This window comes from Providencia sp. (assembly GCF_003533305.1).
GTDB lineage: Bacteria > Pseudomonadota > Gammaproteobacteria > Enterobacterales > Enterobacteriaceae > Providencia.
In genome coordinates, this window is sequence record NZ_DOEH01000016.1 from 216,741 (window position 1) to 266,607 (window position 49,867).

35 protein-coding genes and 1 riboswitch (1 of these 36 running past the window's edge) are annotated in these 49,867 nt (G+C 39.4%); of the genes, 21 read left to right on the forward strand and 14 right to left on the reverse strand.

What is annotated here, in order from left to right; genetic code table 11:
* The 5 genes from yqiA to ftsP form a co-directional block, all read left to right on the forward strand.
* Positions 1-528: the 3' portion of an esterase YqiA gene (gene yqiA / locus DD649_RS10000; protein ID WP_294106779.1), read on the forward strand. 54 nt of this gene lie to the left of the window's left edge; 528 of the gene's 582 nt are visible here — the last part of the coding sequence; its start codon lies beyond the left edge, outside the window; its stop codon occupies positions 526-528.
* 147 nt (positions 529-675) lie between these two features.
* The gene (gene parE / locus DD649_RS10005) at positions 676-2,571 is read left to right on the forward strand and encodes a DNA topoisomerase IV subunit B (RefSeq protein ID WP_294106781.1); all 1,896 of its coding nucleotides are present in this window, start codon (positions 676-678) and stop codon (positions 2,569-2,571) included.
* A gap of 39 nt (positions 2,572-2,610) precedes the next feature.
* Entirely contained in the window at positions 2,611-4,860 is a 2,250-nt protein-coding gene (gene parC / locus DD649_RS10010) for a DNA topoisomerase IV subunit A (protein ID WP_294106783.1), read from the forward strand.
* A 158-nt stretch (positions 4,861-5,018) separates the two neighbouring features.
* Positions 5,019-5,747 (forward strand): 1-acylglycerol-3-phosphate O-acyltransferase, encoded by a 729-nt coding sequence (locus DD649_RS10015; protein WP_294106785.1) that lies wholly within the window; start codon positions 5,019-5,021, stop codon positions 5,745-5,747.
* A 429-nt stretch (positions 5,748-6,176) separates the two neighbouring features.
* Complete coding sequence (gene ftsP / locus DD649_RS10020; protein WP_294106787.1) at positions 6,177-7,583, forward strand: cell division protein FtsP; 1,407 nt, start codon at positions 6,177-6,179, stop codon at positions 7,581-7,583.
* A gap of 134 nt (positions 7,584-7,717) precedes the next feature.
* Here the strand turns inward: ftsP and DD649_RS10025 are convergent, their stop codons facing one another.
* The gene (locus DD649_RS10025; protein ID WP_294106789.1) at positions 7,718-8,332 is read right to left on the reverse strand and encodes a LysE family transporter; all 615 of its coding nucleotides are present in this window, start codon (positions 8,330-8,332) and stop codon (positions 7,718-7,720) included.
* Between the two features lie 172 nt (positions 8,333-8,504).
* Between DD649_RS10025 and folA the strand changes: the two genes are divergently transcribed.
* Entirely contained in the window at positions 8,505-8,999 is a 495-nt protein-coding gene (gene folA / locus DD649_RS10030; RefSeq protein WP_294106791.1) for a type 3 dihydrofolate reductase, read from the forward strand.
* A gap of 111 nt (positions 9,000-9,110) precedes the next feature.
* Here folA and apaH read toward each other — a convergent pair whose 3' ends face one another.
* From apaH to lptD, 6 genes are all read right to left on the reverse strand, one after another.
* A complete protein-coding gene (gene apaH, locus DD649_RS10035; RefSeq protein WP_294106793.1) occupies positions 9,111-9,938 on the reverse strand; it encodes a bis(5'-nucleosyl)-tetraphosphatase (symmetrical) ApaH in 828 nt (275 codons plus the stop codon).
* A 2-nt stretch (positions 9,939-9,940) separates the two neighbouring features.
* Complete coding sequence (apaG, locus tag DD649_RS10040) at positions 9,941-10,318, reverse strand: Co2+/Mg2+ efflux protein ApaG (protein WP_294106794.1); 378 nt, start codon at positions 10,316-10,318, stop codon at positions 9,941-9,943.
* Between the two features lie 19 nt (positions 10,319-10,337).
* Positions 10,338-11,147, reverse strand: a complete 810-nt coding sequence (gene rsmA / locus DD649_RS10045) for a 16S rRNA (adenine(1518)-N(6)/adenine(1519)-N(6))-dimethyltransferase RsmA (RefSeq protein ID WP_294106796.1) — start codon at positions 11,145-11,147, stop codon at positions 10,338-10,340.
* On the reverse strand, positions 11,144-12,136 hold the full coding sequence (pdxA, locus tag DD649_RS10050) for a 4-hydroxythreonine-4-phosphate dehydrogenase PdxA (protein ID WP_336430492.1): 993 nt from the start codon (positions 12,134-12,136) through the stop codon (positions 11,144-11,146). Before pdxA ends, rsmA begins: the two co-directional genes overlap by 4 nt.
* On the reverse strand, positions 12,120-13,436 hold the full coding sequence (surA, locus tag DD649_RS10055) for a peptidylprolyl isomerase SurA (RefSeq protein ID WP_294106800.1): 1,317 nt from the start codon (positions 13,434-13,436) through the stop codon (positions 12,120-12,122). Before surA ends, pdxA begins: the two co-directional genes overlap by 17 nt.
* A 68-nt stretch (positions 13,437-13,504) precedes the next feature.
* The gene (gene lptD / locus DD649_RS10060) at positions 13,505-15,853 is read right to left on the reverse strand and encodes an LPS assembly protein LptD (protein WP_336430539.1); all 2,349 of its coding nucleotides are present in this window, start codon (positions 15,851-15,853) and stop codon (positions 13,505-13,507) included.
* A gap of 209 nt (positions 15,854-16,062) precedes the next feature.
* Here lptD and djlA point away from each other — a divergent pair, with 209 nt between their 5' ends.
* Positions 16,063-16,878: a co-chaperone DjlA gene (gene djlA / locus DD649_RS10065; protein ID WP_294106802.1), complete on the forward strand. Its 816-nt coding sequence runs from the start codon at positions 16,063-16,065 to the stop codon at positions 16,876-16,878.
* Positions 16,879-17,095: 217 nt separating this feature from the next.
* Here djlA and rluA read toward each other — a convergent pair whose 3' ends face one another.
* The 6 genes from rluA to thiB form a co-directional block, all read right to left on the reverse strand.
* Entirely contained in the window at positions 17,096-17,749 is a 654-nt protein-coding gene (gene rluA / locus DD649_RS10070) for a bifunctional tRNA pseudouridine(32) synthase/23S rRNA pseudouridine(746) synthase RluA (RefSeq protein ID WP_294106804.1), read from the reverse strand.
* Between the two features lie 230 nt (positions 17,750-17,979).
* Positions 17,980-20,886, reverse strand: coding sequence for an RNA polymerase-associated protein RapA (rapA, locus tag DD649_RS10075; protein ID WP_294106805.1), 2,907 nt, complete (start codon positions 20,884-20,886; stop codon positions 17,980-17,982).
* A 390-nt stretch (positions 20,887-21,276) separates the two neighbouring features.
* The gene (locus DD649_RS10080; RefSeq protein ID WP_294106807.1) at positions 21,277-23,628 is read right to left on the reverse strand and encodes a DNA polymerase II; all 2,352 of its coding nucleotides are present in this window, start codon (positions 23,626-23,628) and stop codon (positions 21,277-21,279) included.
* A gap of 75 nt (positions 23,629-23,703) precedes the next feature.
* Entirely contained in the window at positions 23,704-24,402 is a 699-nt protein-coding gene (gene thiQ / locus DD649_RS10085; protein ID WP_294106809.1) for a thiamine ABC transporter ATP-binding protein ThiQ, read from the reverse strand.
* Positions 24,395-25,999, reverse strand: a complete 1,605-nt coding sequence (gene thiP / locus DD649_RS10090) for a thiamine/thiamine pyrophosphate ABC transporter permease ThiP (RefSeq protein ID WP_294106811.1) — start codon at positions 25,997-25,999, stop codon at positions 24,395-24,397. The genes thiQ and thiP overlap by 8 nt, the downstream gene beginning before the upstream one ends.
* A complete protein-coding gene (thiB, locus tag DD649_RS10095; RefSeq protein ID WP_294106813.1) occupies positions 25,975-26,979 on the reverse strand; it encodes a thiamine ABC transporter substrate binding subunit in 1,005 nt (334 codons plus the stop codon). Before thiB ends, thiP begins: the two co-directional genes overlap by 25 nt.
* 59 nt (positions 26,980-27,038) lie before the next feature.
* Positions 27,039-27,136, reverse strand: a riboswitch (TPP riboswitch).
* A 114-nt stretch (positions 27,137-27,250) separates the two neighbouring features.
* On the opposite strand from thiB, the gene rppH reads away from it, so the two are divergent.
* From rppH to DD649_RS10160, 13 genes are all read left to right on the forward strand, one after another.
* Positions 27,251-27,784 carry an RNA pyrophosphohydrolase gene (gene rppH, locus DD649_RS10100; RefSeq protein WP_294106815.1) on the forward strand — a complete coding sequence of 178 codons (534 nt, stop codon included), beginning with the start codon at positions 27,251-27,253 and terminating at the stop codon, positions 27,782-27,784.
* A 4-nt stretch (positions 27,785-27,788) separates the two neighbouring features.
* On the forward strand, positions 27,789-30,035 hold the full coding sequence (ptsP, locus tag DD649_RS10105; protein WP_294106817.1) for a phosphoenolpyruvate--protein phosphotransferase: 2,247 nt from the start codon (positions 27,789-27,791) through the stop codon (positions 30,033-30,035).
* 84 nt (positions 30,036-30,119) lie between these two features.
* Complete coding sequence (gene lgt / locus DD649_RS10110; protein WP_294106818.1) at positions 30,120-31,019, forward strand: prolipoprotein diacylglyceryl transferase; 900 nt, start codon at positions 30,120-30,122, stop codon at positions 31,017-31,019.
* A 61-nt stretch (positions 31,020-31,080) separates the two neighbouring features.
* Entirely contained in the window at positions 31,081-31,932 is an 852-nt protein-coding gene (locus tag DD649_RS10115) for a thymidylate synthase (RefSeq protein ID WP_294106820.1), read from the forward strand.
* 410 nt (positions 31,933-32,342) lie between these two features.
* Positions 32,343-32,828 carry a prepilin-type N-terminal cleavage/methylation domain-containing protein gene (locus DD649_RS10120; protein WP_294106822.1) on the forward strand — a complete coding sequence of 162 codons (486 nt, stop codon included), beginning with the start codon at positions 32,343-32,345 and terminating at the stop codon, positions 32,826-32,828.
* Positions 32,822-33,430 carry a prepilin peptidase-dependent protein gene (locus DD649_RS10125; protein ID WP_336430502.1) on the forward strand — a complete coding sequence of 203 codons (609 nt, stop codon included), beginning with the start codon at positions 32,822-32,824 and terminating at the stop codon, positions 33,428-33,430. The genes DD649_RS10120 and DD649_RS10125 overlap by 7 nt, the downstream gene beginning before the upstream one ends.
* Positions 33,427-33,870: a YgdB family protein gene (locus tag DD649_RS10130; protein WP_336430503.1), complete on the forward strand. Its 444-nt coding sequence runs from the start codon at positions 33,427-33,429 to the stop codon at positions 33,868-33,870. The genes DD649_RS10125 and DD649_RS10130 overlap by 4 nt, the downstream gene beginning before the upstream one ends.
* A complete protein-coding gene (locus tag DD649_RS10135) occupies positions 33,867-34,211 on the forward strand; it encodes a prepilin-type N-terminal cleavage/methylation domain-containing protein (RefSeq protein WP_336430505.1) in 345 nt (114 codons plus the stop codon). The genes DD649_RS10130 and DD649_RS10135 overlap by 4 nt, the downstream gene beginning before the upstream one ends.
* An 18-nt stretch (positions 34,212-34,229) precedes the next feature.
* The gene (recC, locus tag DD649_RS10140; RefSeq protein WP_294106829.1) at positions 34,230-37,604 is read left to right on the forward strand and encodes an exodeoxyribonuclease V subunit gamma; all 3,375 of its coding nucleotides are present in this window, start codon (positions 34,230-34,232) and stop codon (positions 37,602-37,604) included.
* Positions 37,605-37,621: 17 nt separating this feature from the next.
* Positions 37,622-40,519, forward strand: a complete 2,898-nt coding sequence (ptrA, locus tag DD649_RS10145) for a pitrilysin (RefSeq protein ID WP_336430507.1) — start codon at positions 37,622-37,624, stop codon at positions 40,517-40,519.
* The gene (recB, locus tag DD649_RS10150) at positions 40,516-44,124 is read left to right on the forward strand and encodes an exodeoxyribonuclease V subunit beta (RefSeq protein ID WP_336430509.1); all 3,609 of its coding nucleotides are present in this window, start codon (positions 40,516-40,518) and stop codon (positions 44,122-44,124) included. The genes ptrA and recB overlap by 4 nt, the downstream gene beginning before the upstream one ends.
* Positions 44,125-44,126: 2 nt before the next feature.
* On the forward strand, positions 44,127-46,010 hold the full coding sequence (gene recD / locus DD649_RS10155; RefSeq protein ID WP_336430541.1) for an exodeoxyribonuclease V subunit alpha: 1,884 nt from the start codon (positions 44,127-44,129) through the stop codon (positions 46,008-46,010).
* A gap of 162 nt (positions 46,011-46,172) precedes the next feature.
* Positions 46,173-46,742 carry a hypothetical protein gene (locus DD649_RS10160; protein WP_294106835.1) on the forward strand — a complete coding sequence of 190 codons (570 nt, stop codon included), beginning with the start codon at positions 46,173-46,175 and terminating at the stop codon, positions 46,740-46,742.
* A gap of 109 nt (positions 46,743-46,851) precedes the next feature.
* Here the strand turns inward: DD649_RS10160 and argA are convergent, their stop codons facing one another.
* Positions 46,852-48,195 (reverse strand): amino-acid N-acetyltransferase, encoded by a 1,344-nt coding sequence (argA, locus tag DD649_RS10165; RefSeq protein WP_294106850.1) that lies wholly within the window; start codon positions 48,193-48,195, stop codon positions 46,852-46,854.
* Between the two features lie 248 nt (positions 48,196-48,443).
* Between argA and amiC the strand changes: the two genes are divergently transcribed.
* Positions 48,444-49,697, forward strand: a complete 1,254-nt coding sequence (gene amiC / locus DD649_RS10170) for an N-acetylmuramoyl-L-alanine amidase AmiC (protein ID WP_294106852.1) — start codon at positions 48,444-48,446, stop codon at positions 49,695-49,697.
* The last annotated feature ends 170 nt before the right edge of the window (positions 49,698-49,867 follow it).

Genomic DNA, 49,867 nt, shown 5'->3' on the forward strand with positions numbered 1-49,867 from the left:
GCGAGTAGCCTAAAACAATGGGTTGAAAAAAATTATCCACATATCAATATGATTGTGCCGCAATTACCCAATTACCCAAAGCAAGCTGAAGTTGTCTTAAATGATATTATTATGCAGCATCAGCATGAGAAAATAGGTTTAGTGGGTTCGTCCCTTGGGGGATATTTTTCTATTTGGTTTTCTGAGCGTTATCAACTGCCTGCCGTCTTAGTTAATCCAGCCGTTCGCCCTTTTGATCTACTGCAAGATTATTTAGGGGAGAACACGAATCCTTATACACAAGAAAAATATCTACTGGAATCTAAGCACATAGATGAGTTAAAGTCCCTGCATATTGAGCAGCTAAGATCGCCTAATTTGATTTGGTTATTACAGCAGATGGGTGATGAAGTACTCGATTATCGTGAAGCTGTTGCCTATCTTTCTAAGAGTAAACAAACAGTTGAATCTGGCGGTAATCATGCATTTGTTGGTTTTGAAGCTTACTTCCCTCAAATGATACATTTTCTGGATTTAGCAGAGAAATAGTGTCAAAACGCATATACACTGTTATTATCAACAGTAACTTACTAGTTGAATTGTTTAACATATATAGACCTAATGATTCAAGATACATGCAACTTGGTGTATGGCGAGTATAATTCAACTAATCACCTATTACCGCAGAATGACAATATGACTCAATCTAGTTATAACGCAGAGGACATTGAAGTTCTCAGTGGTTTGGAGCCTGTTCGTCGTCGTCCTGGTATGTATACTGACACCAGTCGACCGAATCATTTGGCACAAGAAGTAATTGATAACAGTGTCGATGAAGCCTTAGCAGGTCATGCGGGGCACATCGAGGTTATTTTATATCCTGACCAATCATTAGAAGTTATTGATGACGGGCGTGGTATGCCTGTTGATATTCACCCCGAAATGAAAGTTTCTGCTGTTGAGCTTATTTTAAGCCAGCTTCATGCCGGTGGTAAGTTTTCAAACAAAAATTACCAGTTTTCAGGTGGATTACATGGGGTTGGTATCTCTGTTGTAAATGCATTATCAAAACGTATTGAAGTTAAAGTACGCCGTGATGGACAAATTCATCAAATTGCTTTTGAAAATGGCGACAAAGTAGAAGAACTGCATGTTATTGGGACCTGTGGCAAACGTAACACAGGTACTAGCGTGCGTTTTTGGCCAGATGTTAGCTATTTTGATAGTCCTAAATTTTCAGTTTCGCGTTTAATGCACAACCTAAAAGCAAAAGCAGTTTTATGCCCTGGCGTGAAAATTACGTTTAAGGATCAGCTCAATAATACAGAGCAAAGCTGGTGCTATACGGATGGATTGACTGATTATTTAATGGAGTCAGTCGATGGACTAGAAACATTGCCAGAAAAACCGTTTACAGGTGATTTTTCTAGTGAAACGGAAGCCGCTCAATGGGCATTGTTATGGCTACCAGAAGGTGGCGAATTACTTACTGAAAGTTATGTTAATTTAATCCCAACTGCTCAAGGGGGAACTCACGTTAATGGCTTGCGCCAAGGCTTACTTGATGCGATGCGTGAGTTTTGTGAATTTCGCAATATCTTACCTCGGGGCGTTAAATTATCGGCGGATGATATTTGGGAACGCTGCGCTTACGTTCTTTCAGTTAAAATGCAAGACCCGCAATTTGCTGGGCAAACGAAAGAGCGTCTCTCTTCTCGCCAGTGTGCGGCCTTTGTTTCCGGTGTTCTCAAAGATGCTTTTAGTCTGTGGTTGAATCAAAACGTTCAAGTTGCAGAGCAGTTAGCTGAAATGGCGATATCCAGCGCACAACGCCGTATGCGTGCTGCGAAAAAAGTGGTTCGTAAGAAATTAACTAGCGGTCCAGCTTTACCGGGCAAATTAGCGGATTGTAGTTCGCAAGATTTAAGCATGACAGAGTTGTTTCTTGTGGAAGGGGACTCTGCTGGTGGCTCTGCTAAACAGGCTCGTGATCGTGAATATCAAGCTATTATGCCGTTGCGCGGTAAAATTTTAAACACTTGGGAAGTCTCTTCTGATGAGGTATTAGCTTCACAAGAAGTCCATGATATCTCAGTAGCCATTGGTATGGACCCTGATAGTGAAGATCTTAGCCAGCTTCGCTACGGTAAAGTCTGTATTCTTGCGGATGCGGACTCCGATGGATTACATATTGCGACACTACTGTGTGCATTATTTGTGCGCCATTTCCTTGCGTTAGTGAAAGCAGGGCATGTCTATATGGCAATGCCTCCGTTATATCGTATCGACTTGGGTAAAGAGACACACTACGCTTTAGATGAAAGCGAAAAAAATGCAATTCTTGACAAGTTAAGCCGTAAAAGAGGCAAACCAAACGTACAACGTTTTAAAGGCTTGGGGGAAATGAACCCACTTCAGCTACGTGAAACGACGCTAGATCCAAATACGCGTCGCCTTGTTCAGCTAGTCATCGATGATGAAAATTATCCAGAAACTCTTGCTGTTATGGATATGCTTTTGGCGAAAAAACGTTCTGAAGACCGCCGTAATTGGTTGCAAGAAAAAGGCGATATGGCAGAAATTGATGTTTAACATCCTCCATGTGATGAGAAAGAGTAAGGAACGTATTCAATGAGTGAAATTACTCATGATGGCGTAGAGCGCTTACCGCTCCACGCCTTTACTGAGAGCGCCTATCTGAACTATTCGATGTACGTCATCATGGATAGGGCGTTACCCTTTATTGGCGATGGACTAAAACCTGTCCAGCGTCGTATTGTGTATGCGATGTCTGAACTCGGACTGAGCAATGCGGCAAAATATAAAAAATCGGCGAGAACCGTCGGGGACGTATTAGGTAAATATCACCCTCATGGTGATAGTGCCTGCTATGAAGCTATGGTTTTGATGGCTCAGCCATTCTCTTATCGTTATCCATTAGTTGATGGGCAAGGTAACTGGGGGGCACCGGATGATCCTAAATCATTTGCTGCCATGCGTTATACCGAATCTCGCTTATCTAAATATGCAGAAACGTTGTTGAGTGAACTTGCTCATGGCACGGTTGATTGGGTGCCTAACTTTGATGGCACATTAAATGAGCCTAAAATGTTGCCAGCGCGCTTACCAAATATTCTACTTAATGGTACGACGGGTATTGCGGTGGGAATGGCGACAGATATTCCACCACACAATGCGCGAGAAGTCGCTAATGCCGTTATTGCTTTGCTGGAAAAACCAACCTTAACGCTTGATGATGTTATGACGTTTGTTCCGGGGCCTGATTACCCAACCGAAGCGGAGATTATTTCTTCTCCTCATGATCTTCGAAAGATTTATCAAACGGGGAAAGGCTCTGTGCGTATGCGCGCAATTTGGGAAAAAGAGGATGGTAATGCAGTTATTACCGCATTACCTCATCAGGTTTCCGGCGCTAAAATCTTAGAACAAATCGCAAGCCAAATTCGTTCGAAAAAATTACCTATGGTGGAGGATTTACGTGATGAATCTAATCATGAGAACCCAACACGTTTAGTGATTGTTCCTCGAAGTAATCGCGTTGACTTAGAGCAAGTGATGACTCACTTGTTTGCAACGACCGATTTAGAAAGAAGTTATCGCGTCAATCTGAATATGATTGGTTTAGATCATCGACCATCAGTAAAAGGATTGGTTGAGATCCTGAACGAATGGATAGTTTATCGGCGCCAAACCGTTCGAAATCGTTTAAGCCATCGATTAGAAAAAGTCTTAAGACGCCTGCATATTTTAGATGGTTTATTAATTGCTTATCTCAATATTGATGAAGTCATTGAAATCATTCGTGCAGAAGATGAACCGAAGCCTGTTTTAATGTCGCGTTTTAATATTTCGGATACACAGGCTGAAGCGATCCTTGAGATAAAACTCCGTCATTTAGCTAAACTCGAAGAAATGAAAATTCGTGGTGAGCAAGATGAACTCGCGAAAGAACGCGATGAACTACAAAGTATTTTAGGTTCCGAACGTAAACTGAATACACTTATCAAAAAAGAAATTCAGGCTGATGCAAAAATATATGGTGATGACCGACGTTCACCACTGCATGAGCGTGAAGAAGCGAAAGCGATGAGTGAGCACGAAATCCTACCTTCAGAGCCAATTACTGTCGTGTTATCTGATATGGGCTGGGTGCGTAGTGCAAAAGGGCATGATATTGAGCCTACTAACCTGAGTTATAAAGCAGGGGATGGCTTTAAAGAGGCGGCCCGAGGAAAAACTAATCAAGCTGCAGTGTTCCTTGATACTACAGGGCGTAGCTACGCGATTGACCCGTTGGAATTACCGTCAGCACGTAGCCAAGGCGAGCCTTTAACGGGTAAACTTACATTGCCACCAGGCGCGTCTATTGAGCATGTTCTAATGGCGCCTGAAGAGCAAAAATATTTAATGGCATCCGATGCGGGTTACGGTTTTATCTGTACCTTTAGTGATTTGGTGACTAAAAATAAAACCGGTAAGGCTTTAATATCATTACCTGAAAATGCAAAAGTTCTCTCACCTATTGAGCTGCATAACGAACAAGAAGATCTCTTGTTGGCAATTACTAAAGCTGGGCGTATGTTGATATTCCCAGTTGCCGATTTGCCGCAGCTTTCAAAGGGTAAAGGTAATAAGATAATCAATATTACGGGTACTCAGGCTGCGAGTGGCGAAGATCTATTGACTTGGCTGATGGTTTTACCTAGTCAAGGTTCGATGACGCTTTATTATGGCAAGCGAAAACTGAAATTTAAGCCAGAAGATTTACAGAAATATCGTTCAGAGCGTGGACGCAAAGGAACATCTCTACCACGCGGGCTTCATAATATCGAGCGGATCGAGATTGATTCTGTAGACTAAAATTAATAATATCCCTAAGTTGTTTAAACAGCGACACGCGGTGATTAAAACTACCCCGATGAACATTAAAATAGGTGATTCGGGGCGTAAAATACGTTCGCAATGTATCTGTGTTGGTTAAATAGCTTTGAGGGAGTTTTAACGATTTGAGGAAGAGTATGTTAGCGCTTATTCGAGCGATTTTGGTTTTGATATATACAATATTGGTCTGTGTTGTTGGCGGAATTTATTGTTTACTTAGCCCTCGTAATCCAAAACATGTGATGACCTTTTCGCATTTGTTTGGAAAACTGCATAAAGTGTTAGGCATTAAACTGGTAGACCGTATACCTCCAGCGGCGAAAAATTATGGGCCCAGTATTTATATTGGTAATCACCAAAATAATTACGATATGGTAACTATGTCCAATGGGGTTCAACCAAGAACGGTAACGGTGGGTAAGCGTAGTCTATTATTTATTCCATTTTTTGGTTTTTTATATTGGATCACGGGCAATATCCTTATTGACCGAGGAAACCGATCAAAGGCGCATAATACGATTTCACAGGTTTCAGACCAAATTATTAAACGTAAAATATCAGTTTGGATGTTTCCTGAAGGAACGCGTAGCCGTGGTCGTGGCTTGCTGCCATTTAAAACGGGTGCCTTTCATGCAGCAATAGCAGCAGGTGTGCCTATTGTTCCTGTTTGTGTTTCTAGCACAGAAGGAAAGATTAAACTTAATCGTTGGAATAATGGTTATGTCATTGTTGAAATGCTCGATCCAATAGACACGTCAAAATACACTCGTGAGCAAGTGAGAGAATTATCCGAATATTGTCATCGCTTGATGGAAGCTAAGATAAAAGAGCTAGATAGGGAAGTTGCTGAGTTGAATAAGCAATAAGATAGCAATCGTATTTAAAGTTGTTGGTGGGTGAGTTTTGTTTTGCTTTCCATCTACAACTTTACTTATTAAGAGTCTAACTCGTTAAATAATAAACATTTCTAAATGACCATTTTAATGGTTGGGATCATGTTTTTTGTCTGTTTATTGGGACAACTTCAATTTTTCCTCTTGTCAGCCTCAATTGTTTTACCTAAATACCCTTATTATTTATATTCCAATTAGTTAAATTTTAATTATTTGCAAAGATATTTTTAGAGTTTAATCTTTTTTCGCGATATCATGACACCAAATTTTATTTCAGTATAAAATCATTGCGTCTAAGGCGTGATATTGCTGGCGCTAACCTAAAATTAGCCATATAAATGGCTTGTAATTTAAAATATCTAATAATAATAAGCGCTGGAATTTTTGTTTAGCGGAGAATTTATGTCATTCAGTCGGTGTCAGTCCCTTCTTATTGCAGGGGTGGCTTTGTGTATGTCTTATGTGCCTAGTAATGCTAGTGCTAATGGAACAACCCTACTTCCGGTTCCACCATTATTAGAATCTCGCTCAGGTCAGCCTCTATTTCTAACATTACAGAAAATACATTGGTCTTTTGATGGCAAGTATTCTGCTGATGTATGGGGAGTTAATGGGTCATCACCTGGACCAACAATTAGAGTAAAAGATGGCGATGATCTAAAACTGATTTACAGTAATAGGTTGCCTGATGCTGTATCAATGACGATCAGTGGTTTACAAATCACGGGGACGCAAGTTGGTGGCGCGGCTAGACTGATTTCACCCAATGCCGATTGGTCGCCGGTGATCCCTATTCGTCAAAATGCAGCCACACTTTGGTATCATGCGAACACCCAAGGAAAGATGGGAGAACAGATTCATAATGGTCTACTTGGCATGTGGATAGTTGACGATGAATCGAGTAAAAATTTACGCTTACCAAAACATTATGGCGTTGATGATTTTCCTATCATTATTCAAGATAAACGATTAGATAACTTTGGTGTGCCTGAATATCAGGCTGATGAAAATGGTTTTATTGGTGATTCATTATTAGTCAATGGTGTTCAAGATCCCTACCTTGAAGTTTCCCGTGGTTGGATCCGTTTAAGATTACTTAATGCCTCGAACTCTAGACGCTATGTGATGAAAATCAGTGATGGTAGGCCGTTTGCGATGATAGCATCAGACCAAGGATTTTTGACGGCTCCAGTAAATATTCAAGAATTACCTCTCGCGCCAGGGGAGCGTAGAGAAGTATTGATTGATATGGCAAAAACGCAAGAGCTAACAATCACGGCTGGTGAGTCGGCAACCTTTATGGATAGAGTCAAAGGGCTGTTTGAACCATCGTCTTCATTAATTTCAACGAATGTTTTAACGATTAAAGCAACGGGTTTAATGTCATTAGTCACAGATGGTTTACCTACGCAGCTCGTGGATGATAAAACGCAGGTTACATCGTCGATTACTAATCGTGATATTCGTCTTGATGAACCATATGGTATTAATAATGTGACGATTGACACCAACCGAGTGGATATCACCAGCCGTCAAGGTAGCTGGGAGCGTTGGACTGTGACGAGTAGTGTACCTCAAGCATTTCATATTGAAGGTGTACGTTTTAAAGTGATTAATCGTAATGGTCAGCCAACTCAACCGGAAGATTTTGGTTGGAAAGACACAGTTTGGGTTGATGGACGAACTGAATTATTGGTTCAAATGATGCAGCCATCTTATAATCATTTTCCATTTTTATTCTATAGTCAAAACTTGGAAAAAGCGGATTTAGGATCAGTGGGTCAACTTGTTGTGACGCCGCAAGAGTAACAAGATACGTATTACAAAATAAAAGCAGGCGAAATGCCTGCTTTTATTCGTTTTAATTTTGGTTAATTAGCGATCAAATGATCTAGTCGTGAGCTTACTGCTAGTGGCTGCTTTTGATTAGTTAAATATCGTCATTAGCTCAGGGCGACACGAATTCCGAATGCAATTAAAATTACGCCCAGTACTCTATCGACATATTTTTGCACTTTAGATAAACCTCTGCGAACTGGTGCGCTTTGGATAAGAAATACCAGTATTGGCCAATAGATAGCACCCAAGCCCCAAATAATAAAGGCAAACCAAAGTTTTTCATTAAAGGTTGAGTCTACGCTTAATACCTGCGTAAAAATTGCCAGAAAAAACAGTGTAGCTTTAGGATTCAATACATTACATAGAAATCCCTGCATAAAGGCTTTCTTAAATGAGACTATTTCATGTTGAGTATTATTTAAGTCAACATGCTGACCTGATTGAGGTAGTAAACTTTTAATGCCAATCCAAATTAAATAGACAGCACCTGCATATTTTAAAATATTAAATAGCCAAGGTGTTGTGGTTATTAATACGGCGAGCCCTGCGACGCAGTAAGTCATGTGTAATGCAATCGCAACGATAATACCTAGTGCTGTCATTAGTGCGGCAGAACGCTGATAGCGAGCTGCATTTTTAATGATCAAGAAAAAATCAGGGCCTGGAGAAAGCATGCCAAGGGTTGCAATAGTGGCAATCATGATAGTGGTTTCGTACATTTTACGATCTCTTTGTTATGATTTGTTTTTTAATGTTATTCTGACTATTAAATTTTATTGTCCGAGTATAAGTTATTGGTTCTTGTTTAAGGAAGTTTAAATTTAGTCGACGTAGCAATTCTGTTTCCGTATAGTGTGCACAATTTTTATATTTAGCTTCTAAGGTGATTAGATGAATATTAGCTTAATCGCAGCATTGGCGATCGATCAGGTTATCGGCATGGAAAAAGCAATGCCTTGGAATTTACCTGGCGATCTGGCTTGGTTTAAACGTAATACTTTAAATAAACCAGTGATCATGGGGCGTGTTACTTATGAGTCAATTGGTCGTCCATTACCACAGCGTGTTAATATTGTATTAAGTAGCCAACCTGGTGCGGATAGCAGTGTTATTTGGGTAACATCGGTTGAAGAAGCTCTCGCAGCTGCTCAGGCCGTTGAAGGCGCCGACGAAGTGATGGTTATCGGTGGTGGTAAGGTATATCAACAATTTCTTCCACTCGCAAACAAACTTTATCTGACACATGTAGATGCGGAAGTTATCGGTGATACTCATTTTCCTATTTATGAACCTGATGAGTGGGACTCAGAATTCACGGAATTTCATGAAGCTGATGAAAACAATACGCATGGCGTTTGTTTTGAGATATTAAATAAAAGAGTTTAGTATTAATTTGATCAGTTAATTATTGAATATAAAAATGGAGCATTTAGCTCCATTTTTTATTGCTTTTTAACTCAATATTTACTGATTACATTTAAATATTAGCGAGTTAACTTATTCTTTACGACGTTTTTGATATGATTGTTGTCTGTGAAACTGTTTGGTTTCCCAGTGAAATAAGGTTAAATCGCTTCCCCAGCAACAGCCTGTATCCATTGGATAGATGTGCTCAGGTGCGAATTTTCCTTCTAGCGAAGCCCAATGACCAAAAAAGATCGCGTAATCTTCAGGGATCTTACTCGGTAGTGCAAACCACGGTTTAAGTGGAGAGGGGGCTCTATCTGGTGTTTCTTTACAGACCATATCAAGCTGTCCGTTTGGAAAGCAGTAACGCATACGCGTTAATGCATTAGTACTAAAACGCAAACGTGCTAAGCCCATAAGGCTGTCTGACCAATTGTTTGGCATGTCGCCATACATAGAGTCAATAAAGAGTGGGTAAGCGTCACTGGATAATACAGCCTCAACTTCCCTTGCGCACATACGTGCCGTGTCTATGTCCCATTGAGGTGTAATACCTGCATGGGTCATGACTATTTTTTTCTCTTCATCAATCTGTAACAGAGGTTGGCGGCGTAACCAATTAATCAACTCATCGATATCTGGTGCATTTAATAATTCATCAAGATTATCTTTGGGTTTATTACGACTAATTTTACAGAAGATCCCCAATAGGTGAAGATCATGATTGCCAAGGACTATGCGAGCAGATGTACCCAGACTTTTAACATAGCGCAATACTTGAAGAGATTCCGGTCCACGGGCAACTAAGTCGCCTGTTAACCATACTGTATCTTGTTGTGGATCGAAATTAACACTTTCAAGTAAATCGCGTAGTTCACGATAGCAACCGTGAATATCACCAATAATATATGTAGACATAATTAATTAATCAGCGTTGGTATAGCGAGGCGGAAAGCAGGGATATCGACATGAAAATTATCACCCCGACCGCTAATCATGACGTAATAACCTTCCATTGTACCCATTGGTGTTTCAAGCACAGCACCACTAGTATAACGATATTCAGTCCCAGGATGGATAATCGGTTGTTCACCGATAACGCCTTCACCTTGAACTTCAGTTTTATGGCCATCACTATTAGTAATGAGCCAGTAACGGCTCATCAGTTGTATTGTTTCTCGGCCTAAGTTGCGGATGCAAATGGTATACGCAAAAACATAACGGGCAACTTCCGGCTGAGATTGACTCTCTATATAGACACTTTGAACTTTGATGCTCACATTCGGTTCATTAAGCATAGTGCCCTCCTTCAATATTCTATACTGAACGATTAGAAAGATAATTTGCCATTTTACAATAAGCTTCAACAGAGATATTTTCAGCGCGAGTGCCTGGATCAATACCTAGCATAGTGAGCTCTTCAACTGTGAATATATCACCTAAGCTATTACGGATTGTTTTACGGCGCTGATTGAATGCCTGCGTTGTAACACGGCTTAAAAATTTAATATCCTTAACAGGATATGGAATTTCACGATGTGGAATAAGCTTAACGATGGCTGAATCTACTTTCGGTGCGGGTGTAAAAGCAGTTGGTGGTACTTCCAAGACAGGCATTACATGGCAATAATATTGAGCCATTACGCTCAGACGACCAAATGCCTTGCTACCTGGACCTGCAACTAATCTATTCACCACTTCTTTTTGTAACATGAAACTCATATCGGCAATGGAGTCGGTAAAAGTGAATAAATGAAACATTAATGGTGTGGAAATATTGTACGGCAGATTGCCAAATACACGCAGTGGTTGCCCAGCTTCTTTAGCTAACTCGCTAAAATCGACTTTCATCGCATCTTGCTGGATGATCGTTAGCTTATCTTTAAGCTGTGGGTGTACGTGTAAACGGGCGGCAAGATCACGGTCAATTTCAATGACCGTCATTTTATCCATTCGGCTACCAACAGGCTCTGTTAATGCGCCTAGGCCGGGGCCAATTTCGACAACAGACTGGCCGTGTTGCGGATTCATTGCATCTACAATACTGTCGATAATAAATTGGTCAGTTAAAAAGTTTTGACCAAAACGTTTACGGGCAAAGTGCCCTTGGTGGACTCTATTATTCATGAATTCTTATGTGTCATCTGGATAGCTAACTTCAATGCGGTGATAAAACTTCCCGCATCGGCATGACCCGTACCTGCTAATTCTAGCGCTGTGCCGTGGTCGACAGAAGTACGGATAAACGGCAGGCCTAGGGTGATATTCACCGCTCTGCCGAAACCTTGGTATTTTAGCACAGGAAGGCCTTGATCGTGATACATCGCCAGTACGGCATCTGCGTCATTTAAATACTTGGGCTGAAATAATGTATCAGCAGGAAGTGGACCTATGAGGTTTATTCCTTTTTTTCTCAAGTTTTCGAGTGCGGGTATGATGGTATCAATTTCTTCTGTGCCCATGTGGCCGCCTTCTCCTGCATGAGGATTGAGGCCGCAAACATAGATGTTGGGATTTTTAATACCAAATTTGGATTGTAAATCATGATGCAAAATTGTAATAACTTCTTGCAAGCTTTGCTCGCTGATAGCGTCAGACACCTCTTTTAATGGGAGGTGTGTTGTGGCTAATGCAACACGTAGTTCTTGCGTGGCAAGCATCATAACGACGCGGTCGCAATGACTTCTTTGTGCGAAAAACTCAGTATGACCACTAAAAGGAATACCTGCGTCATTGATTATTCCTTTATGTACTGGACCTGTCACAATGGCGGAGAACTCACCGTTTAAACAGCCATCAGCAGCTCTTGCTAATGTTTGAACGACATAGTCACCGTTTTGTACATCTAAGATACCGGGCGTGACTGTAGCGTTTAAGCGAACAGGAACAATCGATAAACTTCCGGGGGCTTGTGGCTCTGAGCATATATTCGCGGAATAATTTTTTAGTACTAAAGGTAAGTTAAGAAGTTTAGCTCTAGTGAGAAGTAAATCTGGGTCAGCACAAGCGACTAACTCAACATCCCACTGCATTTGAGCGAGATGAATGAGTAAGTCAGGACCGACCCCGGCAGGTTCACCGGGGGTTATAACAATTGGCTTAATTAGTTTTTTCATCTTTTTGGCTATCACGACCATCGATGACGTTTACATAAGCAGAGGCTCTTTGCTCTTGCATCCAAGTTTGTGCTTCTTCATTAAACTTGCGATTGAACAGTAAACGATAGGCTTGATCTTTTTTCGCTGCATCTGTTTTATCAACATTACGCGTATCTTCTAACTGAATTAAATGCCAGCCAAAGTTTGAAGGAACAGGTTGGCTTAGCTCACCTTTATTCAGTTTCATCAGTGCATCACGAAATGCTGGGTCGTAAACATCAGGCATATTCCAACCTAACTCACCACCTTTCAGTGCACTACCTGGATCTTCTGAGTTTTCTTTCGCTGCATCTTCAAATGAAATTTTTCCACTACGGATATCTTGTGAAATTTGCACCAGTTTTTGTCTTGCTTGCGTATCATCCATAATTGGTGATGATTTAATCAAGATATGGCGAGCTTTCACTTCAGTGACTGAAATGGGTTGATTACCACCGCTGATGTCATTAACACGCAATATGTGATACCCCACACCAGAACGGATAGGGCCTACAATGTCAGATTTTTTAGCATTTTTCAGTTGTTCAGCGAATACAACTGGGAGTTCTTGTAAACGTGACCAACCCATATTGCCGCCTTTGAGCGCTTGTGGGTCTGCTGAATAGGCAATAGCGAGCTTACCGAAGTCACCGCCTTTTTTCAGTTCAGCTAAAATTTTATTCACTAAAGCTTCCGCTTTTTGTAGCTGTTCTTGGGTTGGGTTTTCAGGTAATGGAATCAAGATATGGCTTAGATTCATGCCTTGTTCGTAGTTGGCTTGTGAATTCATTTGTTCAGCAAGAGAATCAACTTCTTGTGGCAAAATAGTCACACGGCGACGAACTTCGTTATTACGAACTTCTGAAATCAGCATCTCTTTACGAATTTCACTACGATACTGAGCCATATTGATGCCATCAGCTACTAAGCGTTTTTGCATTTGCTCAACGGTGATGTTGTTTTGGCGCGCAATATCTGCAATCGTCGCATTAACCGCTTCTTCTGGGATGTTGATTTGCATTTGGTTTGCCATTTGCAACATGATGTTATCCATCACCAGACGTTCAACGATTTGATGACGAAGAGCTTGATCATCAGGAACTTGTTGGCCAGCACCGCGTGCGTTCAATTTAACCGTGTTGATCATATTCTGGACGTCGCTTTCCAGCACAACTCCGTTATTGACGACCGCAGCCACTTTATCCATTTGCTGTGGCGCAGCTAAAGTAGCAGAGCTTGTGAACATCAGCCCCAGGATAAGCGTTCTCCAATTCTTCATAATGGTCCTATAAAATTGATTTTGATTCCGCAAAAGCGGGGTAATCGTGATATTCAAATTGTCTTTTATCAGAAAGCACGTTGATAAGGCATAATACCTTTACTTAACATTTCCTGACTACCTAAACTATGATTGTTATTTAGGCCTCTAAGTTCAACATTGATTGACCATTTATTATCATATTCACTGTTGAGCTTATCATTTTGCCAACCTACAATTTTACGTTCATAGCCAAGATTGACTGCCCAACAGCATGTATTGTATTGCAGTCCAACAAGCTGACTTGCAGATTGTTGTTGTTTTGTATCGTAATAATATGAACCAACAAAGCCCCAACGCTCACTTAACGGCCAACTAACAACTGTACCAATTTGTGAAATACCTTGCTGGTACTCAGGTAGTGTGTCTTTTTTGAGTACGGTAGCTTGAATATAATCACGATCCACAAAACGATAATTCAATTGAATTAAGCGATCTGCGTCGAAACGATATTCAGTTACCGCATTACCCATAGTGACATTACCTAGGCGGCGGTCATATTGCAATCCACCACGAATGCCCCAGTTTTCGTCAATACGCCACATTGTGTCAGTGGCCCACAGTAGTGAACCCGTATTACTTTTATCATCAATTGGGCGGTTAGTATCACCAGCGCGAGGGCGCTCGAAGTAGTAAATTTGCCCAACAGAGAAATTAAAACGTTCCGCAAGTGCATCATCATACAGGCGGGTTGTTACACCAGTTGTAAACTGATTTGCTGATGCAATACGGTCAAGACCACTATAAATTCTATCACGGAATAAACCGCTATAATCCGACTGTAATAATGAGGAGTCGAAGTTATTGATGTTGTCTTGATCTTTATACGGAATATACAAATATTGAACGCGAGGCTCTAATGTTTGTACGTAATCACTGCCTTGGTAAAGATCTCTTTCGAAAACAACTTTCGCGTCACTTTTAAACATTGGTAGGACACGAGTGATATTTTTTTCTAAGTTGCTATCTTTATTAGTGCTAGGAATATCTTGGTCATAATGTGTGGCGAACAATTTGAAGCTATTGTTCATATTAGCCCAACCATTTGATAAAGGTAAATTTACCTCGGGCTCAAGATGTAAACGCGTCGCATCAGGGTTATTTTTACCTACGCTCGTAAAGCGTGCTGCTTGTGCATAGGTATGAACATCAAATGCCCCTAAGTTATTTTTATAAAAGTTTAAATCCAGCTGTGGCTCGGCTTTATAAGCACGTCGGTTAGGGTCATCAACAAAAATTTGGAATTGTTTATGAGTTAATTTAGCATTCCAGTTAGTATCCGAATAGCCTGTACTGAATTTTTGTGTCGCATAGCCGTCAGTGGTATTACCATACTGAGAACTAAAATCAGTAAAGTATTGAGGATCACTCACTTTGGTGTAGTCAGCATTGAAGTTCCAATGCTGGTTATAGGTACCTGAATGATTCCAATAAAATAGCCAACGGTCATTACTATCTCGAGCATCACGTTTGTTACTTTCTTTATCTTTAATATAGGCACGATCATGGTTGATGAAGTCGAATGCAACCGTTCCTGTCCCCGGCGCAACTAAATAACGGAATTCATTATTGAGTTTAACACCTCGGTGAGTCATAAACTGAGGTGTGATAGTGGCATCGTAGTTAGGTGCAATATTCCAATAATAAGGCAGAGAAAACTCTAATCCATCATTAGAGGAATAACTTCCTGTTGGAATTAAGAAACCGGAGCGGCGTTTATTTCCAATTGGCAATTGCATGTATGGGCTATAAAAAATCGGTACATCACCTACACGGAAACGTGCATGCCAAATTTCTGCAACTTCTTCTTCACGGTCGATAATGACTTCAGAACCTTTGATGCTCCAACTATTGGTTCCCGGTAAGCAGGTGGTGAAAGTCCCGTTTTCCATGATGGAATAGCGGTTTTCTCCACGCATTTTCATTTTTTTTGCGTCACCGCGACCCTGACGGCCTACCATCATGTAGTTACCATCATTTACATCAGTATTTTTATTATCCAAATTAGACCAAGCTGAAGGGCCTTTTAGGATAATTTGCGGGTCATCATAATGAACATTACCCGTCGCAGTGACTTCACGAACAGGTTCAGCACCTGTTGCTTGAGTTTGTGTGAGCTTAACGTTATCAGCGGTTAATGTCTGATTTCCCTGTTGTATATCAACATCGCCTTTATATTCAACAAAGTTTGGATATTCACCTTGAACATCTTCTGCTGTTATTTGAATAGGCAAGGTGTTGGGATCGCCTTTAATAATTGGTTTAGTATAAACCGGCACGCCCAGCATGCATTGCTCAGCGAGGTCAGCATAGGCTTGCTGACTATAAATTGCCGCCCACACCATGGTGGCAAGTATTGTTGGGTAACTTTTCTTCATCATTAAATATGCGGTTCCGTCAGAGTAGGCATAGTCGGCAAACGCTCAAAGACTAACTTAGCCAATTACTTTGCGCCAGTATAATCATAAACTTTACGTGTGGGTAGCTAGAACATAGTCGTTATGAACATAGTTGTTATGCATAACAGCAAAATGAATAGTATGATAATGCAAAATTGCATTCTGAGCATTGAAGAATTGAGGGATATATGCACTATTGGGGCAAAATTATTGGTGTCATACTGGCAATCGTCTCTGGTTTAGGGTTTTGGGGCGCTTTAGTTGGTTTAATTATTGGGCACGGATTTGATAAAGCATCCGCACAACGTAAATTTTCGGGTGGCATGAATAAGCGTGACAGGCAGATTATTTTCTTTGCGAGCACCTTTCAAATTCTTGGACATTTAACCAAGTCAAAAGGGCGTGTAACCGAGACTGATATACAGCTCGCTACAAATTTAATGGATAGAATGCAACTTCATGGTGAGACACGAAAAGCTGCTCAACAGGCTTTTAGAGAAGGTAAATCACCAGACTTTCCATTGAGAGATGTCCTCAAGCAATTACGTATGGCATGTTACGGTCGATTTGACTTGATTCAGATGTTTCTGGAAATTCAATTGCAAGCTGCTTTCGCGGATGGCAACTTGCATCCGAATGAAAGAAAAGTGCTGTTTATTATTGCCGAAGAATTGGGTATTTCAAAAGTTCAGTTTGAACAGTTCCTCGATATGATCCAAAGTGGCCGTCAATTTGGTCAGGGTTATTCGCAGCAGCAATCAGGTGGCTATTATCAGCAATCAAGTGGACCTACCCTTGAAGATGCTTGTAAAGTGCTTGGCGTGTCTCCGAGTGACGATCCAACAAAAATTAAACGCGCCTACCGTAAGCTGATGACTGAACATCATCCAGATAAATTAGTTGCAAAAGGTTTACCACCGGAAATGATGGAAATAGCTAAGCAAAAAGCGCAATCAATTCAAGCAGCTTATGATCTTGTGAAGAAAGAGCGTGGCTTCAAATAACTCATACCCATCATATTTCGTGCCGAAGCGTTGTTGGCTTCACTCAGTTATTCGGGGCACATATTTTTTCAGGCTCCCTGAGTAGCCGAGCGATAACGCGGGGTGTTTTTGGTGTGTATGGTTACGAAAAATATATTGATATAAATAATGCTCATCAAGCCGTAGTATCTAGCTACGGCTTTGATTATATAGTGCATAATAAATCGATTGAATGGAATTAAAAATCGGGCTCGCAGCTAAAATGCATCGGCGTGCCATAATCAGGATGAGTGATATAAAGCGCTTGTGCGTGAAGCTGTAAACGAGGAGCTAATGCTTTAGCTTCATCGTGAGCATAAAATCTATCCCCTAAGATAGGATGTCCTAACGCTAACATGTGAACACGTAGCTGATGTGAACGGCCTGTAATTGGTGATAATCTTACGCGAGTAGCTTGTTCTTCATATTCTAATACTTGATATTCCGTTTGCGCTGATTTTCCAGTTTCGAAACACACTTTTTGCTTTGGTCTGTTTGGCCAGTCGCAAATCAACGGTAAATCAATCAATCCTTCTTCTTTTTCTAAATGGCCCCACACCCTAGCGATATAGTGCTTTTTGGGTTCCCTTTCTCTAAATTGACGCTTAAGTTCCCGCTCAGCCGCTTTATGAAGAGCAACGACCATGACACCGCTCGTAGCCATGTCTAAGCGATGAACAGATTCAGCAGTCGGATAATCACGCTGTACTCGGCTCATAATACTGTCAAAGTGCTCAGGCGCTTTACCTGGCACAGAGAGTAGATCGCTTGGTTTGTTGACAACGATGATGTGGTCGTCCTGGTAGAGGACATAGAGCCAAGGATCGGTCGGTGGATCATAAGGTAACATCATAAAATACCCGTCATACTTCAAGTTGTAGGGGTGTTGGCTTCACTCAGCCCCTTGGGTCACATACTAGTGTATGCTCCCCAAGACGTCTTCGTTTGCCGCCTACCTACAACTCGAATTATTTAGGGTAATATCCTTTTAATAATATAAATAAAATACTACTGATTTCGAGTTGTAGATCTTTAGGTTAGTCGCCGAATTACATAAACATATGACACTCGACCTTCATTACTTTATTGGTGCGTGACTACAACTAAACGAATCGCATCAAGTCGCCATGTCGCTTGCTCAATATTAGTCATTAACAGTTGGCGCTCTTCTTCAATAATCTCTAGCTCTTCATCGCGGATATTTGGATTCACCGCTTTGAGTGCTTCTAGGCGAGAGAGCTCAAGTGTTAGCGCTTTATCCGCAACTTCTTTAGCTTGTGCAATAATCACTTTTGCTTCTTGTTCAATCATTGGCTCTGAGAGGCGCAAAACGGAATGCACTTCATTTTGTACCGCATTGACTAATTTACTCGCCATATGACGATTAATGGAATTTAGCTGACGGTTAAAGCTTTCAAATTCAACTTGAGAGGATAAATTATTACCTTTTAAGTCAATTAGTAACCGCACTGGTGTTGCAGGTAAAAAACGGCTAATTTGCAAGTTTTTAGGTGCTTGAGCTTCAACTACATACACCAACTCAGTGAGTAACGTACCGACAGGTAATGCTTTATTTTTCAATAATGAAACAGCACAGCTACCAGTATCACCCGATAATACTAAATCAAGACCATTGCGAATAATCGGATGTTCCCAACTGATAAACTGTGTATCTTCGCGAGAAAGGGCTTGCTCTCGGTCAAAGGTAATAGTGCAGCCATCTTGTGGTAGTCCAGGGAAATCAGGAACTAGCATGTGGTCAGAAGGTGTTAAGATAATTAAATTATCACTTTTATCTTCTTGGTTAATACCAACGATATCAAAAAGATTAAGGGCAAAATTAACTAATTCAGTATCGTTGTCACCTGCACCAATCTCTTCTGCAAGGCGATTACCCGATTCACCACCATTTGAATGCATTTCAAGCAAGCGATCACGACCTTGCTCAAGCTGTAATTTTAGCGAGTCATGCTCTTCACGGCAGGTTTTAATAAATTCATCAAAACCATCCATCGCTGTAGGTTCAGCCATAAACTGCAATAATTGTTGATAGTACTTATCATAAATAGCACGGCCAGTTGGACAAGTATGCTCAAAAGCATCTAATCCTTCGTGGAACCAACGTAGTAGAACCAATTGTGCGGTATTTTCTAAGTAAGGTACATTGATGGTGATATCGCGATTTTGTCCAATCCGGTCTAAACGACCAATACGTTGTTCTAATAAGTCTGGATTGAAAGGCAGGTCAAACATGACTAGCTGGTTAGCGAACTGGAAGTTACGGCCTTCAGATCCAATTTCAGAGCACAATAATACCTGTGCGCCTTCTTCTTGCGATGCAAAGTAAGCTGCCGCTCGATCACGTTCTAATAACGATAAACCTTCATGGAATACTGCGGCACGAATTGCTTCACGTTCACGTAATATTTGCTCAAGTTGTAATGCTGTCGCGGCTTTGGCACAAATAACTAATACTTTTTCATGACGATTTGCTGTGAGGAAGCCCATGAGCCATTCAACGCGTGGATCAAAGTTCCACCAAGTTGCATTTTCCCCTTCAAACTCTTGATAAATTTGCTCGGGGTATAGCATTTCTTTGGCGCGTGTTTCCAGATCTTTTTTCGAACCCATAATACCTGCAACTTTAATTGCAGTTTGATATTGGGTCGGAAGTGGCATTTTTAGCGAATGTAATTCACGGCGAGGAAAACCTTTAACACCATTACGTGTGTTTCTAAATAGTAGTCGGCTAGTTCCGTGTCTATCCATCAACATATTGGTAAGCTCTTGACGTGCAGCAGTGCCGTCTTCACCTTCAATGTTTGCGGCTTTTAGCAAAGGTTCAATATCTTGCTCTTTAATTAATTCATTGAGAAGATTTTGCTGTTCATTCGTCAGTTTATCGCCTGAAAGGAGTAATGATACTGCATCAGCAACTGGGCGGTAATTATCTTGTTCTGCAATAAATTCTTCATAGTCATGAAAACGGCTAGGATCAAGCAAACGCAAGCGTGCAAAGTGGCTTTCTTGGCCAAGTTGTTCTGGGGTTGCGGTTAATAGAAGAATCGAGGGAACATGTTCTGCTAATGTTTCAATGACTTGGTATTCACGACTAGGTGCGGTCTCGCTCCACTGTAAGTGATGCGCCTCATCGACAACCATCATATCCCAACCGGCTTCAACTAGTTGATCAAAGCGTTGTTTGTTGCGACGAACAAAATCAAGGGAGCATAAAACTAACTGCTCAGTTTCAAATGGGTTATCGCTATCGTGTTGTGCTTCGCTATAACGGCTATCATCAAACAGTGAAAAACGTAGGTTAAAGCGGCGTAGCATTTCAACTAACCACTGGTGCTGCAAGCTATCAGGTACGATGACTAAGATACGCTCAGCACGACCTGCCATCAATTGCTGGTGAATTATCATACCTGCTTCGATGGTTTTACCTAAACCAACTTCATCCGCAAGTAATACGCGTGGATGGTGGCGCTTGCCAACTTCATTAGCAATATGAAGTTGATGTGGGATCAAACTGGCACGAATACCTCGTAAACCAGTAGATTGATGCTTAACTTGTTCACTATAGAATTTACGAGCGCGAAAACGTAATGCAAAGCGATCCATTCTATCAATTTGACCCGCAAATAGTCGGTCTTGCGGTTTATTGAAGGTCAGTTTACTGTCGAGAAAAACTTCTCTTAGGCTAATGTCAGCTTCTTGGGTATCTAAACGAGTACCTTTATAAGTCAGCAAACCGTTATCTTCTTCAATACTTTCAATTTGAAGCTGCCAGCCTTCATGGCTGGTAATGGTGTCACCTTCGTTGAACATGACTCGAGTAATTGGAGCGTCATTGCGTGAGTAGAGTCTATTTTCTCCACTTGCAGGGAAGAGCAAAGTCACCATACGGGCATCAATAGCCACAACGGCGCCTAATCCAAGTTCGCTTTCTGTGTCGCTTATCCAGCGTTGACCAAGGGTAAATGGCATAGGTTTAACTTAATTCCATAATTTTGATAGTTTATTTTTAGATTTTTTTAAGACAATTTTTACTAATGTCTTCGCCCTGTGTTGATAAATCCGATGTTAGTAAAACAAGGGATAATTCGAACGTTAAAAAATAGCCAGTGTCCTGTGGACAATTATTTATTCTCTATAATCCAAGCTGTATGGAGTCAACATGCACAAGCATTGAATTTCGGTAGTATAGTTAATTCTCTCGTTAAACTGTGTAGTAGTGAAGTGCGAGATATCAAAGGGGCGTTATATTAATTCAAGCGAGGCCTATCGTCACCTGTTAAAAAACGTCAATGTTATAAAGAATACTGTCAATTGCTTAAAATAAAAGCGTTGTGGGTTTAAAATAAAGGCATTAAACATTTAAAATAAAAGTGTAATTTGTCCGGTTGATATCGCGTCAAAGTCATCTTGTAAGAATGGTAAAATGGCATCCGCAATTGGTTTGATTTGCTTGGCTATATAATGTTCATAATCAGGGCGGGCAGTGACAATTTCAAGTGGTTCTGGTCCTGCTTGCGTAATAATATAGCTTATCCAGCCCCCATTTTGATACTGCTGCGGTCGCTGTAGTTTTAAATTATACTCATCGGCTTGTCGTGCTGCTCTTACATGTGGTGGTACATTGCGTTGATAATCCGACAGTTTTCGGCGTAAGCGCTTACGATAAACTAAGCGATCATCATAACGGCCTAAACGAATTGCTTGGACATATTCAAGAATAAACTCGCGGTAGGGTAATCGATGAAAAATTCGTGAATAAAGTTCTTTTTGGAAAATCTGAGCCAGTGGAGTCCAGTCTGAGCGAATGGTTTCTAGCCCTTTAAATATCATGGTGTCTTTACTGAGCCCTGCATAACGCTTTTTACTGCCCATTTCAGCACCTCGTATCGTTGGCATTAAAAAACGTCGATAGTGAGTTTCATACTCTAATTCCAAAACACCATCGAGCTGCCATTCATCGTGCAAATGCTTTACCCACCAGTCATTGACGTAATCACGTAGGTTATAACCAATTTTTTGTGCTTGTTCCTCTGTATGAGCTTCTCGTAACCAGACAAAAGTGGAATCAGTATCACCGTAGATCACTTGATAACCCTGAGATTCAATTAGCTGTTTAGTTATACGCATTATCTCGTGTCCACGCATTGTAATCGAAGCGGTTAGGCGCGGGTCAAAAAAACGGCAACCTTCAGCACCAAGCACTCCAGCAAATGCATTCATAATGATTTTTAGTGCTTGAGAAAGTGGGGCATTATGTTCTTTTTTAGCTTTATCTCTTTCTTGCCAAATGTGACTAACAATACTGGGCAAACAATGTACAGAACGTGAGAACCATGCGTTACGAAAACCTGAAACAGAGTGCTGTTGGTCTGGGTGAGCGAGTCCTTCGATCATTCCTGCCGGATCTATCAAAAAAGTACGAATTATCGACGGGTAAAGGCTTTTATAATCTAGAACCAAAACTGAATCATACAGCCCAGGCTGTGAGTCCATTACAAAACCACCCGGATTAAGCTGCTGTTTTTGTTCTGTTAAATTAGGTGCGACAAAACCAAGGCGATGCAATCGTGGAATATATAAATGTGAAAAAGCAGCCACTGAACCGCCCATTCTATCTGTGGCAAGCCCCGTTACATTTGAGCGTTCTTGTAAGAATGCCATTAAATCTGTTTTTTCAAAAATTCGATGAACTAAGATACAGTCTTGAATATTGTAGTGTGCGAGTGCGGGTTTATCATCTGCAAAGCGGCGGTTAATTTCATCCATTCGGTCATAAGGGGTATCAATAGCTTTTCCTTCCCCCAGTAATTGTTGAGCTACAAACTCTAAACTGAATGACGAAAAGCTCCATGTCGCCGCTTTTAATGCATCAATTCCATCAATGATAAGACGTCCTTGTGCGGAAGCAAAAAAAACGCCTTGTTTAAAGCCATGTTCGCGCCATTCCAGTTTTTGTCCTTGGCGACCAAATAATAGTGGGATCCCATAGCGTAGTGCATGTTTTTGTAGAACCTGTAAGTCGAACTGAATTAAATTCCAGCCAATGATGGCATCGGGATCATACTGTTGCATCCATTCGTTAAGTTTATCGAGTAGTTTTGGTCTGCTATCAACGTAAACTAAACGATGATCCGAATTTAATGAAGGGCCTTGATCAGGGCCTAACATAAATACCACGCTATCATTGCAGCCCGATAAACCGATTGAGTAAAGTTCACCATATTGGCTAGTTTCTATATCGAGTGATACGGCTTTAATGATGGGACGGTATTCATCGCAAGGTTTTAGTTGATATTCACCTTGTGAATTACGTGAAAACCAGACAGGAGCTGTTATGAAGCGTTCCATGAGGTAGCGTTCACAGGGGCGAATGTCTGTTTCAAGCAACTCAACACCTAGCTCCAGACAATTTTTTTCAAGATTCTGTAATTGCCGGTATTGATGGCAATAAATAGCGTAGACTTTTTCACGTTGAAAATCCGCTAACTCAATGAGTCGATAAGAAACATTGGGTTGCTCATCTAAAAGGTGGCGAACAATAGGCAATTTAGATTCAGATAAAAAACCAATAGCTTGCTGATAAGGTACTGTGATTTTACGGGGACGATTATCGGTAAGTAACCAATAGCTGACCTCAACACCCTGACGGGTATCTCTCCAGTGACGGCTAAGAATAAAGCCTTTTTCAGCAGGGGACATGGGTTGAGGCATTAGCTTACTCGTTGAAATTATCGGCAGTCTTAATATACACCGTTAGTGGGTTTTTATACAGTGTTTTTTGTTAGATTAAGGTGTGACCCCAAGCAGTTTGGATGCAGGGTTATTTCCTTGTAACAGCTGAGTAGTACTACCATCATAGGCAATTTTACCCTCTGAAATAACTAAGGTTCTTGGTGCTATTTTCAGCGCATCTTCAATATTATGTGAAACCATTATTAATGTGATTTCTTTTGCTGAACAAATTTCGTCTAGTAGCGAGAGCATTTCGTTACGAAGTGCAGGGTCTAGTGCTGAAAACGGTTCGTCTAACAATAAAATAGGTTGGTTGCGAATCAGACAACGTGCAAGGGCTGCTCGTTGACGTTGTCCTCCCGATAATTGGGCTGGAAGTCTATCAAGGTGGGGGCTTAGGCTGACTTGTTCTGCCATCTCTTCAATTTGCTGCATTTGATCTTTTTTTAATCGTAAGCTTGGGTACAGACCAAGTCCAATATTTTGCCTAACAGTTAAATGAGCAAATAAATTATTCTCTTGAAATAGCATCGAAACAGGGCGCTTAGCTGGTGGGGTAGCGCTATGATCATAACCATTTAATTGGATAGTCCCATTTTGGGCAAATTGAAAACCACTAATCAGACTTAATAAGGTACTTTTACCTGCACCACTTGGCCCCATTACGGCAATCCTTTCACCAGCCTCGGCCGCAAAATCAAAATACATATTCAGGTTATCGTACTGGTAATCCAGTTTAGTTAATTTAATCATTATTTTTTCCTGAGATACGTTCGAGCAAGCTAAATAAACAAAAACACAATAATAACAATAGCATTGCGGTCACTGCGCCATCGTTAGTACGATAAGCCCCAATTTGTTGATAAAGATAATAAGGAAGCGTACGAAAATCCTCATTTCCAAATAGAGCGACAACGCCAAAATCGCCAATGGATATGACACAAGCAAAGGCTAACGCTTGTGCTATGGGTTTTTTGAGTGCTTTTAACTCTATTATTTTAAAACGTTTAAACCCACTGATAGCCAAAGATTGGCAAAGCGGGTTATAGCGCTCAGCAATATCTCTCATTGGGTTTTCGAGTACTTTGAGGGCATAAGGAATAGCGAGTAAGGCGTTCGTCATAATTACCAATGCGTAAGGAGACTCCGGTATCCCAATAGTTTCATTAAAAAAGATGAAAAAACCAGTAGCAAGAACAATACCTGGCATAGCTAGAATAATTAAGCCACTAAGTTCTATGGCTTGACCAATCCTAATAGCTTGGCGTAATCGAAGCTCTCGGCTGCTCCAAAGCAGCATTAATGTTAATAGTACACAAAGTAATCCAGCGCAAAGCGCAATAATTAATGATGTTGAGGTCGCTTGCCATAGTGCTGATTGGCTAAAAACAGAGATTAACTGACCGTTTAAACCATCAAAAATAACGGCTAAAAGTGGTGGAAGTAATAGCAACATCGCAGCAATAATTAATAAAGCATCACGGAGACGGCGAAATAAATTATCAGCAGGATCGTACCAATGAGTTTGGTGACTAAAGCCAACAGAGAATAAATTGTTTATTTTTTGGCATATAAACATTAAGCCAACACAGAAAAAAAGCTGAATTAAAGCGAGTATTGTCGCTCGGCCAAGATCAAAGTCGTAACTGAGAGACTGATATATAGCCAATTCGATGGTAGTCGCCGCAGGACCGCCGCCTAAGGCTAATACTGTTGCAAAGCTGGCAAAGCACAACATAAATATTAATGATGCAGTAGGTAGAATTTGCCTACGTAAATAAGGCCATTCTAAGATAGTAAATTGTTGCCACTCATTAAAGCCTAATTGCGCTGCACTTTGACGTTGTTCGATAGCAATATTTTCTAATGACTGTAATAGCATTCGAGTCGCTAACGGCATATTAAAAAAAATGTGAGCGAGTAAAATGCCCTTTAAGCCATAAGGCGAAAAAGTATATTCTAAACCAAATAATTGGCATAGTTTTGCTAGCCAGCCTGTTTGTCCATATATGGAGAGAATACCAAAGACAGCGACAAGAACAGGCAGTACCAATGTCATGGCACATAAGCGAATAAATAGTGTTCTACCAAAAAATCGCCTTCGATAAAGAGCTCTTGCAAGTAAAATAGCAGGGAGCACCGAGAAAATTGCAGATAAAAAGGCTTGCCAAAAGGTAAAGCCAATCACATGCCATAAATAGCTGTCATTTATGATCTCATCAATAGCAATTTCGGGTGCAAAGTGCCATAGCGCACCGAAGGCTAGTGATGCAACCGCCACTAATAAACCGGAAGCTAGTACTCCCGGTAACAGTGATGAGTTAATTAACGACTGACGGCGCTTTGCCATAAACGAGTCCATGATTGACGTTCTTTGGCAACTTCTTGCGCACTAAATTGCAGTGATTTTTTGGGTAGTGGTAACCGGTTATAGACATCCGGTAATGGAACATCAGTTACTGGATACATCCAGTTGGTTGTTGGTAAAGTGTTTTGAAATTCAGGTGTTAACATGAATTTTAGGAATTGTTTAGCCAGCTCAGGTTGTGGACTATTTTTAAGTCTAGCCGCAACTTCAATCTGCATATAATGCCCTTCATCAAATAAGGCAGCAGCATAATTATCTTTATTATCATTAAGCATTTGATACCCAGGCGATGCGGTATAGCTTAGTACAAAATCTCCTTCACCCTTTAAGAATAGGCCGTATGCTTCGCTCCAACCTTTAGTCACTGTAAGAGTTTTTTCTGACATATTTTTCCATGCATCAGCAGATTTATCGCCATACAGCTTTTCAATCCATAACATTAAACCTAATCCTGGAGTACTCGTACGGGGGTCCTGATAAATAATTTTCCAATTATTTTTGCTTGTTAATAATTCATTCATGCTTTTTGGCGGTTGTTTGATTTTATTGGTGTCATAAATAAATGCAAAGTAACCATAATCATAGGGAATAAAAATTGGGTTATTCCATTTAATGGGTAGCTTGAGGGCATCGGTACTTATGTCTGCTGGTGCAAATAATTCGGTTTTTTCGGCAGAATCAATTAGGTTGTTATCTAAACCTAAAATGATATCGGCTTTGCTTTTTTTACCTTCCATTCGCAAGCGGTTAAGTAAAGAAACACCATCGCCTAGCGAGACTAATTTTAATTCACAATCACATTGAGCTTCAAAACTCTTTTTGATTTGAGGTCCAGGGCCCCATTCAGCTGCAAATGAATCATAGGTGTAAATAGTTAATGTCGGTTTCTCTGCCCATGATAAATGTGCAAAAGTCAGTACATTTAAAGCGATAAGATAGGTAAAAAGCTTATTTTTAAACATTTGTTTTCCTGCGCTAAAAATAAAAATACACAGGATTTGAGGGGGAACCGCGCTGTGTTTACAGGCGGTAGCTCAAATCCCTACGCCGGTATTAGCCGGATCAGGTTCTACGGGTTATTTCTCAGCCAAATATATTTAGGCACCCCGTTGAGACGCTTACTATTGTAGTGACTTCAGACATATCTGCAAACTGTATTGATATAGGTTTACCAGTTAGGGTATGTGTGAAACAATTGGGGTATCTTTCAAATTTGGTTATTGAGGTAGTCTAGTGATCGATGATGATGGCTACCGCCCGAATGTAGGAATTGTAATTTGTAATCGGCAAGGGCAGGTTTTATGGGCTCGCCGCTATGGTCAGCATTCATGGCAATTCCCTCAAGGAGGTATCAATCCTGGGGAGTCTCCTGAGCAGGCAATGTATCGTGAATTATACGAAGAAGTCGGGCTACAGCGTAAAGATGTTAGGTTATTAGCATCTACCCGTAACTGGTTACGTTACAAATTACCCAAGCGTTTGGTGCGTTGGGATACAAAACCTGTTTGTATCGGGCAAAAACAGCGTTGGTTTTTACTACAATTACAATGCAATGAAGCTGATATAAACGTGCAGCGCAGTAAATCGCCAGAATTTGATGGCTGGCGATGGGTCAGTTATTGGTATCCTGTTAGGCAGGTAGTTTCTTTTAAACGTGAAGTTTATCGTCGCGTAATGAAAGAATTTGCTCCAATTGTAATGCCTTTACAGGAACAGAAATTACCACAACGACCTGTTTTTAATAACCGTAGGCGTGGAGCTAAGTAAGTCTATGTTGACGCGTTTGCGTGATATTGTTGAAAAAGTCGCTATGGCAACAAGTTTGACCGAAGCACTTGAAATTTTGGTGAATGAAACTTGCAAAGCGATGAGGACCGATGTGTGTTCTATCTACTTAGCAGATCATCCTCGCCAATGTTATTATTTAATGGCAACCCGTGGGTTGAAAAAGCCCCGCGGGATTGCTATTCGTCTTGGATTCGACGAAGGTGTAGTTGGTGCTGTTGGCCGCCAATCTGAAATGCTCAATTTAGCGGATATCCGTGAGCATCCTCAATATAAATATCTCCCCCAATTAAAGGAAGGCCAGCTTAAGGCTTTTCTTGGCGTTCCTGTCGTTTACCGTCGCCAACTCTTAGGTGTATTGGTTGTACAGCAGAAAGAGAAACGTTTATTTAACGAAACCGAAGAGTCTTTTATGGTGACGTTATCTATGCAACTCGCCGTAATTTTATCGCAAGCTCAAGCAAAAGGTGTTTTTGGTCAATACAGGCAAAGCCGAATAAAAGCGATTCCTGTCTCTCAGGGAATTACAATGGCGTATGGCTGGCAAGATAATTCACAACCATCTTTTGATAGTGTTTGTGAAGCCAGTGCTATCAATAAAGATGATGAAAAACAAAGGCTAATAAGCGCTCTTGAGAGTGCGGCAGCAGAATGTCGTCGTATTAGCAAACGCTTTATGGCGAATTCATCAAAAGAAAGTGCAGCCATTTTTGATTTGTATAATCATTTGCTTAATGATCCTCAACTTAAAAAGAATTTATTCACATCTATTGAGCAAGGCGCGGTAGCCGAATGGGCTGTCAAAACGGTTATTGAGGATTATGTTGAACAATTTTCACGTTTGCGTGATCTGTATCTTCGAGAGCGTGGTACTGATCTCAGAGCATTAGGTCAACGCTTACTTTTTCATCTTGATGATTCGTTAACACCAATAAATCAGTGGCCTGAGCGTTTTATATTAGTTGCTGATGAACTTAGTGCCAGTGTGCTTGCCGAATTGCCGTTTGAGCAATTAGCGGGTGTCATTGTGCGCGATGGTGCAACACATTCCCATTCGGCAATTCTTATTCGTGCTATGGGGATCCCAGCCATTATGGGGGCTGATGTTGAACCTTCATTACTGCATAACCGCCTTTTGATTCTAGATGGTTATCGCGGAGAAGTATTTATTGAGCCTGAGAATTTAATTGCTCAGGAATACCAGCAGATTATTGAAGAAGAAAATGTTTTAAGTCGTTTAGCAGAAGGCACTTTAGAGCAAGATGCTATTTTAAAAAATGGCGACCAAGTTAATATTTATCTTAATGCTGGATTGAGTCCTCGTTATGAGCAGCAAATCAATATGGGTGTTGATGGTGTTGGTTTGTATCGAACTGAACTTCCATTCATGCTGCATAATGGTTTTCCATCAGAAGATGAACAAAAGCAAATGTACCAAGAAGTGCTTGAGCTCTTTCCAACTAAGCCCGTAGTACTAAGAACGCTGGATATTGGTGCTGATAAACAACTTCCTTATATGCCTATTAGTGAAGAAAATCCGAGCCTAGGTTGGCGTGGTATTCGTATCATGTTAGATCAACCAGAAATATTTCTTATTCAATTAAGAGCGATGTTGCGCGCTGATCATGCTGTGGGTAATTTACGGATTTTATTACCGATGATCACCAGTATTGATGAGGTTGATGAAGCTATTATTTTGATAAATAGGGCTAGAGATGAAGTAAGTAATTTACTTAATCAGCCTATTAAAATGCCACAAATTGGTGTGATGCTCGAAGTTCCATCATTATTGTTTTTATTGCCTGAATTAAAAAAACGAGTTGATTTCATATCGATAGGTACAAATGATTTTACACAATATTTACTTGCTGTTGACCGTAATAATACGCACGTAGCAACGCTATATGATAATCTTCATCCCGCCGTTGTGCGTTTTTTAGCAATGGTTTATGAAGAGTGTCGTCGTCTTAACATGCCAATCAGTGTATGCGGTGAAATGGCCGGTCAGCCATTGAGTGCAATGGTATTGATTGCCTTAGGTTATCGTTCATTAAGTATGAGTGGTAGAAGCGTTCCTCGAATGAAATATTTAATTCGGCAACTTGATCCAGAACTTATGTCTGAATTAGCTTTAGCCCTGCTGAGGGCAGAAACAAGTGACAGCGTTAGACTAAAAACAAGTGAGTTTATGGAGAAAAATGGTCTCGGTGGATTTGTCCGTGGTGGAATTTAATCCGTTTTTCTATGTTATTTATATGTGATAACCCTGTGTTATGATGCGCTATGATTTTAGCTTAACAATTTAAAGTGGGGAACGATGAGCATCAGCTATTTAGCATTACCCGAAATTGATCCCGTGATGTTCTCAATAGGGCCAGTCTCGCTTCATTGGTATGGTTTTATGTACCTCGTAGGTTTTGTTTTTGCCCTATGGCTTGCCGGTCGTCGAGCTAATAAACCTAATAGCGGATGGACAAAAAGCGAAGTTGAAAATTTACTTTATATAGGCTTCGTTGGTGTATTTGTTGGTGGACGTCTAGGTTACGTTTTCTTCTATAATTTACCTGTATTTCTTGATGACCCTCTTTATTTATTTAAAGTTTGGGATGGTGGAATGTCATTCCACGGTGGACTTATTGGTGTAATCTGCGCCATGATGTGGTTTGCACATCGTACTCGTCGCCGTTTTTTACAAGTGGCTGATTTTGTTGCGCCACTAATTCCTTTTGGGCTTGGTATGGGGCGTATTGGAAACTTTATTAATGGGGAATTATGGGGGCGCGTTACTCTTGATACACCTTGGGCATTTCTGTTCCCTCGTTCACGAAGTGAAGATATTCAACTTGCGATACAAGACCCTTCTTTAATGCCTATCTTAGAACAATATGGTGTTCTACCGAGGCATCCATCTCAACTTTATGAGATGGCTTTAGAAGGCATAGTGTTGTTCCTTATTCTTAACTTATTTGTGCGTAAACCTCGTCCAATGGGAAGTGTGTCTGGTTTATTCCTCATAGGTTATGGCGCATTTCGTATTATTGTTGAGTTCTTTAGGCAACCCGATGCCCAATTAGGTTTATTTGGTGGCATTAGTATGGGGCAAATACTTTCAGTGCCAATGATAATAGCAGGCGTATTGATGATTCTGTGGGCTTATAAATACGGTAAAAATATTCCTGCACATAAACCTGAAAATACGGCTGCGAAAAGTAAGTAAATTAATAAATTAAGGTTGATGCTATTGGCTTAGTATCAACCCGTAAAGCAAGAGAGCGACTATGAAGCCATATCTTGAGTTGTGCCAACGTATTATTGACGAAGGACAGTGGATTGAGAATAAGCGTACCGGAGTGCGTTGTTTAACTGTTATCAATGCAGACCTTGAATATGACGTTGGTAATAATCAATTCCCACTTATTACAACCCGTAAAAGTTTTTATAAGGCGGCTATTGCAGAATTAATCGGTTATTTGCGTGGTTATGATAATGCAGCTCAATTTCGTGAAATCGGTTGTAATACTTGGAATGCAAATGCAAATGAAAACCAAGTATGGTTAAACAATTCTCATCGCAAAGGTGAGGATGATATGGGACGTGTATATGGCGTTCAAGGTCGTTCTTGGCAACGTCCAGATGGTTCATATGTTGATCAGCTGAAAAAAGTAGTCAATAACCTGAAAAATGGCATTGATGATCGTGCGGAAATAATTACATTTTATAATCCTGGTGAATTTGAAATGGGCTGCTTACGTCCATGTATGCACACCCATACATTTTCACTATTGGGTGACACTTTACATTTAACGTCATATCAACGTAGTTGTGATGTGCCACTTGGATTGAATTTTAATCAAGTTCAATGTTTCGTTTTGTTGGCATTAATGGCTCGAATTACTGGACATAAAGCAGGCAAGGCATATCATAAAATTGTAAATGCACATATTTATGAAAATCAATTACCTTTGATGCGAGATGTTCAACTAAAACGTGAGCCTTTTGCATTACCGTCATTAACGATTAATCCTCAAATTAAAACGTTAGAGGATCTTGAAACATGGGTGAGTACCGATGATTTCATTTTAGACGGATATCAATGCCACGAAGCAATTAAATATCCATTTACAGTCTAAGTTACCTAATTTTTAAAGAACTTGGGTGTTGTTATTTGTTACAGCACCCCCCAGCTTCACTTCTTTGTAATACCCTCATCATCCTGCAATATTTATATAGTTCTCCTTTTATTTCATGATGTTATCAGTGAGAAATACGAATAAGTAAACTTTTAATTTGCTTAAATTTAAACCCTGCTTATTACTCAATTCATATTTTCATTTCTTCTAGAAAAAATTAATAAATTTATTTTCCTTAACTTATTTTTTGCGAAGCGCTTCCCAAACATGCACCTGCTGGTTGCAAGATTTTTATTTTGTTGGGAAGCGCTTCGTAAATTTGAATGTGATTGCTAGTGGCATGATATTTTTTTGTCAATATCAAGGCGTCATTACGCTGATTATTCATAAATATGGGAGTAAAGGAATCAATGAGAGTTGAAGTTAATAGCCGGCAAAATGGTTTTACTTTGATTGAAATTTTAGTAGTTTTATTTATTTGTTCTTTAGTCGTACTTCCTGCGTTATATAACTGGCAACAACAATTACAGCGATTTCGCTTAATTGATGCCGCAAGACAAGTAGCAGGGTTTATTTATAGTAATTTGATGGAAGGAATATACCTTAATCAACATCGAGTTTTGCAGGTTAATAATGATCAAGGAAGTTGGAATTTGGTTGTTAATAATGTAGCTACAGGAAAAGAAATTAGCAGACTAAACGATTCAAAACTTGAAGGGATTGGTATAAAAAAAACAACTCGTACTTCAATTGACCTTTATGGTAAGCAAGGAACAAGTCATGCTTTTAGCATCGAATTACAAAATGAAAATGAAGCTATTACTATTTACCTGTCAGCAATTGGGCGATTGAGAGGGTGTAGTAAACAGAAAATGGTGGGAATTCCACGATGCTAAGCTTTTCATCTGTGAAAAGATCAAATTTAGAGTTGGGCTTTTCTTTGATTGAAATGCTTGTAGCAATGGCTATTAGCAGTGTTATTTGTATTGCGGTTATGAGTACTATTCCAACATTGTTCAAACAAATTTATCAGTCATATTTTCAATATCAGATTGATAAAGATGTAAAACAAGTGCTTATCAATATGGAGAAAGACTTTAGGCGAATTGGATATTGCAGTAGCCTATCTTGCCAAGGAAAAGCAATTAAAATTGAGTCTAAACTTTTAAGTCGATACCCTAATTCATGTATTATTTTTGCCTATGACCAAGATTTATCTGGTAAATGGATTAATCGTAAATCGAAAAAAATTGATTCAGATTTTTTTGGGTACAGGTTAAATGGAAATAAATTAGAGTCTAACCGTAATGTGAATGATTGTAATGGAACTCGCTGGCAATCATTATTTGATGCAAAACTAATAACAGTTAATCAATTACAGTTTTATTGGAATGAAGCAAATGCATTACTTGAGATGATTATTAGCGTGGAAACCAAGTTGTTGCCTAAGAAAATATTTACTTATCGAACAGCTGTTATGATTAGGAATTTGCAATGACAAAGAAAAATGCACAAAAAGGGAATGTTGCGTTAATCATGGTTGTTGTATTAATGACAATGGGTTTATTACTACTCAAAGCATTACATTACTATCAAGAGCGGGCACGGGATGAACTCTATAATGAAACTAAATACCTTGAAGCTTTTAATCATGCAGAATCCGCACTTTCGTGGGGGTTGCTACAATCATGGAAGCTAAGTACGTCTAGAAAAACATATTGGGAGTGCCAAAAAGAAACAACGCAGGGTTGGAGCAGTTGTTTAAGGCATGTGAAAGGTAACAATTTTGTTTTATTAGGTAAAAGTGATTTCAAGCAAGGGGAGCAAATCAAAGTTTATAGATGGGTAACTTCGATTTCAGGTTCACAGAAAATTAAAATACGTGAAAAAGGTTGGCTTGATTACTGTATCGTTGAGAAAAAAGGATTTTGTCTGTGAAAATAAAGCAACAGGGTTTTGCTTTAATTGAGTCAATGATTGCCGTGGTTGTTTTTGCTATCCTACTGATAGCTCTGCTAAACTATACTCAATATATCACATTGAATTTTAATCAGATATATCAAAGTTCAACGGCAATAAGGATGTTACAAAGTGCATTGGAGCGAAAAGCTTCTTTTATAGAAATTACATCTGTAAATACAGAACAACTTTATCCTAATTGGCAGGTAGCAGAAACGTTATCATCAAAAGGGGATAAATGCACTGAATCTATTATGGCCTTAATAATTGATACACAACAGTTTTCTTTAAATCGTTGGTTTTGTATAGTCGCTGATTGAATACAATAGGAGAGGGATATGTTTCAGGTTTATCATTCTAATCAATTAGATCTATTAAAAGAGTTGATTGCTCATTTAATGGAGAATGAACCGCTTTCTCATCCTTTTGAACAAGAAATTGTTTTAGTACAAAGTCCTGGTATGTCTCAGTGGCTGCAAATTGAATTAGCTAAACGCTTTGGGATAGCTGCAAATATCAATTACCCTTTACCTGCAACTTTTATCTGGGATATGTTTCGTCGTGTATTACCTGATATTCCTAAAGAAAGTGCTTATACCAAACAAGCGATGACTTGGAAGCTAATGACTATTTTACCTGAAGTCATTGGTGAAGATGAGTTTGAACCTTTAAGACATTATCTTCAACAAGATACAGATAAACGAAAGTTACATCAATTGGCGGGGAGAGTCGCCGATTTATTTGACCAATATTTAGTTTATCGGCCGGAATGGGTGGAGAAATGGCGAAAAAATGAATTAATTGAAGGGTTAAGCCAGAATCAGTTATGGCAGAAAAGATTATGGCAGTGCCTTGTTGATTATACAAATAAGTTAGAACAGTCACCTTGGCATCGTGCAAATCTTTACCTAAGTTTTATTGAAACACTATCAGCGAACCCTTCGTTAGGTCATGCTCTTCCTAAACGTATTTTTATTTGTGGTATTGCCTCATTACCTCCTGTTTATTTACAAGCTTTAAATGCGATTGCAGAACATACAGATATACACCTTATGTTTACGAATCCCTGTCGCTATTATTGGGGCGATATTCAAAGTCATTCATTTTTGTCGAAGTTAAAACAGCGAAAATTACGCCATTATCTTGATAAACATGAAGTCTCTCGTTTTAAAATCGAGGAACATGCGCAAAATTTATTTAATGAAGATGGAGAGCAGGATGTTATTAATCCTCTGCTCGCATCATGGGGAAAGTTAGGGCGAGATAACCTTTACTTTATTTCTCAAGTAGAAGGTACAAATGAAATTTCAGCTTTTGTCGACATAACTCGGGATAGCATTTTAGCAAATTTACAGCAGGATATTTTAGATCTAGAAGATCACTCTCAGCTAGGTAAAACGATAGAAAGTTTTGAAAGCAGTAAAGACAAACGACCTATAAGCGACTTGGATGAGTCTGTGACGTTTCACTCATGTCATAGCGCTCAACGGGAAGTTGAAGTGTTACAAGATAGATTGCTAGCGCTATTTGAGCAAGATGCTGATTTAACACCAAGAGATATCATTGTGATGGTCGCTGACATTGATAGCTATGCTCCTTATATTCAAGCGGTTTTTGGTAATACTGCTTCTGCCCGTTATATTCCATTTTCTATTTCAGATAGAAAAGCGTTGCAAGCGCATCCCATCTTGCAGGCATTTATCATGTTACTTGATTTACCACAAAGCCGATTCTCAACGGAGCAAGTACTCACATTACTTGAAGTATCTGCTTTTTCTGCACGCTTTGGTATTGATGAAAGTGAATTAAGCTTATTACGCCGTTGGGTCAATGAATCAGGTATCCGCTGGGGGCTTGATGACGATAATGTTCGATCTTTAGCCTTGCCAGTGATTGGACAGAACACTTGGGAGTTTGGCTTAAGTCGAATGCTCTTGGGTTATGCTATGGATAGCCGAAATGGGCCTTGGAATGGCATTTTACCTTATGATGAATGTAGCGGATTAGCCGCACAATTAGCAGGAAAGCTAGCATTATTAGTCGATACATTAAAAGGTTGGCGTACCTTACTGGAGCAAGAGCGTACTCTTGAACAATGGAAAGATGTTTGCCGACAACTTATTGACAGTTGCTTTATGGTTGATGGCGATACTGAACTTGTATTGGCACTAGTGACTGAGCAGTGGCATAAAATTATCGACAATGCTTTAATTTCTGGTTATCAAGAAACCGTACCTTTAGGCTTAATTCGTGATGAACTTTCAATTTGTTTTGATGATGAAAAAATCAGTCAGCGATTTCTTGCGGGAGCTGTAAATTTTTGTACATTAATGCCAATGCGCTCAGTTCCATTTAAAGTTGTTTGTCTGCTAGGTATGAACGATGGCGCTTATCCTCGCAGTATTCCACCTTTAGGCTTTGATTTAATGTCGGAGAAGCCTGCCAGAGGTGATAGAAAACGCCGAGATGATGACCGCTATTTGTTTTTAGAGGCATTAAACTCTGCCGCTAGACAGCTATATATTAGCTATATCGGCTTGTCTATTCGTGATAATCAACCTTGCAATCCATCAGTTCTTGTTACTGAATTACTTGATTACATTAGCCAGAGTTTTTGCTTAGTAGGTGATAATCATCTCAATATTGATGAAAGTGCTAAGCGATTAAAACAACATTTGGTTATTCAACATAATAGAGTTCCTTTTGCTAAAGAAAATTTTATTCCTGAAACTTCTTATCAAAGTTTTGCGAACGAATGGTTACCGGCAGCAAATACAACAAGTAAAGAAGAAAAACTATTTTGTATCCCGCTTGATGAACGAGAGCCAATAACAGAAATATCTCTTGAACAATTATTGCGTTTTTATCGGCATCCAATCAGAGCATTTTTTCAGCAACGTCTTAAAGTGCATTTTTCGATTGAAGAAACTGAATTACCTGAAGATGAACCATTTATATTGGGAAGATTACAACGTTATAAAATCAATGATCGTATTTTAGATTTATTGGTTAAAGACGAAAATCCGACCCTTTTTTATCAAGCGCTTAAAGCTTCTGGTCAATTACCTGCTAAGCAGTTTGGCCAATTATTCTGGGAACAACAATTAGACGAAGTTATTCCTTTAGCTGAGAAAGTAAAAGAACATGAAGCTCAACAGTTTGATTATCAAATTGATATTGAAATTAATGGAATTAAAATAAGTGGACTTCTGAAGGATGTACAAGAAAATGGTTTACTGCGTTATCGTCCTGCCTATTTAACCGCGAATGATGGTGTACAGTTATGGATAGAGCATCTTTTATTTAACTTACGTGTTGGTAAAGGGAATAGTGTCGCTCTCGGTCGTGATAATAGTATCTGGCAATTTTCTGAAATCGAACAAAATGAAGCATTACGTTACTTAGAAGATTTAGTTTTGGGGTACTGTGAAGGTCAAAACTCTCCATTAATACTATTAAACCAAAGTGGCTGGAACTGGATATCGGCTTGCTTTGATAAAAAAACAAAACAGTACGATTTTTCTTCAGAGGAAATGCAACAAAAAGCATTATCAACATTATTACAAAGTCTTCAAGGGAGCTCAATGAAGCGAGGCGAAATGGAAGATGATTATGTGTTGAGGGCTTGTAGAAGTATTGATAGTACAATGATTCAAACACTGCTGAGAAATTCTCAGCGCTTCCTACTGCCAATGGCAGAATACTTGAAATAAAGGGAGAGCATTAAAGGATGCTACGTCTATCCAAAAATATCGCTCACTTATTCTTCTTATTTACCCTGCTTTTTTGGGGGAATGCACTTGCAGCTGAACCACTTTGGCAAGTTCTTCCTGAAACGATAAATAAAAGTGAAAGTGACTCAAGAGAGTACAAGGCAATAAAACTGAATAATGATATGACAGTTTTATTGGTATCGGATCCTAAAGCCACAAAATCGCTAGCTGCGGTTTCGTTACCTGTCGGTAGTATCGATAATCCAGATAACCAATTAGGTCTTGCTCATTATTTAGAGCATATGGTCTTAATGGGCTCTAAAAAGTACCCAGAGCCAAGTAGTTTCTCCGAATTTTTACAAAAACATGGTGGTAGCCACAATGCTAGCACTGCATCACATCGTACTGCATATTATTTTGAAGTTGAAAACAGTGCATTGCAGCAAGCTACAGATAGGCTAGCGGATGCATTAGCAGAACCTTTACTTGACCCTGTAAATGCAGATAGAGAACGTAATGCGGTAAATGCAGAGCTGACAATGGCACGCTCTCGCGATGGAATGCGCCTATGGCAAGTGCGTTCTGAAACGTTGAATCCCTTACATCCTAACTCACGTTTTGCAGGCGGAAATTTAGAAACATTAAAAGATAAGCCTAATAGCAAGTTGCAAGATGAATTGGTCAGCTTTTATAAACGTTATTATTCTGCGAATTTAATGAATGGAGTGCTCTATGGCGATCAATCTATTGATTCATTAGCTAAAATTGCACAAGATACTTTTGGGCGTATTCCTAATTTTAATGCGAGTGTTCCCTCTATAGATATTCCTGCGGTAACTGAGAAAGAAAAAGGTATTTTCATTCATTATGTTCCTGCTCAGCCACAAAAAGCGATTCAAATAGAGTTCAGCATCAAAAATAATATGGCTGATTTTCGTAGTAAAAGTGATGAATATATCGGTTATTTAATTGGTAATCGTAGTCCTGGGACATTAGCCGATTGGCTTATTTCGCAAGGACTAGCTGAGGGTATTAGTGCATCTGCATCACCAAACGCTGACCGTAACTACGGCTCATTCTCCATTTATGTCACTTTAACGGATAAAGGACTAGAAGAGCGAGATCAAATCATAGCTGCAATTTTTGCTTATATTGATTTGTTGAAAAAAGATGGCGTAAACAAAAGTTATTTTGATGAAATTGCTAATGTCCTTAATTTATCCTTTCGTTATGGCTCCATCGTTAGAGATATGAATTATATCGAATGGCTATCTGATCAAATGATTGATATGCCAGTTAATCATGTACTTGATTCTGATTATATTGCTGATAAATATGATCCTGCTGCGATTGAACAACGATTAGCCGAGCTAACAGCAAAAGAAGCAAGAATTTGGTTTATTAGCCCACAAGAGCCGAGCAATAAGAAAGCATACTTTGTTGATGCTCCTTACCAGGTAGATAAAATTTCAGCTAAACAATTTACGCAGTGGACTCAATTAGAATCGAAAATGGATTTTAGATTGCCTACATTGAACCCGTATATTGCTGATAATTTGTCATTAATTAAAACAGATAAAGCCTATAAGCATCCCGAATTTATCTATCAAGATGGCAACACTCGCGTACTGTATATGCCAAGCCAATATTTTGCTGATGAACCAAAAGCAAATATTACATTAGCACTGCGGACTAAAGAGGGTGATAAAGACGCTAAATCTCAAGTTAGTAGTGCATTACTGCAATATATATCTTCATTGAAAATGGATGAGTTGCAATATCAGGCATCTGTTGCTGGCATGTCTGTATCCGTTTCTCAAGGTGGTGGTTTGCAGCTTAATGCTAGCGGTTATACGCAGCATCTACCTGAGTTATTTTTATCCATGACGAAGCTCTATTTAACTTTTGAACCAACGCAAAGAGAACTGGTTCAAGCGAAGTCTTGGTATAAAGAACAAATAGAAGTATCAAATAACGCGAAAGCTTATGAACTGGCAATGCAACCGCTCCAACGTATTAATAGCGTACCTTATTTTGAGCAAGAACAAAGGTTAGCAGTACTTGATACTATCTCGTTGAAAGATATCACTGATTATCGTTCTTTAGTTGTAGAAAGTTCGGCCTTGCAAGCTATCGTAGTGGGTAATTTAACCGAGCAGCAAAGTATTGAGACGATAAAAAAGGCGAAAGATTTACTCAATAGTAAGGGTAAAAATTGGTGGCGCGGAGATATTGTTGTCATTGATAAAAACTATTTAGCCAATTTTCATAAACAAGGGAATAGTTCAGATAATGCGTTAGCAGAGATCTTTATTCCTGATGGTTATAACCGTATTGAAGGTGCGGTATTGTCCGGTATTTTATCTAAAATTATTCAACCATGGTTTTATGATCAACTCCGAACCAACGAGCAGCTCGGTTATGCTGTATTTACCTTTAAAGCTGGATTAGGTGATCAATGGGGAATCGGTTTCTTATTACAAAGTAATGTGAAATCGCCAGATTATCTAAATACTCGTTACCAAGAGTTTTATGCTTTAGCGTTAGATAAATTAAAGAAACTACCTGCTGATGAATTTGAGCAGTATAAACAATCGATGATTACAGAAATGAATCAGCCTCCACAAACTTTCTATGAAGAAGTTGGGCGTTATTCTTCTGATTTTTCGCGTAATATTTTTAGTTTCGATACCCGTGAAAAAGTTTTAGCTGCCCTAAGTAGTGTTACACAAGCTCAAGTTATTGCTTATTACGACAAAGCGGTGATGAAACACCAAGGATTAGCATTAACCTCTCAGGTTATTGGTCAAGGCGTAAATGCAAAAACAGGGTATGCGCAGTTAAAAGACTGGGTGCTTTATCCTAATGCTACAGAATTACAAAAGATTTTGCCTATAAAGGAAGATGCTGAGTGAGTAAAACGCAGATGAGTTCCCAATTGCTAGATGCTTTTTCATTGCCTTTGCAAGGCCAAAGATTAATAGAAGCATCAGCTGGTACAGGCAAAACCTATACAATAGGGATACTTTATCTGCGTCTTTTGTTAGGCCTTGGAGGCGATAACTCTTTTCCAAGGCCACTTAGTGTCGAAGAAATCTTAGTTGTTACCTTTACAGAGGCTGCAACTAATGAATTACGAGGGCGTATTCGTGAACGAATTCATGAAATGCGTTTGGCTTGTTTAAGAAACGGTGTTGGTTTTGAATCTAAATCTGAATATATCGAGCTGTTAAATCAATTACCCGAACAAGAACAAAGAGAGTTTGCAGCAAACTGGTTACTAGCCGCTGAACGTCAGATGGATGAAGCGGCTATTTATACTATTCATGGTTTTTGTCAGAGAATGCTTGTTAATAATGCCTTTGAATCAGGGGTGTTATTTGAACAAACTATGATTAAGGATGAATTTCCTATTCAAAAACAAGCTTGTGCTGATTTTTGGCGTCGCCATTTTTATCCTCTCGATTATTCATTAACTAAGGTCGTGCAGTCACAATGGAATGGTCCTGAAGCTCTTTTAGCGGAGATCCGTACCTTTTTACAAGGTGATATCCCATTAATTATAAATCAACCAAAACAGTCAGAAACGCTGGAAGAACGTCATTCTCGACTTATTTCATTAATTGAGTCCGTTAAATCATCATGGATATCAAATGTTGCTGATTTTGAAAAATTAATAACTGATTCTGATGTTGATAAACGCAGCTATAGCTCTCGTTTTCTACCAAGTTGGTTGGTGAAAATAAGCCAATGGGCTGGGGAAGCCACTGAGGACTATCAGCTGCCTAAAGATTTAATTCGTTTCTCTCAATCTGTTTTACATGAAAAATCAAAAAGTGGTTCAGGTCCTGAACATATTGTTTTTGAGCAAATAGAAGGGCTGCTTGGGCAATCCCTTACAATAAAAGATCTGGTTATTCCCTTAGCTATTACACAAGTAAGACAAACTATTGCTCATGAAAAGCATCGTCGGGGAGAAATGGGATTTGATGATTTACTCACTCGCTTAGATAATGCATTAAAACAAGATAGTGGAAAATTTCTTGCCGATGCAATTAGCCGACGTTTTCCTGTTGCTATGATTGATGAATTTCAGGATACAGATCCTCAGCAATATCGTATTTTTCAGCGAATATACCAAGACGTTGATAACAGTGCATTGCTATTTATTGGCGATCCAAAACAGGCTATCTATGCTTTTCGTGGCGCAGATATTTTTACCTACATTGAAGCTAAAAAACAAGTTAGTGCTCACTATACGTTAGAAACAAACTATCGCTCATCTCAGAATATGGTTGAGGCAGTTAATTTTCTTTTTAGCCATTGTGATTCTCCCTTTATCTTTGAACAAATTCCTTTTCAGCCTGTTAATTTCGCACCAAACAATCTAGGTAAGAAGTTTGTCCATGATGGTAACAATGTTAAAGCATTAACTTTTTGGCAATTAGATGCCGAAGCTGTTTCCGTTGCTGAATATGAGCAAGCAATTGCTCAGCAATGCGCCGTACAAATTGCTCAATATTTGCAGGGGGGATTGCAAGGTAATACTTATTTTTTGAATAAAGAAAATCACAGAACCCCTGTGGCCGCCTCAGATATTACAGTACTCGTTCGTAGCCGTAGAGAGGCCGTATTGATTCGTGATGCCTTGAATCGATTAAATATACCTTCCGTGTTTCAGTCTAATAGAGAAAGCGTTTTTTCTACTCAGGAAGCTAGAGATCTGCTTTGGTTACTGCAAGCTGTCATGACTCCTGAAAAGGAGCGAGTGCTGCGTAGTGCATTAGCAACAGGTATGTTTGGGTTGAATGCGAGAGAAATCGATGAACTGAATAATAACGAAAAAGCATGGGAAAAATTAGTAGATGAATTTACTCGTTATGCAACGATTTGGCATAAACGAGGGATACTTCCAATGCTACGAGTGGTTATGGCGGAGCGCCATATTGCTGAAACTTTACTATCAGGGCTTGAAGGCGAACGCCGTTTGATGGACATCATGCATATGGGAGAATTATTGCAGGAGATGTCTCTTCAACTTGAAGGTGAGCACACACTTACGCGTTGGTTAGCACAACAAATTGCACATCCTGACCATCAATCTGATGTACAACAAATGCGTCTTGAAAGTGATAAACATCTTGTACAAATTAGTACAATTCATAAATCGAAAGGGTTGGAATATAAAATTGTTTGGTTACCTTTTGCTAGTAATTTTTTACCACAGTCAAAAGGGCTTTATCACGACAGGAATGATTACGGTACAAGATTAGACTTAGATGATACTGATGAAAATGTCGCTTTAGCAGATGAAGAGCGTTTGGCAGAAGATTTACGATTACTTTATGTCGCTCTGACTCGAGCAATTTACCATTGTAGTGTGGGTATTGCTCCACTGATTAAAGGTAATCGTAAGAAAAGTGGTGAGACTGATTTACATCTATCTGCTCTTGGTTTTTTATTGCAAAAAGGGCAAGCAGGAGATAGTTCACTCTTAAAAAGTATGTTGAACGAAATAAGTAATGAAACTATTGATGTCACTATTATTAATTCGCCTGAATTTAAGCGCTTATCACTAAATAAAAATGAAAATGAAAAATTAGCGGCAAGACAAGTCTCTCACTATTTTGATGATCATTGGCGAGTTACGAGTTATTCAGGCTTAAGTTATAACGCAGGTCATACAGAAGCGGAACAAACTATTTCAGCGATACAATTTGCAAGCTCACTTGCTCCAAAAATGGATATTGAAGCCAGTATTGACGTAGAGCAACAAGAAACTAATGAAATAGCGTTAACGGCACATCAATTTCCGAAGGGGGCATCACCGGGTACATTTTTACATAGCTTAATGGAAGAAATTAATTTCTCTCAAGAAGTGCCTTTAGAATGGTTAACTGAACAGCTCGAAGCTTCTGGTTTTGGTTGCCAATGGGCTCCTATGCTGCAAACTTGGTTGGATGCAATCGTCAACGCACCACTGGCAAATGATGGATTATGTTTATCTGCTTTACAGCCTCAAGACCAGCTTGACGAAATGCAATTTTATTTACCAATTGAAACCTTGTTAGATGCTAGAGATATTGACCAAATAGCGCATAAATACGATCTGTTATCAGCGAATTGTCCACCTTTGAGTTTTGACAAGGTTCAGGGGATCTTAAAGGGATTTATTGATTTAACATTTTTTTGGAATGGTAAGTTTTATCTACTTGATTATAAATCAAATTACCTTGGTGAGGACGCATCTTGTTATACGCCAGAGGCAATGTCTGAAGCCATGATTGATCATCGATATGACCTCCAATATCAGTTGTATTCATTAGCGTTGCATCGTTATCTCAAGCAGAGGCTCCCTGACTATGATTATGAACAGCATTTTGGTGGTGTTTATTATTTATTCTTGAGAGGAATTGATAGTGCCGAGTCTAAGAATGGCATTTTTTTCCATCGCCCGTTATTAGATTTTATCAATGAGTTTGACCAACTGTTTCGCGATGCACAAGATAGGGGGCAGTGATGATGAAAGAACTCTTTAATAAAGGTATTGAAGGGCACTTATTTACCCCACTTGATGTTCAATTTGCTTATAGTATTGCTGATGATAAAAGCCCTATTCTATTAATGCTAGCCGCCTTGTTAAGTGCTGAAACGATGGCGGGTAACGTTTGTTTAGCCCTATCTGATGTGTCCGCTAATTCATTATTCGCAGGACGTCATCCTGAAATTGCAGCTGAATTTTGGCATGCTATGGGAAATCCTGATGAAGATTCTATTTATCAATCAGTTAAAGATGCAAAACCTATCTCTTTAGCGGCAGATAATAAAATAACACCGTTAGTTTTGTCTGGAGATTATTTATATTTTCAACGTATGTGGCAGCATGAGCAATGCGTTGCTGAATATTTTTCACAAACTTCTATGACTCATAGTGATAGCGATAAAGTTAAGGCTATTTTAAATGATTTATTCCCTGAAATTGATTCAGGTAATGAAATTGATTGGCAGAAAGTTGCTGCGGCTGTTGCGGTAACAAGTAAAGTTTCCGTTATTTCTGGGGGACCAGGAACGGGTAAAACAACAACGGTTGCTCGTATTTTAGCAGCACTAATCAAGTTAGAAAATAAACATGAAGGGCATATTAGGATTGAGCTTGCTGCTCCAACAGGTAAAGCAGCAGCAAGATTAACTCAGTCCTTGGGCGAGGCGATGAAATTTATGCCGCTAACTGACGATGAGCGTAAAGTTCTACCAAATCAAGCTAAAACACTACATCGCTTATTAGGTGCACAACCTGAAAGTCAGCAATTTCGCTATCATCGAGATAATCATTTAGTGCTGGATATTCTGATTATAGATGAGGCCTCAATGGTTGATTTACCGATGATGGGCAAACTAATTGAAGCACTACCTCCTGAAGCGAGGTTGATCTTTTTAGGTGATAAAGATCAGTTAGCCTCCGTTGAGGCGGGTGCTGTACTGGGAGATATCTGTCGCTTTTCTAATGTTGGATATAGCTCTGAACGCGCATCACAACTGACGTATCTTACTGGATATTCTTTGACTGATTTTAGTGCAAATGAAGGGCCTATTATTCGAGATAGCCTGTGCTTATTAAGGAAAAGTTATCGCTTTTCAGCGCAATCAGGAATTGGGCAGCTATCTTTTGCTGTTAATGAAGGGAATGCTAAACATGCGCTAAAGCTTCTCAATGAACAATTACCTGATGTACATAATTATGTGCAAGATACTCAAGAAGATTATGTTCAAATATTGCTCGATGCATCTCAGTTTTATCAAGAGTATTTATTATCTGTGAAAGCAGGTAATACAGCTGAAGAAATTTTGAATAAATTTAGTGAGTATCGTTTACTCACAGCGCTAAGAGAAGGACCTTATGGCGTTGTCGGACTTAATGATAAACTCGAAAAACTATTGCATAGACAAGGACTTATTACTCGACCGTTTAACAAGTTTAATAAACACTATGCAGGTCGGCCAATTATGATCAACCGAAATGATAGTCCGCTTGGATTATTTAATGGTGATATAGGTATTATTTTACCTGATGAAGAAGGTGCTCTTAGAGCCTATTTCCAATTTCCGGATGGCATTATAAGAGGTATTCAACCGAATCGCTTACCATCACATGAAACGGCTTATGTGATGACAGTACATAAATCGCAAGGCTCGGAGTTTGCTCATACTGCATTAGTTTTACCTAAGATATATTCTCCGGTGATCACTCGAGAGCTGGTATACACGGCAATGACTCGCGCCAAAAAAGAATTATCTCTTTATTGCTGCCCTAAAATATTACGTAGAGCGATTGAGACACCGACAAAACGGCGTAGTGGTCTTGCTTTACAATTATATACGTCATATTCAACGTCACAGGATTATTGATAAAGTAGCGTTAGTTAGCCTCTATTCTCCTTGGATTAGCTTTGTTTTTTCTTACATGGATTTTGGATCATATAGAGTAAGATAATCGATTCTTTTAATTTGCTTATTCATGATATTGAGCGGATTTTTAAAATTTAATAATAATGAGTTGAAGGTAATTATATGGATAACCCACAAGAAATGACCGCAGTGACGGTAACGCTTAATGCTAGGCTTGACCCAGAGCATCGTGCTGACTTAGAAGATGCAATTGATGAAGTCATGAAAGGTATGGAAAAGAATATTCATGTTACTGGTGGTGGAACCTTATTATCAGATAATGGTGAAGCGCAAGAATGTGATATTGAGTTGGCTTTAGCTGATGCTAATGATGAAAACATTAGTTTAATTATTCAGCTTTTTACTTCAATGTTAGCGCCAAAAGGTTCCCGCTTATTTATTCATGGTGAAGATACTAAAATTGATTTTGGTACTGACGAAGGTTTAGCGCTTTATTTTAACGGCACTGAATTATCGGATGAAGTTTATGAGAATGGTGATATCAATGAAGTGTTTGATACACTTGATGAAGCAGTTGAAGATATAGGTAGCATTCATAGTGTATGGGATGGTCCAACAGAAACCGCATTCTATTTTTATGGTACATCATTTGCGGAGATGGAAGCGGTACTTAAACCACATTTAGATACTATTGCACTTTGCCAAAAAGCGAGAATTGTACAAATCGCTTAGTAGGAATCGCTTAAAAGTGCTATGGAATACAGGGCACGTTGAATAACGTAGTGTAATTCAAGCTGCAGTAAATTAAGTAAAACTGCAGCTTGAAGAATGGTGAGTCTAATTATTTATCAGCTTGATTTTTTAAGTCTAACATTAAGATTTTAGAGCGGCGTTGATAGTTGTATAAAGCCTGCTTTTTCAATGGTAGCATCTCAATTTCTGCGGGAACAAAACCTCTTTCTTGAAACCAATGAATGCTGCGGGTCGTTAGTACAAATAATCTCTCCAGTCCAAATTGTTTAGCTTGGACGGCAACTCGATGTAATAGTTCTTCGCCACGAGCAGAACTACGATAATCAGGATGAACAGCAACACATGCCATTTCACCGAGTTTTTCTTCTGGGTATGGATAGAGTGCTGCGCATGCAATCACTAAATTATCACGTTCAATAATCGTAAATTTATCAATTTCCATTTCGAGTTGTTCTCGTGAACGCCTCACGAGGATACCTTGCTGCTCTAATGGTCTGATTAATTCTAAAATCCCACCGATATCATTGATATTGGCTCTACGGATTTGTTCTGCACTTTCCATAACTATTTGAGTGCCGATACCGTCACGAGAGAATAATTCTTGAATTAATGAACCATTTTCTTGATAGCTTAGTAAGTGGCTACGACGGACTCCTCGACGGCAGGCTTTAGCGGCTCCGCGTAAGAAGCGAACTGTACCTGAGTAATAATCACCATCAGATTCAAGCTCTTGAATACGATTTTCAGCTTCATTAGGAAATAATTCAGACAGTATATTACCGTCTTTATCTGCTACACCTTGTGAGGAACAAAAACCGATTAATTTCTCTGCTTTAATTTTTACAGCCAGTTGAGTGGCAACCTCTTCTGAGGTTAAATTAAAACTTTCCCCAGTTACTGATACAGCAACTGGGCCGATTAAAACGATTGAACCATTGTTAAGCTGATTATTAATAGCATCTTCATCAATGCGGCGAATCCTACCACTGTGGTAATAGTCAACACCGTCATCGATACCAAGAGGTTGTGCGATAACAAAGTTACCACTTACCACGTTAATATGAGCGCCTTGTAAGGGGGTGTTACTTAAGCTCATTGATAAACGCGCAGTAATATCTAATTGTAATGCACCAGATGCTTGCTTAACATATTCAAGAGTACTCGCATCGGTTACGCGAGTATGCTTATGATAAATAGCATCATAGTTGTGTTCTGATAAAATTTGTTCAATTTGTGGGCGAGCACCATAAACAACGACAATACGAATGCCAAGGCTATGCAATAGTCCTATATCATTAACAATGCTTGGAAAATTTTCATGCGCAATCGCTTCACCACCAAGCATTATAATAAATGTTTTGCCGCGGTGGGCGTTTATATAAGGAACCGAATGGCGAAATTCATCAACCAATTCGGTGCTGCGCTCTTTCATAATTACCCTCTTAAATGAATTTTTATTCGTAATTACTGTATTTTTATTCTTTTTGGCAGTAAATATCAAGTAAAAGATGGCATAAAAATAATAACAATTATATTTTTGAGGTTTACATATCTCTAAATTTAAATGTGTATTCTTAATGACAGAGTGCTAATGATTAGTTAGAGTGCTTGCATCTAGCCAATATATTGGCATTTATTCTAAAATCGTCTTATTTATCAGCTCTAGGTTCGGAATTATTGATGAGTCATCAAGATCACAGTCCATCAAAGCGCCGCCTTATACAAGGTGCGGCAGCCGTTATGTTGCTTAGTGTCAGCCCATTTGGTTTTGCTGCGAATAGCAGCATCATTGCCGTGCGTATCTGGCCGGCATCGAGTTATACCCGAGTGACACTCGAATCGAATATTCCTCTGAAATATCGTCAGTTTGTGTTGAATAATCCTGAGCGTATTGTTGTTGATTTAGAAGGTGTTCAGCTAAATAACGTACTAAAGCAGATGGGCAGCCAAATTCAGTCAAGAGATCCTTACCTTAAATTGGTAAGGGCGGGGCAATTTGATCCAAAAACAGTTCGTCTTGTTTTTGAAGTCAAAAATAAAGTTAGCCCTCAGTTTTTTACTATGGCACCTGTTTCTGAATTTAAGCACCGACTGGTGATGGATTTTTATCCAGGAAAGGGAGTTGATACTAGTGATGATCCTTTATTAGCACTTCTTGAAGATTATAATAAAGGCGATCTTGAAGAGAATATGCCTGCGCAGGCGAAAAAACCAGGTACAGCAGGTAAAGACAGGCCTATTATTATCATGATAGACCCAGGTCATGGTGGTGAAGATCCGGGCGCTATTGGAAAATATAAAACTCGTGAAAAAGATGTGGTATTACAAATCGCCCGACGTCTTAAGGCCTTGATCGATAAAGATCCAAAAATGCGTGCTTATATGACACGTAATGAAGATGTATTTATTCCGCTTAAAGTTAGAGTTGCGAAAGCGAGAAAAATGCAGGCAGATTTGTTTATTTCTGTTCATGCGGATGCTTTTACTAACCGCTCAGCTCATGGTTCTTCGGTATTTGCACTATCGACTAAAGGTGCGACAAGTAATACTGCGCGCTACCTTGCTCAAACACAAAATGAAGCTGACTTAATTGGTGGTGTGAGCAAAAGTGGAGATGTTTATCTCGACCATACTATGCTTGATTTAGTACAAACGGCGACAATTAATGATAGTTTGAAGTTTGGTGATGAAGTGATTAAGCGTATGGGTAAAGTGAATAAATTGCATAAAAACAAAGTTGACCAAGCAGGATTTGCGGTACTAAAAGCCCCTGAAATTCCATCAATTTTGGTAGAAACTGCATTTATTAGCAATTTAGAGGAAGAACGAAAGTTAAAAACAGCTAAGTTCCAACAGCAAATGGCTGAATCAATTTTCCAAGGTATAAAAGCATATTTTCGTAATGGTGGGGAGTTGGCGATTAGAAATGGATAATGTTTAGCGAAAGTAATATGCGTTTAATAACTAAATTTAAATAGGTGACAAGCTAAATAGTGAGTCGCCTTTTTTGTTTTAGATATTAAATTTTAGAATAAGTTTGGATTTTTGAATTAACTGAGATTGATACAAATAGAAAAAAATATTGGTTGCGGGGGCCGGATTTG

Excerpts from the sequence above, each read along its gene's own strand:
- rapA (WP_294106805.1), bottom strand. The coding sequence starts at position 20,886 with ATGCCATTTACCCTTGGTCAACGCTGGATAAGCGACACAGAAAGCGAA.
- thiB (WP_294106813.1), bottom strand. The coding sequence starts at position 26,979 with ATGTTTAAAAATAAGCTTTTTACCTATCTTATCGCTTTAAATGTACTG.
- djlA (WP_294106802.1), top strand. The coding sequence starts at position 16,063 with ATGCACTATTGGGGCAAAATTATTGGTGTCATACTGGCAATCGTCTCT.
- DD649_RS10160 (WP_294106835.1), top strand. The coding sequence starts at position 46,173 with ATGGATAACCCACAAGAAATGACCGCAGTGACGGTAACGCTTAATGCT.
- rluA (WP_294106804.1), bottom strand. The coding sequence starts at position 17,749 with ATGATGTTACCTTATGATCCACCGACCGATCCTTGGCTCTATGTCCTC.
- recD (WP_336430541.1), top strand. The coding sequence starts at position 44,127 with ATGAAAGAACTCTTTAATAAAGGTATTGAAGGGCACTTATTTACCCCA.
- ftsP (WP_294106787.1), top strand. The coding sequence starts at position 6,177 with ATGTCATTCAGTCGGTGTCAGTCCCTTCTTATTGCAGGGGTGGCTTTG.
- apaH (WP_294106793.1), bottom strand. The coding sequence starts at position 9,938 with ATGTCTACATATATTATTGGTGATATTCACGGTTGCTATCGTGAACTA.
- lptD (WP_336430539.1), bottom strand. The coding sequence starts at position 15,853 with ATGAAGAAAAGTTACCCAACAATACTTGCCACCATGGTGTGGGCGGCA.
- parC (WP_294106783.1), top strand. The coding sequence starts at position 2,611 with ATGAGTGAAATTACTCATGATGGCGTAGAGCGCTTACCGCTCCACGCC.
- parE (WP_294106781.1), top strand. The coding sequence starts at position 676 with ATGACTCAATCTAGTTATAACGCAGAGGACATTGAAGTTCTCAGTGGT.
- lgt (WP_294106818.1), top strand. The coding sequence starts at position 30,120 with ATGAGCATCAGCTATTTAGCATTACCCGAAATTGATCCCGTGATGTTC.
- surA (WP_294106800.1), bottom strand. The coding sequence starts at position 13,436 with ATGAAGAATTGGAGAACGCTTATCCTGGGGCTGATGTTCACAAGCTCT.
- thiP (WP_294106811.1), bottom strand. The coding sequence starts at position 25,999 with ATGGCAAAGCGCCGTCAGTCGTTAATTAACTCATCACTGTTACCGGGA.
- ptrA (WP_336430507.1), top strand. The coding sequence starts at position 37,622 with ATGCTACGTCTATCCAAAAATATCGCTCACTTATTCTTCTTATTTACC.
- thiQ (WP_294106809.1), bottom strand. The coding sequence starts at position 24,402 with ATGATTAAATTAACTAAACTGGATTACCAGTACGATAACCTGAATATG.
- DD649_RS10015 (WP_294106785.1), top strand. The coding sequence starts at position 5,019 with ATGTTAGCGCTTATTCGAGCGATTTTGGTTTTGATATATACAATATTG.
- ptsP (WP_294106817.1), top strand. The coding sequence starts at position 27,789 with ATGTTGACGCGTTTGCGTGATATTGTTGAAAAAGTCGCTATGGCAACA.
- amiC (WP_294106852.1), top strand. The coding sequence starts at position 48,444 with ATGAGTCATCAAGATCACAGTCCATCAAAGCGCCGCCTTATACAAGGT.
- apaG (WP_294106794.1), bottom strand. The coding sequence starts at position 10,318 with ATGCTTAATGAACCGAATGTGAGCATCAAAGTTCAAAGTGTCTATATA.
- DD649_RS10025 (WP_294106789.1), bottom strand. The coding sequence starts at position 8,332 with ATGTACGAAACCACTATCATGATTGCCACTATTGCAACCCTTGGCATG.
- rsmA (WP_294106796.1), bottom strand. The coding sequence starts at position 11,147 with ATGAATAATAGAGTCCACCAAGGGCACTTTGCCCGTAAACGTTTTGGT.
- DD649_RS10130 (WP_336430503.1), top strand. The coding sequence starts at position 33,427 with ATGACAAAGAAAAATGCACAAAAAGGGAATGTTGCGTTAATCATGGTT.
- folA (WP_294106791.1), top strand. The coding sequence starts at position 8,505 with ATGAATATTAGCTTAATCGCAGCATTGGCGATCGATCAGGTTATCGGC.
- DD649_RS10125 (WP_336430502.1), top strand. The coding sequence starts at position 32,822 with ATGCTAAGCTTTTCATCTGTGAAAAGATCAAATTTAGAGTTGGGCTTT.
- DD649_RS10115 (WP_294106820.1), top strand. The coding sequence starts at position 31,081 with ATGAAGCCATATCTTGAGTTGTGCCAACGTATTATTGACGAAGGACAG.
- recC (WP_294106829.1), top strand. The coding sequence starts at position 34,230 with ATGTTTCAGGTTTATCATTCTAATCAATTAGATCTATTAAAAGAGTTG.
- argA (WP_294106850.1), bottom strand. The coding sequence starts at position 48,195 with ATGAAAGAGCGCAGCACCGAATTGGTTGATGAATTTCGCCATTCGGTT.
- DD649_RS10080 (WP_294106807.1), bottom strand. The coding sequence starts at position 23,628 with ATGCCTCAACCCATGTCCCCTGCTGAAAAAGGCTTTATTCTTAGCCGT.
- DD649_RS10120 (WP_294106822.1), top strand. The coding sequence starts at position 32,343 with ATGAGAGTTGAAGTTAATAGCCGGCAAAATGGTTTTACTTTGATTGAA.
- pdxA (WP_336430492.1), bottom strand. The coding sequence starts at position 12,136 with ATGAAAAAACTAATTAAGCCAATTGTTATAACCCCCGGTGAACCTGCC.